This is a genomic window from Algoriphagus yeomjeoni (assembly GCF_049821175.1).
GTDB classification, from domain to species: Bacteria; Bacteroidota; Bacteroidia; order Cytophagales; family Cyclobacteriaceae; genus Algoriphagus; species Algoriphagus yeomjeoni_A.
The window spans coordinates 4,887,501-4,945,171 of sequence record NZ_CP187512.1; the positions used below are offsets into that span (position 1 = coordinate 4,887,501).

A 57,671-nucleotide genomic window follows, 5' to 3' on the forward strand; every position below is an offset into this window, starting at 1 on the left:
TCGTAAGAGACGCATTGAATCGAAGCCCCAGTAAACGGCGGCCGTAACTATAACGGTCCTAAGGTAGCGAAATTCCTTGTCGGGTAAGTTCCGACCTGCACGAATGGTGTAACGATCTGGGCACTGTCTCAGCCATGAGCTCGGTGAAATTGTAGTCGCGGTGAAGATGCCGCGTACCCGCAACGGGACGGAAAGACCCCATGCACCTTTACTGCAACTTAGTATTGGTACTGGACAAATGATGTGTAGGATAGGTGGGAGACATTGAAGCGGGTTCGCCAGGATTCGTGGAGTCACTGTTGAAATACCACCCTTTGTTTGTTTGGTATCTAACCCGAATCTCGGGGACATTGCTTGGTGGGTAGTTTGACTGGGGTGGTCGCCTCCAAAAGGATAACGGAGGCTTCCAAAGGTTCCCTCAGTACGCTTGGTAACCGTACGAGGAGTGCAATAGCATAAGGGAGCTTGACTGTAAGGCCGACAAGCCGAGCAGGGTGGAAACACGGGTATAGTGATCCGGCGGTTTTGAATGGAAGAGCCGTCGCTCAAAGGATAAAAGGTACGCTGGGGATAACAGGCTGATCTCCCCCAAGAGCTCATATCGACGGGGAGGTTTGGCACCTCGATGTCGGCTCGTCACATCCTGGGGCTGAAGAAGGTCCCAAGGGTTGGGCTGTTCGCCCATTAAAGTGGCACGCGAGCTGGGTTCAGAACGTCGTGAGACAGTTCGGTCCCTATCTGTTGCGGGCGTGGGAAGTTTGCGAGGACCTGACCTTAGTACGAGAGGACCGGGTTGGACTGACCGCTGGTGTACCGGTTGTGATGCCAATTGCATTGCCGGGTAGCTACGTCGGGAAGAGATAAGCGCTGAAAGCATCTAAGTGCGAAACTCCCCTCAAGATGAGACTTCCAAATAGGGCCGTCAGAGACGATGACGTTGATAGGCTACAGGTGTAAAGGCAGTAATGTCATAGCTGAGTAGTACTAATTGCCCAAAAGCTTACCCTACGTTTGTTACAGTTTCTGCAAAGACATGTTATTAACTTAAGATATTAGACAATAGACGCTAGACAGGAGACTGGTTGAGATACGAAAGAGATCTTGCTACTTGATACTAGCTACTTAAGTCTTCCAATTTAGGCGGCCTAGCGCAGGGGTCCCACCTCTTCCCATCCCGAACAGAGAAGTTAAGCCCTGCAGCGCCGATGGTACTGGGGTTACACCCGGGAGAGTAGGTCGCCGCCTCATTTATTCAAAGCCTTCCGTGAAAACGGAAGGCTTTTTGGTTTTAGAACCTTTTTTTAGTGAAAGTAAAAATCAATCCCAATAGTCAGAATTCGACAATAGGATTATCTAAGCATACGAGGATTGATTTTTAAAGGTCTAGCCGGTAATAGTTCTACCAAATCCCGAATTGCTTGAAATGGTGCTCAATATGTTTAGGATGAAATCTTTCCCACTCCGCATAAGTCAACTTCCCAAACCTTGGATGAACAGTTGTGGTATCAGGAGATGATTCAAAGAAGGCATTGTAAGCAGTGACGCTGTCAAGCAGTTGCTGTTTTGCTTCGTCTAAATTCTCACTTCTTAATGGCATTAAGTCTCCAGTCTTCATACCTGGTGCAATCACCCCTCTAGGAAAATCCATGTCTGTGTCTAGTAACGCTCTTTTCTGAAACTTTTGCTTTTCACTTGGTTCAAACTCAGGTATTTTAATCCTATTGTATGCTATTTTAACAGTGACAGTCAGGTGTTCCACCATATGTTGAGGAGACATTATTCCAAACTGAGCTGGGGTATCCGCATTTAATTTCTTTAGCTTTTTCTCTATTATTTTACTTTCCATTATTTGAGATTTAGTTTTTAAGGTACAAAAAAAAGCGCTTGATTTCTCAAACGCTTTTTGGTGATTAGTGAACTTTAGATCTTAGCTTCCACACATTTCGCAGTTATCTGGATCATCTAGAGAACATGCAATAGCATCTTGTTTTTGTGATTTTACTTCCACAATTTCTTGCTGAGCCTTTTCAACTTTAGGCTCAAAACCAGTTTTGTCAAGCGTGAATTTGATAGCTGCTGTAGCCGCTTGTGATCTCAAGTAGTACATACCTGTTTTAAGGCCTTTCTTCCAAGCATAGAAGTGCATAGAGGTTAACTTACCAAAGTTCGGATCCTGCATGAATACGTTCATACTTTGAGACTGACAGATATACGCTCCACGATCTGCAGACAAGTCAATGATTACCTTCTGGGAGATTTCCCAAACTGTTTTGTATATATCTTTTATGTGCTGTGGAATCCCAGGTAGGTTTTGTACCGAGCCATTGGTAGAAATCAAGCGATTTCTCATTGTATCATCCCAAAGGCCAAGAGCTATCAAATCTTTCATCAAGTGTTTATTAACAATAATGAACTCACCTGATAGGGTTCTTCTAGTGTAGATATTAGAAGTGTATGGCTCAAAGCACTCGTTGTTGCCTAAGATCTGAGAGGTAGAAGCAGTCGGCATCGGAGCCATCAACAGAGAGTTTCTCATACCATACTTCTTTATCTTCTCTTTTACCTCAGTCCAGTTCCATCTTCCTGACTTTGGTTTTACTCCCCAAAGGTCGAATTGTAATTCACCTTTAGAAGCTGGAGAACCTTCATATGTTTCATAAGTTCCTTGAACTTTAGCTAACTCCATAGAGGTTTCAACTGCGGCAAAGTACATTGTCTCGAAGATATCCTCATTCAGACCTTTTGCTTCAGGAGATTCAAAAGGCATTCTGAGCATAATGAATGCATCAGCTAGACCTTGAATACCCAATCCTATTGGACGATGACGGAAGTTTGATTTCCTGGCTTCTTCTACTGGGTAGTAGTTTACATCGATAACCTTATTTAGGTTTTTGGTAGCAACTTTAGTGATTTCGTAGAGTTTTTGATGATCAAAGAATAATTTCCCATCAGGACCTGAGGTTACAAACTTCGGAAGAGCTATGGATGCCAAATTACATACTGCAACTTCGTCTGGTGCTGTATATTCAATGATCTCTGTACACAGGTTGGATGACTTGATCGTACCAAGATTCTTTTGGTTTGACTTACCGTTCGCAGCATCTTTATAGAGCATGTACGGAGTACCGGTTTCGATTTGCGATTCAAGGACCTCAAACCAAAGTTCTTGAGCTTTTATAGTTTCACGAGCTTTGCCTTCTCTTTCGTATTTTTCATAAAGTCTCTCGAATTCCTCTCCGTGACAATCAGAAAGTCCCGGTGCCTCATGAGGGCAAAACAATGACCACTCTAAGTTTTGCTCAACACGCTTCATGAATAGATCCGGGATCCAAAGTGCATAGAACAAATCTCTAGCTCGCATTTCTTCTTTTCCATGATTTCTCTTTAGCTCCAAGAAATCTTTGATATCTGCGTGCCAAGGTTCTAAATATATAGCAAAGCTTCCTTTTCTTTTTCCTCCGCCCTGATCTACATAGCGAGCTGTCATGTCAAAGTTTCTAAGCATTGGTACAATACCATTGGAAACTCCGTTGGTACCTTTGATATAGGAGCCTTTAGCTCTTACATGGTGAATAGAAAGTCCTATACCTCCAGCAGATTGTGAAATCTTCGCACATTGTTTCAATGTGTCATATATCCCGTCAATACTGTCATCCTTCATTGTAAGCAAGAAGCAAGAAGAAAGCTGAGGTTTAGGAGTACCAGCATTAAAAAGGGTAGGAGTCGCATGAGTAAACCACCTTTCAGAAAGAAGGTTGTAAGTTTCAATTACTGATTCCATATCCTCTTTGTGGATCCCAACGGCCACTCTCATTAACATATGCTGAGGACGTTCAACAACTTTTCCATTCAAGCGAATCAAGTAACTTCTCTCCAAAGTCTTGAATCCAAAATAATCATACCCAAAATCCCTTTTGTAATCAATCGCTGAATCTAGTTTCGCAGCATTGTTCTTTATGATACCATATACCTCTGGATCCAACAATGCTGCATTTTCGTCAGTCTTTGGATTCACGTGAGTATACAGTCTTTTCATAGTGTTTGAAAAAGACTGGCTAGTGGTTTTATGAAGATTGGAGATGGCAATTCTTGCTGCTAAGATTGCATAATCTGGATGCTTCACTGTCAGGGATGCACAAACTTCAGCGGCTAGATTGTCTAGCTCAGTAGTTGATACACCGTCATAAAGTCCATCGATTACCTTTTTGGCAACATCAATTGGCTGAATGAATTTTGAATCTAGCTCGTAGCAAAGGTTCTCAATTCTTGCCGTGATTTTATCGAATCGTACTGATTCGCGTCTTCCGTCTCTTTTTAATACTAGCATTTCTTTGGGATTTTTAGGTTGATGGAAAAGTTTGGGTTAATTAAAAGTCCTCACCAATGGAGAATCTTGGTGAATCGTCTGACCCTTCAGTTGTTTTCATTACTCCTGCTTTTTGGTAGTCTCCCACTCTTTTCTCGAAGAAATTGGTTTTACCCTGAAGCGAAATCATATCCATGAAGTCAAAAGGATTTGTGCTATTCCATATTTTATCGCACTCTAATTCATCAAGCAATCTATCTGCTACAAACTCAATGTATTGACACATCAGGTCTGAATTCATACCTATAAGTCTTACAGGTAGCGCATCGGTGACAAATTCTTTTTCAATCTCAACTGCATCTCGAATAATCTCTCTTACCGTCTCTTTTGGTAATTGATTATTCAAATGCTGCGTGTATAAATGACAAGCAAAGTCACAGTGTAGTCCTTCGTCTCTTGAGATTAGCTCGTTAGAAAAGGTAAGACCTGGCATCAATCCTCTTTTCTTAAGCCAGAAAATAGAACAAAAAGAACCAGAGAAGAAGATTCCTTCTACCGCAGCAAAAGCGATGAGTCTTTCTTGGAAGTTTCCATTATCGATCCATCTCAAAGCCCAGTCTGCCTTTTTCTTTACACAGTCAATATGTTCGATTGCATTAAGCAATTTGTCTCGCTCAGACGCGTCTTTTATATAAGTATCGATAAGAAGACTGTATGTTTCAGAATGGATGTTTTCCATCGCGATCTGAAAACCATAGAAAAACTTTGCTTCAGTATATTGAACCTCAGAAACAAAGTGCTCAGCTAGATTTTCATTTACAATTCCGTCACTTGCTGCGAAAAACGCAAGAACATGAGATATGAAGTGACGCTCGCCATCATTCAATGCTTTCCAGTCAACCATATCCTGACCTAAGTCAATCTCTTCAGCTGTCCAAAAACTAGCTTCGGCTTTCTTGTAATACTGCCAAATATCGTTGTGTTGAATTGGGAATAAAACAAAGCGATTCTTATTCTCTTCTAATATTGGTTCGTACTGCATGCTACTTGGTTAGTTAATCGTAATGGAGTAATGCTTATATAATGGCATCCCAAAAGGATTTGGGATAAGAAAGGCTGCCTTTTTAGAACAGCCTTTGAGCAAATATGTGAATCAAAATCGGGAAATAAAACCTATGAAGTGTCCGTTTAACGTCGTTTCTGAACTAAGGTCAAAAAGTTTATAGTGCCCATATTTACAATTAGTTATAATACTTCAAATGGACTCTTAGATTAATTGAATGAGCGATTTTCAGGGGTTTGAAAAAAAATCAAATAATTGAAAAAAAGATTTTCAACCAAAATTCAAGCCTGAAATTGAACTATAGTCAAGTATTTCGTGATATTAAATTTGCTGTTCAATATTTTGATCATCAATTAGTTGGAAAAAAAACAGATCAAATTTTCTAAATCAATTATCAATAAAATTGTCTTTTATCCGGGAATTATTAAGTTGATTTTCGATAAAAGCTGACCAACTGCAAAGGTTGAATTTAAAAGACAAATAATATTTTTGAAGCCAGTTTTTTTCTTCCAATCAACTTTCCTATATTTGCACTCCGATTTCAAAAGAATCAAGAACTATGTACGCAATTGTAAACATCGCAGGAAAGCAGTTCAAAGTAACGCAAGATCAGTTTGTCTACGCTCCAAAGCTAGACTTAGAAACTGGCGCTTCCATCGACTTCGACCAGGTACTATTAGCTGAGGCTGATGGAACTGTGTCTGTAGGCGCTCCCCTTTTGGCTGGAGCGAAGGTATCTGGGAAGGTCCTAGATCATGTAAAAGGTGATAAAGTCATCGTCTTCAAAAAGAAGCGTCGTAAGGGCTACAAAAAGAAGAACGGTCACAGACAAGATTTCACCAAAGTTTTGATAGAAAGTATTACACTCTAAGTTTTCTTTTCGAAGACTATAAAAGAATAAAACCATGGCACATAAGAAAGGCGTCGGTAGTTCCAGAAACGGTAGAGACTCTCAATCCAAGAGATTGGGTGTTAAGAAATTTGGTGGCGAAGTAGTAATCGCTGGTAATATCATCGTAAGACAAAGAGGTACTAAGCATCACCCAGGTGAGAATGTAGGACTTGGTAAAGATCATACATTGTTCGCAACATCTGACGGAGTAGTTACCTTCAGAAAGAAATTTGATGGCAGATCATACGTAAGCGTATTGCCTGCTGAAGCTTAACTTAAGCAATCAACCAATATTGAAAGCTCCTTCATTCGAAGGAGCTTTTTTTGTGCCTTTGGCTTTCTTCAGGTTGATTAACCGCAGTGGACGCGGAGGATTTCGCAGAGAGCACAAGATGTTCCGCTATTCTAACTTAGATCAAGTCTCTTGACTTGGGGTAAATAGGATAATTTGTACATCTTCTGTAGAAACGAAAAAATTACATTTTTTGTCGGAAACCTAGGTGCTCAAGGATGTGTAACTTCATAAAAAAGCCCGACCAATAAATTATCAGTCGGGCAGTTTGTGTAAAGCTTGCCTAATTTTAAAATGGTCTATAGCTCAATACTTGATCTATGAAAGTGGTGGCACTTTCTGGTGAAATGACCAAAATGAAAACAATTCCAAAAATTGCCCCATACAAGTGAGCATCATGATTGATAGCATCATCTTGATTTTTTCCTTTGAAATAGGAGTATAATAGAAATAATACCCCCAAAATAAAACCAGGTAAACAAAGAATTCCGAATAAACATATGTCTGAAAGCGGAAGAATAATGATGCTTGCAAATACTGTCGCTGCAGTTCCTCCTGATGCTCCAAGAGCTCGGTAATAGCTATTGTCCTGATTTTTAAGATAGGTGGGAATGTCTGAAATAATAATTCCTAAAAGGTAGAATAGTACATACACCGCTCCGCCAAACATCACTCCAAACTTGTATGCAAGTATTTGCTCCACCACTCCACCAAAGAAGTAGAAGGTGAACATGTTGAAGAAGAGGTGGATGTAGTCTTTATGGATAAATCCAGAACTGATGAATCGATCCCACTGACCTTTCCTTTTGATTTTATATGGAATGAACATGCAGCGTTCCAAAAAGACTGCATTATTGATTCCATAGTAACTGCTTATGGCTGTGATAAGAATCAGGACAACTGTAATTGATAACTCCATTTATTTTTCTCTGTGAATTAAGTCCTGAGTTATTTTTTTGAGTTCAAGAAAATAGTCTTCGTTTTTAAAATGAATTGAATCGTACTGTGCAAATCCAGCTTCGAAGTAGGAATTCATTTTAGCTTCGGTAATTGCTTTAATACCTAGTTTTTCATAAATCATTCGAACTGCCTGCACTTTTTCTTCTTTATCAAATTCAGGTTGAAAAAGCCAATAATTCAATGCCTCAGCATCTTTTCCTTCGGCTAGTTCCAGCGCTTTGATGAGTAGGAATGTCTTTTTATTGGAAATGATATCACCACCAACTTGTTTGCCGAATTTAGCCTGATCAGCATAGACATCTAATAGATCATCTTTAAGCTGAAAGCCAATTCCTATATTGACCCCGAAATCGTAGAGTTTTTGTGTATCTTCCTTCTCGGCTCCGGCTAGAAGAGCTCCTAATTGCAGAGCAAATCCAACCAGTACAGCAGTTTTGAGACGTATCATATTCAGATATTCATCCTCATGAACCGACTCTAAAGTTTCGAAATTCATATCGAATTGCTGACCTTCGCAAACCTCAGCTGCGGTTTTATTGAACAGACGAATTACTTCACCAAGTTTTTCTGCTTCTGTAGGTAAGAGCAAGTCATATGCTTTTACCAACATTACATCACCCGATAGAATGGCAACGTTTTTATTCCACTTCACGTGGACAGCGTCTTTTCCTCTTCTTAGAGGGGCATCATCCATGATGTCGTCATGCATTAAGGTGAAGTTGTGAAAAACTTCTACTGCTGCAGCCTGACTGAGGATTTCTTCAGGATTGGATTTATAGATACCATAGGCTAATAAACTAAGCAAAGGACGGATTCTTTTTCCGTCCAAGCTTAAGATATAGGTAATTGGGTCGTAAAGTTCTCGGGGCGTTTTTCCTAATTGTAAAGCACTCGGGAGGTCCTGGATGAATGTCTCCAGCTTACCTAATAACTCGTGCGCGTGGTTTTTTCTTGTCATTATCGGCAAATTCCAAATCTATCGTTCTACGGTCAATATCGGTATTAACTACTCTGACCTTCACTTTGTCACCCAAAGTGATCATTTTTTTTGTTTTCGAGCCAATCAAACGCATGTTTTTCTGATCGAAATCGTAGTAATCATCATCCATGTCCTGCACTCGAATCATGCCTTCACACTTGGTTTCGGTGATTTCTACAAACACTCCCCATTCGGTTACGCCTGCCACAATTCCCTCATAATCTTTATCTTCTGCAAGGGACATAAATTCCACTTGCTTGTATTTGATGGAGGCTCTTTCGGCATCTGCCGCACGTTTTTCGCGCTCTGAGGAATGCACACATTTTTGTTCCCAAGCTTCAGAGTCTGGAGACTTACCATTTTCAAGATATAGTTCCAGTAGCCTGTGAACCATCATATCCGGGTAGCGACGGATAGGTGAGGTAAAGTGCGAGTAGTGTGCGAAAGCCAATCCAAAGTGCCCTTTTGGCTCAGTGGTGTATTTGGCTTTGGCCATACTTCTAATTGCTAGTTGCTCGAGTACATTTTGCTCAGGCTTACCCTGAATATCTTCCATCAACTTGTTCAGCGCTTTGGATATAGTTTTTTCGTCTGCTATCTCAAACTCATGACCAAATCGCTTTGCAAAACCTGAGAAGGTATCCAAACGCTCCATATCCGGAGAATCGTGGGTACGGTAGACAAATGTATCTTTTCCTTTATTCTTATTGAAAATGAACTCTGCTACATGCTTATTGGCAAGTAGCATGAATTCCTCGATGAGCTTATGGATGTCTTTTCGCTCTTTGATCATTAGACCAAGTGGCGTGCCTTTTTCATCCAGCTTGAATTTGACTTCCACTGTTTCAAAGTTGACAGCTCCATGCTTGAATCTACGCTGACGGATTTTCTTTGCCATGATATTTAGCAATGTCAATTCCTCAAAGTAATCTCCCGACTGCGTATCGATATTCTCCTGCGCATCTTCGTAGGCATATCTTCTGTCCGAGTGTATAACTGTCCTTCCAATCCAATGTTTCTTCACATTTGCTTCGTCATCTACTTCGAATACACAGGCAAAAGTCAATTTGTCTTCATGTGGGCGGAGTGAGCAAAGTCCATTACTCAATCGTTCTGGAAGCATAGGGATCGTTCTATCTACTAGGTAGACCGAAGTTGCTCTATTGTAAGCCTCTTTCTCTAATGCCGTTTTTGGTTGCACGTAGTGAGTTACATCAGCGATGTGAACACCGATTTCGTGATTGCCATTTGGTAATTTTCTGTATGAAATAGCATCATCAAAATCCTTAGCATCTGCAGGATCTATTGTGAAAGTTAGGATATCTCTGAAATCCTTTCTTTTCTTGATCTCCTTTGCAGTAATCTTTTCAGAGATAGCCTCAGCTTCTTTTTCCGGCTCTTCTGGATACTCGAATGGCAATCCGAATTCGGCCATGATGGAGTGAATTTCTACCTCATGTTCACCGGCTTTGCCGAGGACACGTGTCACTTCTCCAGTTGGGTTTTTATCGCCTTCTCTCCATTCGGTGAGTTTGACGACTACTTTTTCTCCGTGCTGAGCACCATTGAGTTCACCTCTATGCACAAAGATGTCCTTGTGCATTTTCTTGAAGTCAGGAACTACAAAGGCAAAACGTGGAGATATTTCTACACGCCCTACGAATTCGTCCCGATTACTTTCTACTACTTCTAGAACTTTGCCTTCCACTCGACCGGTTTTACCCTTCAATGGATAAACCATCACGCGGACTTTATCTCCGTCGAGCGCTTGCTTCATGTCAGCCTCTTTGACCAAAATATCTCCATCTACCTTCTCAGGATCGAGTGGTACGATGAATGCGAATCTTGGATTTACAAAGTCCACGATGCCCTCGATGAACTCAGGATCTTGGGTGGACGAGTAATAATTTCTTGGATTTCTAGACACCGAACCTGCTTCTACCAATTTGCTTAGTACAGGTTCTACGCCCCCTTTTGTAATGGCGTCTCTGATTTCGAGTTTCTTTATGATTTGCTTGGAGTTGAATTCTTCTCCATAATGTGCATCTAAAAATTGAAGGATGCGACGGGCCAAGCTGGCTGCGTCTGTTTGTTTTCCTCCTTGATTTTTACTGTTGTTTTTTCTGTGTTGTTTTCTTCCCATGATTTGGGTTGTTGATTAGGGTTAAGGTAAAAAGATTTATGTCCCTGCAACCATTAATCTTTGTGATCTTTTTTTGAATCTTCTAAATGGATGATTTCTATTTCTAAGTCATCCGACTGCGGATGCATAGCCATATATACTCGAGCTGTGACTTCCACATCTCTCAGGCAGTATTTTTTGATTTTTTCTACGTCTTTTTCCAGATGAAAAGTGGTGTTGACCTGACTTCCGTCAAGATCATCTTTTGAAGATGGAATTCCAAAAACTGAAGCTAAAAGCTCCAAGCGGGTGTAATGTTTATAGTCTCCAAACTTCCAAAGCTCCATCGTATCTAGATGGCGAACTTCCCAAGGCTTTTTCCCTGAGATCTGTAAAGGCTCCGGCAAAGCTACTCCATTGATGAGCATTCTGCGGCAGAGGTATGGAAAATCAAATTCCTTACCGTTGTGAGCGCAAAGGATCCATTTTTTCTTCTCTAACAAAGCTTTAAACTCCAAAAGAAGTTCCCGTTCATCTTCATGAGCATAACATTTTGATCTGAACGCCAGTTTTTTATCCTTCTTTTTCCATTGAAAATAGCCGACACCTACACAGACTACCTGCCCAAATTCAGCGTGAATTCCTGCTCGGTCAAAATATAAAGCACCTGGATCATGAAGATTTTCCGGCGATTGGATAAGGCGCTCTTTCTTTAGCCATTCATCTTGGATACGCTCTGGCAGTTCTTCAAAATTCTCAGTCAATGAAGCTGTTTCTATATCTAGAAATAGGATATCATTCAGTTGATCAAAAAAATCTGCCATAAGCTGTCATTATGCGTGGAGAACTCCTTCTAGGCCAATCTCGGGAATCATCTTGATAAATCCTGAATCGAAACTGCCCGAAGTAAAGATAAACTTTTTATCAAAAATCTGATCCATAATATAGTAGCTCACCCAAAACTCATTAGTTAAAACAAAAACTGCTGGATCAATAGCTTCAACTTTAGCGACGGCCTGTTCACCAAGTTCATCAATCATGTGGCGAAGCACTGAGGTTTTTTTTGATTCCCCATTTATTTCCCCATAGCCTTTGGAAGTGATCATGACATTCTTCAGCTCGATCAAGTTCAAATTGATGATATACACTGCCCATTCTGTACCTGTAGACGTTTCTTCTTTTGCTATCGCCAGTTTTACTCCAGTTACTGGACTGAAATCTATGTCTTTCTTCATATAAATTCTATACTCTCCATTTCAAATAAGTTGATCAAATGTTGCTTTACTCGAACTTTGACCTCTTGCATTTCTACTGTACGTCCCAATTCGAGGTGCAGTGATGTGACAGCTTTGTCATCGATCCCGCAGGGGATGATGTGCCCAAAGTAGCTGATGTCGGTATTCACGTTGAAAGCAAAACCGTGCATGGTTACCCATCGGCTTGATTTTACACCCATGGCACAAATCTTTCTAGGGTTTTTCTGTTCTAAATGATCTATCCAAACCCCGGTCAATCCATCGATTCTACCAGCTGGAACTCCATAATCTGCTAAAGTCAAAATGATCGCTTCCTCAAGAAGGCGCAAGTACTTATGAATGTCAGTAAAGAAATTATCCAGATCCAAAATGGGATAACCCACTAGCTGTCCTGGGCCATGATAGGTGATGTCACCACCACGATTGATTTTATAATATAGAGCCTGGTGTGTTTCTAGACCTTTTTCATCCAAAAGTAGATTCTCTTCCTTACCACTTTTCCCCAGCGTATAAACGTGTGGGTGCTCCACGAATAGCATGTAGTTTTTACTTGGTGCTTGGTCTGTGGGTGCCAAAGGCCGGTTGCTGATTTTTAGAGCAACAGTTTCCGCAAAGAGTTTTTCCTGATAGTCCCATGCTTGCTGATAATCCAGCTTTCCTAGATCTCGGAATTCTACTTTTTTATTGATAATTTCATTCATCGGCTAGTCCCGAGGGATTTACTTTTCAACTGAACTTAAAACGGGTTCGTTCATTGATTTTTCAAAATTAAACAATTATCCAAGATGGCTGAGCACAACGATTCCGGAAAACTCGCAGAACAACTCGCGGCGGATTGGTTAGTAGGAAAAGGTTACGAATTAATTGATACAAATTACCGTCATGGACATGCCGAGATAGATTTGATTTTAAAGCATCGCGGGCTGTTGATTTTTGTTGAAGTAAAGTTCAGATCCGGTACTGGCTTCGGTTTTGCCGAGGAGTTTGTCGATTCAGTCAAACGTAAACTACTTATAAAAGCAGCTGATCAGTTTATTTATGTTAATGATTGGCATAATGATATCCGCTTTGATATTATTGGCGTTTACAAAGATCGAACAGGCAAAGTCAATTTCAGGCATTTTGAGGATGCTTTTTACTAAACGGTACCCCAGTTAAATTTTAAGAAATCAAGAAGTCGAGCATGACCCAAATCGGCAGACTAAGATTTAATTATCTTTTCGATACACTAAATTTCCGTCCTTATCCCATTCAGCACGAATGTAAGGGCGGAAATTTTTTGTATAAGCAGTTTCCTGATATTGGATTTCCCGCTTTCGAATCGCTTTTGTGTTGTTCGTATCCCAGTACTCTGTCCAAAGACCTACTTTTTCGCCATATTGATATTCTCCAGTGACGGCCACTTGTTTGTCTTCATAGAAGTAGAAGTAGTTTCCTTCTTCCAGACCGTACTGCACAGGGATTATTTCTTGAATGGTCTTTGAGGATTGATCGAAGTATCGAGTTCTTGATTCCCGAGGCCAGCCAGCCTCAAAATGATTTTTATCCTGAAGCACATTGTTTGCATCGAAGAGCATCCAAGTTTTGTGTTTAGTGCCGTAGTAAAACATGCCGCTTTCTACCACTTCCTCATTGATCACCCGCTCATAAGGTCCATGAAGTAGGTAGCCATTGCCAGCTATATAGTCTTTGGTTTTTATACTTTTTTCCTGTGGATCGAACCAATATACATCTCGGATATAAGGATCAGGACGTCTATCTGCGTCTGTGTAGTTGAAGTGCTCAAAAATCTGCTGTCCACGAATTTCCTGACGAGTGTAACCCTTTCTGGTTTTGACACCAAACCACTCATTCTTTCGTGCTTTCTTCTTTTTCTCCTTCTTTTCTTCCTTCTCCTTTGAGTCGTCAAAAAGTAGCAAAGGCATAGTGGTTGGAAGCAACCTAGAGTTCACCACACCACTGGAATCAGGATCTGATTTGGCTTTTCCCTCTTCGTTTTGGGCAAAAGAAACCTTGCTGATAAATAGCAAGAAAATAAAATTGATATAATATCTACTCATGTATTAGAAAAACGCAATATCCTTCGGAGTATTTTGCTCAAAAGTAACATTTCGAGATCAAAACCCATCGATTGTTTAGATTTTATAATCTTCTCTCTACTTTTGTGGAATTTGTAAAAAAAATCTCTCAAACAATGAACTCTATTTTATCAGACCGGATAATCAATATGGAAGAATCAGCCACTCTTGCCATGGCCAAAAAAGCAAGAGAGCTGAAAGCACAAGGAGTTGACATCATCAGCCTTAGTTTAGGTGAGCCAGACTTCAAGACACCAAGGCATATCCAAGAGGCTGCAAAAGATGCAATCGACGAAGGAAAGTACTTTTCATATCCACCTGTAGCGGGGTATCAGGATCTGAGAGAAGCTATCGCAAAGAAGCTTCGCGAAGAAAATGAAATCACTGAAGCTAAAGCTGAGAATGTAGTAGTCTCTACCGGGGCTAAGCATTCTATTGCCAATGTCTTCATGTGCATGATCAATGAAGGCGACGAGGTTGTGATATTCTCCCCTTACTGGGTGAGCTATGCCGAGATCATCAAGTTGGCTGGTGGAGTTCCTGTGTTGATTGAAGGGACTTTGGAGAACAACTTCAAAGCCACTGCTGCTCAGCTAGAAGCTGCGATCACTCCTAAAACTAAGGGTGTGATCTTCTCATCTCCATGTAACCCTACGGGATCGGTATTTAGCAAAGAAGAACTGGAAGCAATCGCTGCAGTAATCCTGAAGCATGAAAATATCATGGTGATCGCTGATGAGATCTATGAGAAAATCAACTTTGCTGGAAGAAATTACAGCATTGCATCCTTCCCTGGAATGTTTGAAAGAACAATCACTGTGAACGGTTTTTCTAAAGGATATGCAATGACTGGCTGGAGAGTTGGATATATCTGTGCGCCTGTTTGGATGGCAAAATCTGTAGAGAAAATACAAGGTCAGTTTACTTCTGGCGGAACTGGAATTGCACAAAGAGCTGCCTTGGCTGGTATTGCTGGTGATCAAACTCCAACCACCGAAATGGCTGATGCTTACCTAAGAAGAAGAGGCTTGGTACTGGATTTACTCCGAGCTATTCCTGGTATCAAAACTCACGTTCCTGAAGGGGCATTCTATTTCTTCCCAGATGTAACAGCTTTCTTTGGTAAGTCTGCTAAAGGGCATAATGTAAAAGATGCAGATGACCTTTGTCTTTATCTTTTGGCAGAAGCGCACGTTTCTTTGGTGACTGGAGCCGCTTTTGGAGCACCTGACTGTATCAGACTTTCTTATGCTGCTTCTGATGAGGAGCTAGTAGATGCTTTAGGTAGGATGAAAAAAGCACTAGCTGAATTAGCTTAAAAATATCAATACTTAACCCCGGCAATAGTCGGGGTTATTTTTTGCCTCAGTAGAAAGGTCTATTTTTGGGAAAATTTACCTTATGGCTGAAGTTATTGTAATCACTCCTGTTAAGAATTCTCTTGAAACTACCTTGGATACAGCAAGAGCAATTGCAGGATCCACCGTGCCTGTGAGGCATGTTATTTTTAATGACTTCAGTACTGCAGAGACCAAGACAGGTCTGGAAGAAAACCAAGCTGAGATTGGTTATGAGTTGATTCACTTGGAGGACCTAACCGATCATCCTTCACCAAACTATAAACTGGTGCTACAAACCGCTCAAAAAATGGCAATTGGAGCTGATTTGCCCCTTTTGGTTATTGAGTCTGATGTGGTCGTCAGGTCAACTACTATTGAGGATTTGCTGAAATTTCAAAAATCATCGGTAAAGTCAGGTTTGGTGGGATCTGTGACAGTCGATGAAAAAGGCGTGGTGAATTTTCCTTATTTAAAATTCAAAGGAGTGAAAGAATCAGTGATCGATACGTCCAGAAGTTTAAGTTTTTGCTGCACACTTTTCTCTACAGATTTTTTGAAGGCCTACGATTTTTTGGGTTTGGATGAAGCGAAAGATTGGTACGATACCTTTATTTCAAAGAAATCAATTGAACTAGGATTCAAAAATCATGTGCTTATGAATGCTCCGGTATGGCATAGACCTCATGCGAGTCGTCCTTGGAAGCAATTGAAATATAGCAATCCACTGAAATACTATTTCCTGAAGTTCTGGAAGGGGATGGATAAGATTTAATTCTGTATAATTAAAGACGAACTAGTCGAAAAAATGCTCGAATTGAGATAACTCTTTTTTTACAGCCAAGGTATCTCTGCCAAATTCCTTGAGATTATAATTCTCAGACCGAAGTAGTTGATAGCATTCCTCCAGATCCTGGTGGTTGAGGTTTTCGTTTTCGAAAATTATAGCTTTAGGTTTTGTTTTCTTCACATCAAACATCTTCACAACTTCAAGGTCAAAGCCTTCTGCATCTATTTGGAGAAGGTCAATTTGGTGAATTGAGTAGGTTTTGATAAGTGTTTCAGGACTTATTACCTTGACTTCTTCAGATGTAATCTGTTGGTTAGGATCACTAGGGATTTCTAATCCATTCTTCTCACAGTTTTTCTGTACTATCCCCTCGTCAAAAAGGCTTTTTATTTTTTCTTCTGAGAAAGAAGCCAGTCCAGTTGCCCATCTCATAGTGCTAAACCCAATTTTGTAAAGTTTTTGAGAGCCATCTTCATAGCCAATTGCAGCACACAACGGAGTTAATCCGGGATGATTTTTGTAAATCTTACTTAGAGATTCTCTGAATACATCAGGTTGCGGTTCTAGCAGCACGCCTTTCCATCTATCTCTTTTGATGAATTTATGAATAGGGTCATGTGTGATCCCATCATTTGCGCCGATCTGAATTACGTGAAAATCACCTTTTTTGGATAAGGAATATTGGGAAATAAAATCCGGTAAACTACCTTTTTTTGGAGCGTAGAGATGTCGATAAAAAAACAGAAAAATATAACTGTCTGATGCGCTGAGGTTGAATCGAAGGTCTTTCCAAAATTTTTTGAATCCAGATTTAATTTGGAAGTTTGCCATTAGCTTAAGTGGAATGGTTTAGGGTTGTTTAGGTAGTTCTTCTGGTTCAATGAGCCTGAAGCCGAATTTAAAAGTACTTATTTATGTAAGTTAAAATTCAGGGATTTTGAAATATTGTAAATAATTTGCCAGTAAGAGTCTTGATGAAACTGCTTTTCTAGGCCAACTTATTTAAGAATTCACCTTATTTACTTCTATTTAATGAATCCGATTTTAATCTATACCATAGTCACCAATAACTATGATAAGGTGAGGCCAGCGCGAATTTTTCCTGGCTTTGATTATTGGCTGTTTACGGATGATCCTCATTTCAAAGTTGATGGCTGGGAGACAAAGGTAGTTCCCAAAAGTCCTAATCCGATTAAGCAGCAACGACAGATAAAAATTAACAGCTTTGTTTATACCAAAGGGTATGATATCTCCATCTATATAGACGGGAATATGGAGATTATCAGAAATCCAGCCGAGTTGTTGAAAAATCACTTTCATGGTGGATTATTGACAACTGTGCATCCCAAGCGAGCTACCTTGTTGGCTGAAGGGATGGAGGTGATTCGGAAGAAAAAAGATTTAGAGGAAAACGTAAATTCCACTTTGGAATTTGCCAAGCTAAATGGCTTCAAGGATGATTTGGGTCTGTTTGAGACTGGAGTGATGGTTAGGGATAAATCAAAGGATGTAGAAAAGCTGGAACAAAAGTGGTCAGAGCTACTTAAAGATTATTCGCATCGAGATCAACTGATTCTGCCCATCGCTTTGCATCTAACAGGTGTGTCTATCCATTCCATTCCTCGAAAAATAACCTTCTCTTATGTGAAATTTAATCGAGGACATCGTGTTTCATTGAAGTTTAGGAAGAGTGGGCAAGGATGGTTTTCTAGTTTGATTTCCCGATTGAAACGTTAGTAAATACCATGGTTGAAATGAAAACATCCTTTTTTCTATTTGTAGGAGGTTGATCTAGATAGATCGATTTATTGTGAGTTTATTTCGGTTTGTTCTAAAAAAACCAAACAATAATTTGTTTAATTAACTGAAGTTCATAACTTTAATCTGGTGATTAAACAACTTTTCAATAGAATTAGACTTTTTCAAACTCGGATTGTAACATTAATCCATTTTTCTATCTCGACCTGTTTCAGAGAAAATCCGAACTACGGTTCGGATTTTTTTTTGAGAATTTTTTAGTGAACTTTCGGCTTACGAATGCCCTCACCAACAATGATGCGATTAAAGATTTTACTAATCTTTTCTTTACTACTGTTCAGCGCTCAATCTATAGCTCAGAATTCAAAGTTTCAATACGATTCCAGCTACGTGGAAAGCTCAAAAGATATTTTGGCCTCCAGACTTTTTTTTAGTAGAAAATACACCAGACTGGTAGCTAGAGATCCAGAGTCCAACGAGAAATATATTCTAGTGCCGAATTCGGGATTGAAGATGGGACTAGGCTTTACTTATCAGGACCTTACAATTAATGTGTCCTTTCCCGTTAACTTTTTGTATCCTGATAAAATTGGCGATTGGAATGGCAATTTGGACTTGCAGTCACATATCTATGCGCCCAGGGTCATAGTGGATTTCTTTGGGCAGTTTTATAATGGCTATAAGATAAATGCTGAAGATCGTCCAAATTCTGACGAAGATTACCTGAGAAAAGACTTACGTCAAATTTCTTTGGGGCTTAACATGAATTATTTGTTTTTTGGTGACAAACTTTCCATAGCTGCTGCCTGGAACCAGTCTTCAGTTCAAAAAAATTCTGCATATTCTCCTTTTGTGGGCTTTGAGGGATATGGTGGGAACATGAAAGGAGACTCATTGCTATTGCCGCTTAGTCCACAGACTGAATTGATTAACTTTGATAGAGCGAGTTATTTTATGGCGGGACCTAATGCAGGGATGGCAGGGACTCTGGTGTTTTGGAGAAATTTTTATTTAACGGGTGTAGCCGCTGTAAATCTAAGCGGTGGGTATACCAAGTGGAGTAATGTGGAAGAACAGAAAAAATGGGGAGTTGCTCCTACCTATTATGTCCGTGGGTTTTTCGGATATAACGGTCCCAGATTTGGGATCACTACAAGCTATATTTATAAGAATCTAAACCTGATCAAAGGAGGTCCTTATGGTCAAGCTGTAAATACTGGCGATTTTAGATTTAATTTTATATATAAAATCTACGCTGGAAAGAATTTTAAGAAGAAATTCAATACGGTGAATCCAGTGCGTATTATAAGTAAAGATTAAATCAAAACCCATTTGCCTATTCAAAAAGGTGGACTGGGTTTTAAATGAATTAAAACCTCAATTACAATGGAAAATCAATTCGGAATTCAAAATTCTTTGAATCGACTCGGACTTAAATCAGAAAACTTAGGCACATCTACTGGCGTCAACTGGATTGATTCTGGAGAATCATCCTTTTCTTCTTTTTCGCCGGCGGACGCTACTTTGATCGGAAAAGTGCAGGCAACAAACAAGAAAGCCTATGAGGAAGTAATAGCTCAAGCTCAAGTTGCCTTTGAAAGTTGGAGACAAGTTCCTGCCCCTCAACGAGGGGAAATAGTACGGGAAATTGGCAATGCACTTCGTGAAAAGAAAGCGGATCTAGGTAAGCTTGTTTCCTATGAAATGGGGAAATCCTATCAGGAAGGACTAGGAGAGGTGCAGGAGATGATTGATATCTGTGATTTTGCTGTGGGGCTTTCGCGCCAACTTTATGGTTTGACTATGCATTCTGAGCGCCCAGGGCATAGGATGTATGAGCAATGGCACTCATTAGGTATAGTAGGAATAATTTCTGCTTTTAATTTTCCAGTTGCCGTTTGGTCTTGGAACGCTGCTTTGGCTTGGGTATGTGGTGATGTTTGTGTGTGGAAGCCTTCTGAAAAAGCACCACTTTCAGGGATTGCCTGTCAATATATCGCAAGTGAGATTTTTGCCAAACATGGGATGCCTGAAGGCATTTGCTCAATAGTAAATGGGGATTACAAAGTGGGAGAGTTGGTGTCAAATGATTCAAGGATTCCATTGATTTCAGCTACAGGTTCTACTAGAATGGGCAAATTGGTCAGCGAGGCAATTGGAAGAAGACTTGGAAGATCACTCTTAGAGTTAGGGGGAAATAATGCCATTATCATCACAGAACATGCCGATATGGACATGGCTATACGTGGGGCGTTATTTGGTGCTGTTGGTACAGCTGGCCAAAGATGCACGAGTACTCGTCGGTTGATAATACATGAAAATGTCTATGAGGAAGTAAAAACTAGGTTGGCTTCAGCTTACTCCAAATTGGCGATCGGTAATCCTTTGGATGAAAAGAACCACGTAGGTCCAGTGATCGATAAAGATGCGGTGAATATGTATCTGGCCGCTATAGATAAAGTCAAGAAAGAAGGAGGGAAGGAAGTGGTAGAAGGTGGAGTGCTAGATGGTGAGGGATATGAGTCTGGCTGCTATGTGAAGCCAGCTATCTATGAAGCAGAAAATCACTTTGAGATTGTACAGCATGAAACCTTCGCTCCGATTTTGTATCTGATGAAGTACAGCACGATAGAAGAAGCGATTGCAATGCAAAATGGTGTGCCCCAGGGACTTTCATCAGCCATCATGACTACGAATATGCGTGAAGCTGAAGCTTTCCTATCCGTAGCTGGATCTGACTGTGGAATAGCCAATGTAAACATTGGGACTTCAGGAGCAGAAATTGGCGGTGCTTTTGGTGGTGAAAAAGAAACCGGTGGAGGTCGTGAGTCAGGTTCTGATGCCTGGAAAGCGTATATGCGTCGCCAGACTAATACGATCAATTACTCATCCACGCTGCCACTGGCGCAAGGGATTAAGTTTGATATTTGAAGCTCTAGTCATTTCTTTAGAAAATATTTTGTAAATATTCTTACTCATTTTCAATGAATTAGATATGTTGTTTCGAAATGTATTTGCTTAAGAGGAAATAGAAATTACCTTTGCATTCCCTTACGAACGGAAAGGGATACAAAGATGGGAGTTTAGCTCAGTTGGTTCAGAGCATCTGCCTTACAAGCAGAGGGTCGGGGGTTCGAATCCCTCAACTCCCACATCTTATTTTCAAAGCTCAAAAGTGAGTAAATTATATTTCTTGGGAGTTTAGCTCAGTTGGTTCAGAGCATCTGCCTTACAAGCAGAGGGTCGGGGGTTCGAATCCCTCAACTCCCACATTCAATCCCGGATAGCTTATTCGGGATTTTTTTTGTCCAAAAAAGACTGCTTCAATTCTTCTGAAGCAGTCTTTTTTCGCTTAGGAAAATAGTGCCATTATTCGAAATTCAACATAAAGCCAGCCCTGAACCAACGGCCAGGCATCTGCACAGTTCCAGCTTCTATGTAATCTGTATCTGTGATATTAGAAGCTTCTGCGAAGAATCCGATTTTACCGGTTCTATTGTAATCCACCCGCATATCCAACAGGAAATAAGGGTCTTGATTCATTCGCTCCACATATCTCATTTTGGTGTTCCACTCTAATTTCTGACCAATCCCAACAAGCACTCCACCAATTGCCTGGTTATTCAAAGCTGTCAACGCATATCGTGTTTCTATACCTGGTTGATTGATCAGGTCGGCGTTGATGTAGTTATAGGAAAGATTAAGCTCTTTTATTTGAACTATCCGGCCATTCTGGCTAACTCTATAATTCAATGAAGCTTCAATGCCGTTGAATTTTACTTCGCTGAAATTCTGTGGCTGCCAAGGAGTATCTGCATCAGGTCGTGTCCACTCAATTAGGTTGTCAGTACTTCTATTAAAGTAAACTAGCTCAGCGAATAGCCCGGATTTGGACCATTTAGCTCCAATTTCAAAGTTTTGAGCTTGCTCAGGCTGAAGTTCATCATTTCCGATATTGGTTGGGCCAACATAGTATAAGTCATTGTAGGTAGGTATGCGGTAGCTGATTCCATAGCCTGAGTAAAGTCTCAAGTCAGTTGTTGCTTGAAAACCAAGTTCAGCGCCAGGAAAATGCTTCCAGCCATATTCAGAATAGTAGTTAGAATATACTCCGGCACGCAAATCTGCTTTTAAACCTAGATTTACCAGTTGCTCTAGAAATATCCCTGTCAAAACACGGTCACGGTCGCCAAGGTTTGTGCTTTCGATCGCTTCCTTTCTAGTTTCTAAGCCAAACCCTGTGGTACCAAGTTTAGTGTCAAATTTTCCGTTTGCCTCCAAAGCAAAAACATCCGTGGTATGGAAGTTTTGGTAGAAAGAAGGTTCATTCCTTCTAAGAACGTATTCGTCAGCATTTCTTCTGAAATATGCTCTTGTGTTTAAGTAAAAATTGTTTTGTGTCAGCGTATGGCTCAAAGAAGCTAGCGTAGTTTGCACACTTTCCCATTGATCGGGAAAAGCGCTAGAATAAAAGCCATTGGCCCCGAAGCTTCGTTCGGTATAGGCTATCATTCCTTTTATTTCATTTTTCTCATTGAGTTCTACACCGCCTTCGTAGAATATATTACTGACTTGGTAGTCGGAGTTATACCAATGTCCATTTGAATCATCGTAGGAAATTGCCAAGTTTTGCTTGTAGTTTCCAATTGGAAGTGAGCCTGCAAAGTTGATACCTTTCATACCGAAATCACCAGCATAGCCTTTGACCCTGGCGTACCTTTTATCGCTCAATTCTGTAATCACGTTGATTGCTCCTGCGTAGGCATTTTGACCAAAAACTCTGGATGCAGGTCCTTTCAAAACTTCCACTCGATCGATATTCACCAACGGTACCGGGATATTCATCATGTGATGACCAGTTTGTGGATCACTGAGTTTAATACCGTTTAAGAGCATTAGCGTTTGCTCAAAAGAGCCACCACGAATACTTACATCAGATTGTACGCCGGTTACTCCTCGTTGACGAATATCCACACCAGGCACAAAGGATAATACCTCTGCTAAACTCCTCGCCGGAGTTGTTTCAAGCTGAAGTTTACTTACTAAAGAGATATTTCTACTCTGTTTGGAAAAAGGGATCTGGATTCTATTTTCCTGAATCAAAACTTCACCTAAATCCTGGGTTGTCGTGTCAGTTTGGGCATTTACGGTTAAACATAATGCCAAGGAAGACACAAGTAGTACTAGTTTTTGCATGGGTTGATCGTAATTAGTAACTCAAAAGTGGAATGAAAATATGCTTTTTCCAATAATGAGATATATCTAAAAATTCGTTAAAGCAGTGGCACTGGTATAAAATATCCTAGAGCTTAACCTAGCAATTCTTACTTTTAGGGTTAAAACAACTATATATATGAGTAGGAAAATTTTAATTAAGCTGCTTTTCGGAGGAGCCATGCTCGCAGGAATTAGTAGTTCTTTTGCTCAGGAAGTAAAAGAAAACAATCAAGAAGAGTTTGGTGAATTCATCAATCGTAAGGGTACGTACACTCGTTCTGCTTCCGGAAAACCTAATGTAGGTTACTGGCAAAACAAAGCAGATTATCAAATTGCGGTGACCTTGGATGATTCCTTACACACGCTTACTGGTAATATCACGCTTACCTACACCAATAATAGCCCGGAGAATCTTGATTTCATCTGGATGCAAATGGAGCAGAATAGGTTTACCGAAGATTCACGAGGTACATTGACTACGCCGATCCAAGGCAACCGCTACAACGGTGATGTGGATGGAGGATATGATATTGCTAATCTTCAAGCTAAAGTTGGTTCTAAAGGATCAGTATCTTCCAAGCACATTGTTTCGGATACTAGAATGCAGGTTTGGTTCAATGAGCCAATACCAGCCAAAGGCGGAACAGCCACTGTTTCTATGGATTTCTCTTTCAAAGTTCCAGTTGAAGGAATGGATAGAATGGGAAGACTTGAGGTGGAAGATGGTTGGATTTATGCTTTTGCACAATGGTATCCAAAAGTTGCTGTGTTTGACGACGTCGAAGGCTGGAATGTGGAACCGTACTTGGGTGCTGGAGAGTTTTACCTAGAGTATGGAGATTTTGATTACAAAGTCACTGTGCCCTATAACCATATCGTGGTAGGTTCTGGTGAGCTTTTGAATCCTAAAGAAGTACTAAGCAAGGAGCTACAGAATCGCTATGCGAAAGCTAAAGTCAGCGATACTACTGTGATGATGATCTCAGCAGCAGAGCTTGGGAATACAGAATTGACTAGACCTAAGCAGAACGGAACTGTCACTTGGCACTTTGCCATTGAAAATAGCCGTGACATTGCTTTTGCGACTTCTAAAGCATTTATTTGGGACGCTGCGAAGATCAATCTTCCTAGCGGAAAGAAAATTTTGGCTCAGTCTGTTTATCCTAAAGAATCCAACGGACAAGAAGCTTGGTCAAGATCCACTGAATACAGCAAAGCTTCTATAGAGCATTATTCTGAAAAGTGGTTTGAATTTCCTTATGCAACCGCGACCAATGTGGCAGCTGATATAGGAGGGATGGAATATCCAGGGTTGAATTTCTGTAGCTATAATTCCAAAGGTGAAGGCCTTTGGGGAGTGACGGACCACGAGTTTGGTCACAATTGGTTCCCTATGATCGTGGGAACTAATGAGCGTCGATACGCTTGGATGGATGAAGGATTCAACACGTTCATCAACCATTACAGTACACAAGCTTTCAATGATGGAGAGTATCCATCAAATTTGAACGAAACTCGTAGATATACAAATTTCTTTACAAGCGAGACAAGAGAAGGAATTGATACATATCCAGATGTAGTGAACATAGGTAACCTTGGAATGCTAGCCTACAACAAACCTGCAATGGGTTTGCTGATGCTTCGCGAATATATTCTTGGTCATGAGCGATTTGATAATGCATTTAAATCTTACATCAAGACTTGGGCATATAAGCATCCACAGCCTACAGATTTTTTCAATCATATGGAAAATGTAGCTGGTGAGAACCTTTCTTGGTTTTGGCAGGGATGGTTCTACGGCACAGGAAATATTGACTTAGGTGTAAGTGCAGTAATTCCTTATGCAGGTAACTATGTAGTAGTATTGACAAATAAGAGCGATATGCCAATGCCAGTATTATTGGAGATCACCTATGATGATGGCTCAACCGAGCAGAAAATGCTTCCTGTAGAGATTTGGCAGCGTGGAGATACTTGGAATTACTTGCTGAAAACAGATAAAAAAGTAACGGGTGTAGTTATAGATCCTGCTAAGCTTCTTCCGGATGTGAATCTTGGAAATGATAGCTGGCCTCAGAAACTTTATGACAACTAATAAATTATCAAAATAATCAGATAAGTAAAAACCCGGATGAAAGTCCGGGTTTTTTTATGAGCTCCAACTAATTAATAAGCATCATTTATTTCCAACCAAAGGCCATCAGGATCCTGAATGTAGATTTGTCGAATACCATCAACTCGGATGGTTACTTTGCCTTTTTCACCTAGCCAACTCTCAAAAGGATAATCGGTATTCTCCAACGTTTTGATAAAAGCATCCATGTCTTCCATGCTGAAGCAAAGGTGATTCACTTTGGATATTTGTGTAGGGACATTTGCAGCTTCAATAATATGAAGAGCAGCTCCACTTCCTATATCATACCAAGCATGGAGGCCGTCTTTGAAAGGCTCTTCGATTTCCTTCAAGCCTACTATTTTCTGATAAAACTCTTTGCTTTCCTCAAGGTTGCTGACATGGACGGCTATATGGTTGACTTTGATCTGGGCAAAGGTGCTCATGGTTATTGATAATAGTAAGATGGTGAATAAGGTTTTCATGGGGATGCGAGTATGGCGTGTTTTAATTCCTAATGTTAGGTGATTTGAAGTTGTTTTGAAAGTAATATAAGGTTAAAAAAAGAAAGCACCCGACTGGTCGGATGCTTTCCACTATAAATCCCTGAATGTGGATTACTATTCCTCTTCTTCATGAAGATCGGTTGCCATAGCTATTTTCTCTGCCTCATCAAATAACTTGATCGCTTGAAGGTAAACTTCATTGATGTCATTCACCACTTTGTAGAATGCACTATCATCATAAATCTGTCTTCCAACATGTGCTTTCATGAGTATTCTGAGATAGTCTTTTGATTTATTGAAGTCAGCGGCATCAAAGTCAACCTTATTCTTCTTGCCATATTCTACCAAGTCACTCAGCATTGCATCACTAACTGTAAAGTCGGAATAATACTGCTCTAAAGTCATGTCTTCGAATTTAGACTTGTTTTCGTTTACGTAGTCAAGTGCAAATTCTCTTGCCGAATCAGAGTTGAAAAGCCTGCTTACATAAGCAGAATTCATTGTAGTATCCAAGGGAACGAAATAGTCAGGCATAATGCCTCCGCCGCCATAGACCGTGCGTCCTTTTACCGTTTCATATTTCAAGCTGTCATTGAACTTGATACTATCAGAAGAGAAAAATTCCCCATGCTTGTATCGATTCATAAAATCGCTTTCGTAAGCTTCATAATCAGTTCCGTAAGGTTTCTGAATAGATCTTCCCGATGGAGTATAATATCTTGCAATAGTCAATCTTAGTTCAGCTCCGTCCGACAAGTCTATCGGCATTTGTACTAAACCCTTTCCAAAGGATCTTCTTCCTACAATCAAACCTCTATCATTATCCTGAATTGCTCCGGCAAGAATCTCTGAAGCTGATGCAGAACCTTCATTCACAAGTACGATGATTGGTCCTTCTTCGAATAAACCTGGTTTGAATGCAAAAGCTTTTTGATTGTATTGGTCAACTTTTCCTTCTTGTGAAACGATCAAAGCTTTTCCTCCCAATAGTTCATCAGCCATATTAATCGCAGCTCCCATGTATCCACCTGGGTTGCCTTGAAGATCTATGACTAATTTTTTCATGCCTTTTACTTTCAGGTCATAAACAGCTTCTTTGAACTCATCATAAGTAGTGGCAGCAAATCGGGTTACTTTTATATAGCCAATTTCATCATTGACCATGTAAGATGCGTTAATGCTGTATTGAGGAATTTTATCTCGAGTGATCTTGTACTCGATCAGCTCCTTCTGGTTTTTTCGCTTCATGTCTACCACTACCACAGAACCTTTTGGTCCACGTAGTTTTTCGAAGACATCTCGGTTCGTTACACCTACACCTGCCATGTTTTCTCCATCAACCTTGATGATTTGATCACCAGATTGAATCCCTAAAGCTTCGGAAGGTCCGCCAGTCAATGGCGCTACTACATAAATGGTGTCTCGAATGATTCCAAACTCAACTCCAATGCCATCGAATTCTCCATCCAGTTGAGATTGCACGATTGAAGCATCCTTTGCAGGGATGTAGCTAGTGTGGGGATCCAAGTGCTCCAGCATTTTATTAATGCCATAGTCTATCAACTCGTTAGAATTGATGCTGTCAACATAGTCTCTGTTAACATAGGTCATTATCTCCTGCAGCTTGTAAAGAGCAGCTCTTAGATCATTTTGATTTCCTTTTGGCTCAGCAAAAGTGGCCCCGATCCATATTCCCGCTGATATGGCTAATGCCAATATGATTGGGAGTCTGATTTGGGATTTGGTATTTTTTGTCTCGCTCACGACTTTCTCTTTCAGTTGGTTATATTTCTTTATTGTTAACGTAAATTACCCAATTTCCACCTCTTATTGAAGGGACTTTTGATAAAGGTTACAAATGTTTATACGAGGGTATCGTATAATGGCTCAATTTATTCCCCTTTTTTCTGTTAAAAAAAATTATTTTTGCATCATGCATACCAAAGGTGATTTTGAAAAGGCCCTTGTAGGAGATTTAGTTTCTGAAAACTATGTCTTTGCATCTGTGCTTCATTATTTCGGAATCAGCTTTTACCAATACCCAACGGAGTCGCTGGAAATGGTTTGTAAAAAACACAAAGTGCATTCCAGTCAGTTGGTTATAGAATTAGAGTCATGGGCTCAGCGCAAAGAACCAACTACGGAGGAACTCTATTTGAATCCCATCGAAGTTTTGGTGGCCTACCTTAAGAAAAAGCACTACTACTTTGTAAGACAAGAATTGCCTTTTCTTTCAAATATCATATCTGGGATCGTTCCAGAGCCTCAATACGCTAGCCTGATGGCAGACCTTCGAATTATGTTTCCACTTTTTGTGGAGGATTTTATCCATCACATTCATGAGGAGGAAAGCAGACTTTTCAAAAGGATAGAGTTGCTTCAGGATATAGAAGAAAATCGTTTTTCTTTGCCAGATGCTATTACGATTTTGAAGAGGGATCCTGTTCACATGTTGGCAGATCAGCATGAAATCCATGATGATGAAATGGAAGGTATCCGGAAGCTGACTGCGGATTATTCCTTAGATCAGGAAGCGCCACTTACCATGAAAGTTCTTTTTCACGAATTGCAGAATTTCGAGCAGGAGCTTAGAATTCATGCCAAAATTGAAGACGAGCTTCTTTTTCCAAAAGCGGTAGAGCTAGAAAGAGAAGCTTTGCGCCAGTTTGAGAAAATAACCAGAAAAAACTGATGCCCAGAATACTCGCAATTGACCTGGGAACCAAAAGAACCGGCTTGGCTGTTACTGATACCTTGAAAATGTTGGCTAATCCACTAGAAACTATCGAGACTTCGACATTGCTCGATTATCTGAAAAGTTACTGCAAAAAGGAGGAAGTAGATACGTTGGTTCTTGGCTATCCAACTCGGTTGAATGGTCAGGATAACGATATGACTCCAAAAGTGATTACAATGAAGGACAGGCTTTCGAAGGCTTTTCCAGATAAAAAAATAGAACTCGTCGATGAGCGGTTCACTTCTAAAATGGCCATGCAGAGCATGATCACCATGGGAAGTAAAAAGAAAGACAGAAAAGAAAAAGCTGGAAACTTGGACAAGGTGAGTGCAGCGATTATTCTACAATCCTATTTAGAGAGACAATGATTTACCCTATAGTTGCTTACGGTAGCCCAATTCTGAAAAAAGAAGCGGAGGAAATTACCGAAGGAACCGAGCTCGATGAGCTGATCAAAAATATGTTTGCAACCATGGACAACGCCAGCGGCGTAGGTCTTGCAGCTCCTCAAATTAACCAGGGAATAAGCCTTTTTGTCATTGACAGCAGTTTGATGCTGGACGAAGATGATGAGGAAGTTGGTATTCGTCGTGCTTTTATCAATCCGATAATCTTGGATGAATATGGTGATGATTATAGCTTCGAAGAGGGCTGTCTCAGTATTCCGGAAGTTCGAGCAGAGATAACACGTCCCGAGACATTAACTATTGAATATTACGATGAAAACTGGAATTTGAAAGAAGAAGAGTTTTCTGGTATGACTGCCCGTGTGATTCAGCACGAATATGATCACTTGGAAGGAGTTCTATTTATAGATTACCTGAAGGGCCTTAAGAAGAGACTGGTGAAATCCAAGCTCATCGATGTGAGCAAGGGCAAAATCTCAACTGATTACCGAATGATATATCCTCTAAAATGATCAAATCTCCCCAACTCAAAATAGCGCTAGTTCAGACGAATCTTTATTGGAAAGATAAAGTGGCGAATCTGGCGATGCTGGAAGAGAAGATGTGGGAGATTGACAATGGAGTGGATTTGATCATCCTACCGGAAATGTTTCCGACGGGATTTAGCATGGATGCAGCTGAACTGGCTGAGCCCATGAATCTGAATGTCTGTAAGTGGATGCGTCAGATGGCTGCGCAAAAGAATTGCACGCTTACTGGAAGCGCCATTATTCAGGTGGAGGGGAAGTTTTACAATCGCCTCCTTTGGGTAAGTCCTGATGGAATGATTCAGCATTACGATAAGCGCCATCTTTTTCGGATGGCAGATGAGGACCAATCTTTTTCAGCTGGAGAAAGACTGCCAATTTTTGAATTGAATGGCTGGAAGATCTGTCCTCAAGTTTGCTACGATTTGCGGTTCCCTGTTTTCTCCAGAAATAGAATGGTGGACGGTCAATTAGCCTACGATCTTATTTTTTATGTGGCGTCTTGGCCAGCAGCACGAGTTTCAGCTTGGGATGCGCTATTGCCGGCGCGAGCTATCGAGAATTTATCTTATTCTATAGGAGTGAATAGGGTAGAGGCAGATGGAAATGGAGTTCTATACAACGGGCATTCTGCTGCATATGACTTCAAAGGAAATCAACTGGAGTTTCTTGAAGAAGGCGAAAAAATCACTGTTTTTAATTTAGAAGCAGAGGCACTGGATTCCTATCGGGAGAAGTTTCCTGCCTGGATGGATTCGGATAATTTTTTGATCAAGTAATCCTTTTTTCAGACCCTCAGTACTTTACGCGAGTGGAATTTGAAACAAGGATATTTTCCGTATTTTAGCCCTCATATTTTAAGACCCTGTTTCTCTTTTTACAAACCATTTTAAATACTAAATGGAATGACCAAGAAATGGTCGATTGAAGATTCGGGGTGAAACAAGCCTTTTTGAATTCCTAAAACCATGAGTAACCAAACTCCAAAAATCCTGTATACGCTGACTGACGAAGCACCAGCTTTGGCCACGTATTCCCTATTACCAATTGTAGAAGCATTCACTAAGTCCGCCGGAGTATCGGTGGAAACACGTGATATCTCACTTTCCGGTAGAATTATTTCCAATTTTCCCGAGTTTTTAACTCCTGATCAGCAGCTTCCAGATACCCTTGCCGAGCTTGGTGATATCGCGAAAACTCCAGAAGCGAACATTGTGAAACTTCCAAATATCTCTGCTTCCGTTCCACAGCTTAAGGCTGCGATCAAGGAACTTCAGGCGCAAGGATATGCTCTTCCTGAGTATCCAGAGGAACCAAAAACTGAAGAAGAAAAGACCATAAAAGGCAAATACGATAAAATCAAAGGTTCTGCTGTCAACCCAGTTCTCCGTGAAGGTAATTCTGACAGAAGAGCTCCACAAGCGGTAAAAGCATATGCAAGAAAGCATCCGCATTCCATGGGTAAATGGTCAGCAGATTCCAAATCACATGTGGACAGTATGACGGAAGGCGATTTTTACGGAAGTGAAAAATCTCACACTTTGGCGGATGCAACAGTGGTTTCCATTGAACTTCATGGTGCTGATGGCAAAAAAGAAATCCTTAAATCTGGCTTGAAACTTCAGGCTGGAGAAGTGATTGATGCTTCAACGATGAGTATTTCCGCGTTGACGGCATTTCTTAGAAAAGCTAAAGCTGAAGCAAAGCAGCAAGGGGTTCTTTTCTCCATTCACATGAAAGCAACGATGATGAAGGTGTCAGATCCTATCATCTTTGGACATGCGGTGAAGGTGTTTTTTGAGCCTGTTTTTGCGAAGCATAACGCTACATTCAATGAAGCAGGAATCGATGTGAATAATGGATTTGGAGATTTGATCTCTAATCTGGATAAACTTTCAATTCCTAAAAGAACCGAAGTGGAAGCTGATATTGCAGCTTGTCTTGCCGATAGCCCAGACTTAGCTATGGTAAATTCTGATAAAGGAATCACCAACCTTCACGTTCCAAGTGATGTGATTATCGATGCATCCATGCCAGCAATGATCAGAACGTCTGGTCAGATGTGGAACAAGGCTGGTAAACTTCAGGATACCAAAGCGATTATTCCAGATAGATCTTATGCAGGTGTATACGAAGCTACAATCAACTTCTGCAAAGCTCATGGAGCATTCGATCCTTCCACAATGGGTTCTGTACCTAACGTAGGCTTGATGGCGCAAAAAGCAGAGGAATATGGTTCGCACGATAAAACTTTTGAGATTCCTTATGCAGGAACTGTGAAAGTATTGGATCAAAACAATCACGAGATTTTCTCACATGATGTAGAAGCAGGAGATATCTGGAGAATGTGCCAGACTAAAGATGCACCGATTCAGGACTGGGTGAAATTGGCAGTAACCAGAGCAAGACTTTCTGATACTCCTGCCATCTTCTGGTTGGATCCAAACAGAGCGCATGACTCGGAATTGATCAAAAAAGTAAATACATATCTACTTGACCATGATCAAACTGGATGTGAGATTTCTATCCTTTCTCCGATTGAAGCAACCAATCTGTCTTTGGCTAGAATCAAGGAAGGTTTGGATACTATCTCCGTGACTGGAAATGTGTTGAGAGATTACTTGACAGATTTGTTTCCAATTTTGGAATTGGGTACTTCTGCCAAAATGCTTTCTATCGTTCCATTGATGAACGGTGGAGGTTTGTTTGAAACAGGAGCTGGTGGATCTGCACCTAAACACGTGGACCAATTTGTGACAGAAGGTCACTTACGTTGGGATTCTCTCGGTGAATTCCTTGCGTTGGCTGTTTCCTTGGAGCATTTGGGAAGAATTTTCCATAATGAAAAAGCTTTGTTGCTAGGCGAGACATTGGATCTTGCTACTGGTAAATTCTTGGAAAATGATAAGTCTCCAGCTCGTGTAGTTGGGAAATTAGATAATAGAGGAAGTCATTTCTATTTGGCACTTTATTGGGCTCAGGCACTTGCCGAGCAAAGTAAGGATGCAGAATTGAAAGCAAAATTCACTCCATTAGCTCAGGCACTAGAGGCACAAGAAGCTACGATAGTGGATGAACTGAACGGTTCTCAAGGTACTCCGTTGAACATCGGTGGATACTTCAGGCCAGATGCGACCCTAGCTTCTCAAGCGATGCGACCAAGCGCTACGTTGAATGATATTTTGATAACTTTGGTTTAAGAGAAGCTTAAAAATAAGTAAAGCCATCCGAGGAATCGGGTGGCTTTTTTTGATTAAGGTGAGGCTAGAGTACTATCAATTCTATTTTTTGCTATTCCCGAAATCAAACATCCCAAATCCAATCATTCTTCCTCAAAACTCACCCCATTCGCACGCATAAATTCCTTGATCACGGAGACGTGAATACATTCACCCAAGTGGATAAAAGCGTAGTCATTCACTTTTTTGGCTTTGCCATGGGCGATGATCGCTTTTTCTTCGATGTCAAATCCTAAGTGTAAATGCTTGGTGCGGCTTTGCATGCCACAGACTTTTCCAGTGGCATCGAAAAGTGGTCCGCCACTTTGACCTCTCAGTCCAGGTGTACTCATCTCCATTCCATAAACTTTCCCATTTTTATCACCCAAAAACCGGGTGAGCATCCCTTCAATAGGAAATCTTGGAGATCGTTTGTTTCCAGTATTTGCCCATTCCAAACACTGGTTCTGCGCATTCAATTGATAATTGGAAAACTCAGGAAAAGGGAATCCAAGCCTGCAAAGCATCGCACCGGGGTTGATGGCGGTATGGTCTTTTTTGAATTTTGGGACATTGGTAAATAAGGTCTTTTCGAAGCCTTCGAATTTGATCAAGGCCAAGTCGTATTCCGGGTGAAGGAAGAACTTCATGTTTTTGATCTGATCCACACAGTCTACAAAGGTCACTCTCATCTCAGAGGTTGCATCTGGTTTTAACCCCAGTTTTTTGGCTAGAGCAGAACGCTGTCCTCCCCCTAATTCTTTGCCTTGCTGAAGGAATGTGTTGTATTTCTGATTGATTTGATCTGCCTGAGATAGCCATTGCGCTACATGTTTGCAGGTCAAGGCAAATCCCTCCTGATTGACGAAAAAAAGTGTGGCGGCACCCCTTTGAATTTGAGTGCTTCCAAAATTTCTGGAGATAGAATGAATTGCCCGGGTGTAGCCGGCAGTTTCGAGAATTGCTTTTTCGAACATCAAAAATTGCTTAAGTAAGGCTTCAAAATAGGCAAAAGCATTGTGAAACTCATTTTTTCAGAATTTTTATGGAATTATTTTTCTCCGAAATCGATTGAATACAAGAAGATTTGACGAGCCTCAACAGATAGTTTGGGCTAGCCAAATAAATGTAATAACTTAGCCATCCCTCAGGGATTTTTAGCCAAAAGTGGCATACCCGCTAAAGGGAATTTTAGGAATCAAACCTATACTCAAATCAAAATAAATATGAGCAAGATTAAAGTTGGAATAAACGGATTCGGTAGAATCGGACGTTTGGCGTTCAGAGTTGCACAAGAAAGAGAAGATATCCAAGTAGTAGCGATCAACGATTTGATCGATGTAGACTACATGGCATATATGCTTAAGTATGACTCTACTCACGGTAACTTCAAAGGTACTGTAGAGGTAAAAGACGGCGCATTGGTAGTGAATGGAAATAGCATTCGTGTTACTTCTGAGAAAAGCCCAGCTAACCTTAAGTGGGGTGAAGTAGGAGCTGATTATGTAATCGAATCAACTGGTATTTTCTTGACTAAAGAAACTGCTCAAGGTCACATCGATGCAGGTGCTAAGAAAGTAGTAATGTCTGCTCCATCTAAAGATGACACGCCGATGTTCGTAATGGGAGTGAATGAAGATTCTTACACTTCTGACATGGTTTTCGTGTCTAACGCGTCTTGTACTACAAACTGTTTGGCACCAATCGCCAAAGTATTGAATGATAACTGGGGAATCGAGGAAGGCTTGATGACTACAGTTCACGCGACTACTGCAACACAGAAAACTGTTGACGGACCTTCTGCGAAGGACTGGAGAGGTGGACGTGGCGCTGGTCAAAACATCATCCCTTCATCTACTGGAGCTGCTAAAGCAGTAGGTAAAGTAATTCCTGAGCTTAACGGTAAATTGACAGGTATGGCATTCAGAGTTCCTACTCCAGATGTTTCTGTTGTCGATTTGACAGTTAGATTGAAAAAGCCAGCTACTTACGCTGAAGTTTGTGCTAAAATGAAAGAGGTTTCTGAGACTACTATGAAAGGTGTTCTTGGATATACTGAAGATCAGGTGGTTTCTAACGATTTCCTTGGAGATCCTAGAACTTCTATCTTCGATGCAGGTGCTGGTATCCAGCTTTCTGACACGTTCTTGAAAGTTGTTTCTTGGTACGACAACGAGTGGGGTTACTCTAACAAAGTAATCGACTTGGTAAGCTTCATCGCAAGCAAATAAGGAGAAGTAATTCTCAAAATATATACGAAAGCCGATCTTAGGATCGGCTTTTTTCGTTAATAGTAAAAACAAAAATCAGGACTAAGCCTGTTGTATTAAAAAAAGCATGCCCATGATTCTTCCTTTTTTCCCATTGAAATTAGTCGTTTTTCCCGGAGAAGAACTTAACCTCCACATATTTGAACCTCGATACAAGGAGTTGATCAAGGATGTAGAAGCGGGAGATCTGACTTTTGGAGTTTGCACTTTTATCGATCAATTATCTGGCTATGGCACCGAAGTGAAGTTAGGTGAGATTCATACCCGATATGACGACGGCAGAATGGATATTAGAACTACTGGTCAGCGGGTTTTCAAAATAGCCACCTTTGATAATCCTTCGCCTGGAAAAGAGTATGCAGCTGGTGCTATCGAATGGCTAGAGGATGATCTCAGAGTCCCGGATTTTTTACATCATGAGTATATTTTTTATCTGCGGGAAATGCTCCATTTGTTACGTTATGATGTGAGTTTCAACCCAGCTGATGTTGATTCATTTTCTTTTTCTCATAAAATCGGACTTAAACTGGAAGAGGAGTTAGAGCTTATCAAACTTCCTTCTGAGGAAAAAAGAACTGAATTTCTCATCAAACATCTCAAGAGAATCATTCCCGCTCTACAAGCTGCCGAGCAAGCCAAAGAGAAAATTAAGCTAAATGGCCATTTTAAGCACCTCGATCCATTAGATTTCTAATTATTGATGGATGGATTGCACTCGCATCAAATCGTCCGTTGCCTGTAAAATTTTGTTTTTCAGGATAGGGTTGTAGTCAGGGTTAGAAGTCAGGAAATCTGAGACGATTTTAGCCGCTTCTGGCGATGTGTATTGCCCTGCGGTGGCAGAAGCCCATCTTTTAGGAAAGAAGATGTCTCCCGTCTTTTGAATGTCTTCTAAAAGCGCTAGAGCCAAAGGGAGATGCTTGATCGCTGACTTTTGATGCAAAGGATGATGTATGTATCCACAGGCAGCGAGTACCCATGATTCCTTTTCACGGTTAGTTGCCGCTTTGAATGATTCGAAGAGGGAATCCCGCTCAGACTCATTTTGAGATAAAGCTGGATGGAGAAAGTCAAATCGATCAAGTTTGTCAGGATTGCTAATCCTAGTTCTTTCCTCAGTTAATATATCATTTGCTTTTGGGTGACCATAAAGTGCTAAAGTCATTGCCAAACTGGTAAAATTGTCAGGGTTGAGTTTCAGGTCTTTGATCTCAACTTCTTTTTTCCAGACCTGGTATAGACGGTCATATCCAGTTTGAGAATAGGCAATTCCGCTATAAAGAGAGAAGATTGTTTTCTTCAAATTAGTTGGAAGATCCATTTGTAATTGATCCCAAAGTTGGTTTTCCAAGCCAGGTAAAACTTTTTCACGTTGTTCTTCGGTGAGATAGTTCCAGAAAATATTGTTCAGTTCTCCGGAAATCAATCGAGCAAGAATCTCATTTTGCTCTGCTGCAATTCCTTTTTGGAAAGTTTCAAAAGCCAAAATTGGAGCAATGTTACCTGAAAGGGTGTTTTCATACAGGTTGATGTAAGACTGTCCTCGCATCACTTCATCAGTGAGCGAAGTGATCTGGGGAAGAGAGCTTTGATCTACGGGAAAAATGCCATAGCCAAGACCATTGCTATTGTAAAGAATGGCTGAAGGTTTTTGTTCGCCTATTGCTTGTTTCAAATCCAGCGTTTTATCCTCCATCGCCACTGAAAACGTTTTAATCCCATCTTCATAGAAAAAGGTAATGTCGAAAAGCTGGGGCCAAACTTTATCCGATCCATCTTCGGCTTTTTGAGTTATCACAAAGGAGCTGATTGTTCCGTCTTTGCCAAATTCGATTTTGTCGGAAAGAATAGGTCTGCCCGATTGATTTACCCATACATCACTCCATTGCTGAAGATCCATTGGGGTGTTTTCATCCAAAATCTCTACAAGGGCATTCCAGTCCGCATTTCCGTTTGCGTATGTCTTGATGTATTTCCGGATGCCTTTCTGAAATGCTTCTTCTCCCATGGCTGTTTCCAGCTGCCGCATCATGATTGGAGCTTTGTCGTAAATGATACTTCCATAAAGGGAGCCAGCGTCCTTCAGATTGGCTAATTTCTGCCGAATTGGGTTGGTTCCTTTCGTACGGTCTTCTCCATAGGCAGAAGGGTAGTGATTGGTAAGAAAAGATAGCTCGTGGTTGATCTCTGGATAAGTTGGATTGACGAGCTTGCCGGCCATGAAGTTTGCGAAAACCTCTTTCATCCAAACATCCTCAAACCAATCCATAGTCACTAAATCTCCAAACCACATATGGGCGGTTTCATGTCCTATTAGTTTTGCTCTGCTAAGTAATTCTGAATCGGTGGCATTTTCGTCCAGGAAAAGTGAGGATTCCCGGTATTGGATGGCTCCCACATGTTCCATTCCGCCGTATTGGAATATAGGGATAGTGGCAAAATCAAGCTTTTGAAATGGGAAAGGGTAGGCAGTGTAGTCTTCCAGAAACTCTTTCGCTTTTTGATGTAGCCTGAAAAGTTCAGGGATAGAAGCTTCGATCTTTTCAGGATTTGTTTCCCGATAGAGCAATGTTTGTGGAAAGTCAGATGCAGACTTTGCTTCCTCAAATTCGCCTGCCACAAAGGAAAACAAATAGGTGCTCATCAAATCTGACTTAGCGAAGCGATGAGTTATAAACTCCCCGTTTTCTTCAGAAGCTATTTCAGGACCGCCTGCTAAGACTTTCCAGTTTTTCGGAGCTGAGATATTCAGCGTATAGTTTGCCTTTAAATTTGGCTGATCAAAACAAGGGAATAAGGTGCTCGCTCTATCTGGGACCAGCAAGGTATAAAGAAAGCTCTCGTTTCGGTTGAGCGAAAGCTCACCGGCGATGAAGGCTATTGCTATAGAATTGCTGCCCATAGTCAGCGCTTCCTTTGGGATAATCAAGTGTTGATCTCTGTGGTCGATTTCAGTTTGCTTTCCATTTACGTTGAGAGAAAGCAGATGTGATGCCTTCTCATGAAAATCTAAAATCAAAGGATGGGATAGATCGGAAATCTCTACTTCCAGCAGCAAATGGGAATTTATTTTCTTCGACTTTTCTGCAGGAATGTCAAAAGATAAAATGTAATGAATATCCGATACTTGGTGCTTTCTGAATTTGGCCAGTTCAGAAGAAATTCCAGAATCGTAGAAATGTGCATCTGAAACTGGTTTTTCGCAGGAAGCAAATAACAAGATGATTCCAAAAAGCAACAAGAGGTTTTTCATGTCTTAACAATCAGCATATTTTGGAGGAATCGCAAGATGAATTACATCCGAGTCACGTCGGATTTTTTGATATAGGCACTTTTATCCTTCCATTCTACCTCATACCAGATGTCTTTGTTGGATTTGATATGAACTCGATGTCCTGGCTCCACCATGTCGATCAATTCTCCTCCAGCTGACGGTTTGCTGACAATAAATGTTGGGCTGCTGGTGATTAGTCCTGTGCGAGGACCATTTAAGAAGTTATTGGCCGCGAATATTAGGACGATTAGTAATATGGTCGGCCAGAAAGTCTGAGTCTTTTCTGATTTGCGTCCCGTTATCCAGCTTGCGATTATGGATAAGACAAGGAAAATAGCCAAGGCTCCCACAATGTATTCTTGATATTCGGTGAGAAATATTAAAAAGCGCTGCCCATCGCTCACTTCGTATCCTACCAATGAACTCTGACCGGTAAGGCTTTTGATTTTTGTAATGGCCTGTGGATTCGGATCTAGGTCATAGTATTTACTCAGGTAAAGAGTTGCTCTTTCGTTGTCTCCAATTCCTTCGGAAATAAAAGCCATTTTAAGCAGCATTGCCGGCGAATAAACCCCGGATTGGTAGTTAGAATCATAGATTTCCATGGCTTCCTTGTAGCTTCTAACATTAAACAAAGAATCTGCTTTATTTAGACCGATTACATCTGCTTGACAATGAATACTTTGTAGAGATATCGATAAAAATATCAAAAGTTTTGTGAGAAAGATTGATTTCACGTTTGGCATTTAAAATTTGTCCCCTTATTTTTGCAGTCCAATTACGGCAATGATCTGGCAAAAAGCAAGGCCAGGAAGTCAATTTGAAAGGTTTTAAGCCATGATTTAGTGGTTAAATTTTCTGAAATTTTCAGAGCAATATGATTCCTTAGCTCATCCCGATAGCTATCGGGAGGTAGAGCAAAACCAATATAAGGTTGGTTAGATAAAAGATATGATTCCTTAGCTCAGCTGGTAGAGCAATACACTTTTAATGTATGGGTCCTGGGTTCGAGCCCCAGAGGGATCACTTGATGATTACAAAAGGGAAAGGGCGAGAAGCCTGTCCCGATGAAACGAAGCGAAGCGAGTTGGTATCGGGAAGCCCCAGCGGGATCACTTGATTGAATCAAACTAGTTTTGATCAAATCGCAACTTTAACTTACAAGGAGTTAAAAAGAAAGTTTCGGGGTGTAGCGTAGCCCGGTATCGCGCCTCGTTTGGGACGAGGAGGTCGTAGGTTCGAATCCTGCCACCCCGACTTTATTATTTCTGTTTTGTCAAATAATCTTCAGATTTGCTGACATTACTTATCCGGTCCTGTAGCTCAACCGGATAGAGCAACTGCCTTCTAAGCAGTAGGTTTCAGGTTCGAGTCCTGACAGGATCACTCTCAAAAGCGGAATCACGTTCCGCTTTTTGTTTTATTATTAATTACCGATTCCGTAGCTCAGCTGGTAGAGCAATACACTTTTAATGTATGGGTCCTGGGTTCGAGCCCCAGCGGGATCACCAAAGGCAGTCCAATTGGGCTGCTTTTCTTATTTTTAGCCTAATTCTTTGAGGCGATTTGTTAGAGGAAGGCAAAAAAATACCCTCATCAAGCTATAAACTTAATGAGGGTGAACTTTGGTAGAAGCTTTCTTAAAGCTTTTTAATCATCACGTTTTTAAAATAAACTAGATCACTATGATCTTGGAGTGCAATTCTCCCTTTTTTGAACGTACCCCAATTCGGCATGTCTTTGAATTTGCTATCAGCAACCAATGCTTCCCATTCAGGTGTCCAAAGCGTAGTGCTTACCACTGTGGTTCCGTTGAGAATTAGATCTAGCTGGCCATTGTTAGAGATGATCTCTGCTGAGTTCCACTCTCCATGAGGCTTCACGGTCTCTTCACTGCTTACGATCAGGTCATACAGGTCTCCAGCTCTATGGCTAATGATTTTAGCATCAGGATGACCATCATTATCAAGCACCTGCATTTCTAAACCAGTATTATAGGTGTTCTCATATTCTGGAGCTTCTTGCACATAGAATATGAGACCACTATTACCGTTCTCGGCGATTTTCCAATCGTATTTCAAATGAAAATTCTCAAATTCTTCATTGGTTACGATATCTCCACCTTCTCCCGCTTCCCTGTCAATATTCTTTACGTCAAGATAGACTTCACCATTTTCAATTTTCCAACCATCTATGGCATCTCCTCCATTGTATTTATGCCACTTGGAGAAATTATTATTTGCAAATAGATCGACCCATTCTTCTTCTTGAGATTCAGAAACAGTCACTTCTTCTACTTCAGTTTCGACTGTTTTCTCGCCAGAGCATGAAGCAAGGATTCCTGCCAAAGCTGCGACGATGATATAGTTAATCTTCATTTTACTTTTTCAAAAGGAGAACGTATGCTACCATATCCTTAGCATCTTCTATGCTCAAAGCTGGGTGTGGAGGCATTGGGATTTCTCCCCAGGTTCCCACGCCACCTTCAATTACTTTTTTGGCCAGCATTTCGATGTTTTCTTCCGTAGCTTCGTATTTAGCTGCTACATCTGCATAGGAAGGGCCTACGATCTTCCTTTCTACCATATGACAAGATGTACAATCAGAAGCCTTTAATTTTGCTAAACCTTTGATGTAAATTGGATCATCTTGGTATTTTTCTTCCAAACTCATTTCTACTTCAGGTGTCGCTGGGGTAGCGACAGTTTCAGCGGTTTCAGTAGTTTTTTCTCCGCCACCGCAGGCAAATGCCAATCCTGCCATTGCTGCAATTGCAAAGTTTATTGGTTTTGTGATTTTCATAAATGTTATAAATAAATTGTTTAAGTAATTAGATTCCTAAAATTCGTTTGTTGAATTCCTCGTCTGCTCCTCTGCCGGCAAAGTCATCAAATGCTTTTTCTGTGACGTTAATGATGTGGGATGCGATAAATGGAGCACCTTCTGCAGCTCCTTGCTCAGGATGCTTGATCGCACACTCCCATTCCAAAACGGCCCATCCATCATAATCGTACTGCGAAAGTTTGCTAAAAATTCCGCTAAAATCAACTTGGCCGTCTCCCAAAGATCTGAAGCGACCTGCTCGCTCTACCCATCCTTGATATCCACCATAGACGCCTTGCTTCCCTGTCGGGTTGAACTCAGCATCTTTTACGTGGAACATTTTGATTCTTTCATGGTAAAAATCAATGAATTGTAAATAGTCTAAGCACTGTAGCACAAAGTGGCTTGGGTCGTACAGGATGTTGGCACGTTTATGATTATTGACTTTATCTAGAAACATTTCAAATGTCACTCCGTCATGCAAATCTTCTCCCGGGTGAAGCTCATAGCACACATCAACGCCGTATTTATCGAATTCATCAAGGATAGGAGTCCATCTTTTAGCTAGCTCTGTGAATCCAGTTTCTACCAAACCAGCAGGTCTTTGAGGCCATGGGTAAACCGTATGCCACATCAATGCACCCGAAAAAGTAGCATGTGCGGTGAGCCCCATATTGTGAGAAGCTTTTGCTGCATATTTCAATTGCTGCACTGCCCAGTCAGTTTTTCCTTGCAGGTTTCCCTTCAGATTATCAGGAGCAAAGCCATCAAATAACTCGTTGTATGCCGGATGAACAGCTACCAATTGTCCTTGCAGGTGAGTAGATAATTCAGTAACCTGTAGTCCAGCTTCTTCTACTGTACCTTTGATTTCATCCGCATAGGTTTTGCTTTCCGCAGCTTTTTGCAAATCCATCATTCTACCATCCCAAGATGGTATTTGAACACCGGCATAGCCTAGGTCGGCCATGTAGTTACAGATGTTTTTCAGGTTATTGAATGGTTCTTTGTCGTCAATAAATTGTGCGAGGAAAATCGCAGGGCCTTTAATTGTCTTCATTTTTCTTAGGTTAAAATATTAGGTTTAAGAATTTATTTTTCAACTATGAATGGCGTCCATTTTGTATCAGACTCATTGCTTTTTAATACATGATCGATGAAAGCCATTCCTCTGATTCCATCTTCTATACCAGGGTAATCCTCCCATTCAGGTTTTGGGATTTCTCCGGCTCTCTCTGCATAGATACAGCGTGCAAAATTTCTATACAAATTAGCAAATGCCTCCACATAGCCTTCAGGGTGTCCTGCTGGGGTTCTGGTGTTTTCATTTGCCAGAGACCCAAGATATCCTGTTCCAGCTCTTAAAATCTGGGCTGGAGCGTCTGGCCATCGGGCAATCAGCGTGTTATTTAACTCTTGCTGCCATTCCAAGCCTCCTTTTTCGCCATAGATGCGAATTCTGAGATTGTTTTCTGCACCTGTGTCTGTTTGCGAAGCGGTAAGAACTCCAGAAGCACCATTTTCAAACCGCATCAAAACTACGCCATCATCGTCGATAGGTCTTCCTTCAAGTTTAATATATAAATCTGCGCAAATAGCAGATACTTTTTCTCCAGAAACATACTCTGCTAGATGGAAAGCATGCGTACCGATATCTCCCATGCAGCCTGCCAACCCGTTTCTCTTCGGATCCGTCCGCCATTCTGCTTGCTTATTGTTTTCGGATTCGAGTAGTTTCCAAAGCCAACCTTGAGGATACTCCACATAGACTTTTCTCACCTTACCTATTTTATCTTCAGCGATCATTTGTTTTGCTTGCTTGATCATAGGATAGCCTGAGTAAGTATGCGTAAGTAAGAAACGCTTTTCGGAAGCTTTTACGACGTGATAAAGGTCTTTGGCTTCTTGGTAATTTAAAGTCAAAGGCTTGTCCAATGCAACATGAAAGCCATGCTTAAGTGCTTTTACTGCAGGATCGAAATGAACATTATTAGGGGTCACAATAGCTACTACGTCAATTCGCTCAGACTCTGGAAGTTCAAGTTCCTTGGCAAACATCTCATCATAACTAGCATAAACACGTGTCGGGTCAAGCATCAGTTCTTCCCCCCGTTGTTTTGATTTTTCAGGATTTGAGCTAAAAGCACCAGCGACAAGTTCGAACATGCCGTCCATCAATGCTGCGTTTAAATGAATAGCTCCGATAAATGATCCTGGACCACCACCTATTAGTCCGATTTTTAATTTTTGTGAGGATAACATATGTAAAAAGACTATATATTCAGGATTAAATACTTGAAATAATTGAATCTGAATTGAAAAACCTTCGGTCTTCGACTGAATTGATAGAATAATTGACCAATAGCTTCATCTTGGTATGAGTGGCTTTTGAGTTGGTTTCAAGTCAGAACTTTATGAAGTAGTTTGTACGCTCTAAAATACTTCAAATTGGTTAAAGTTTAAACCATACCTAATTCATAATAGTTATCGTAATCCTAATCTTTTCCTAAACCCATGAATATCAGCGTAAAGCTTCGCCTTTCTTTAATGATGTTTTTGGAGTTTTTTATTTGGAGTTCATGGTATGTAACTATGGGGACTTTTCTTGGATCAAATCTAATGGCAAAAGATCAGGATATCTCTCTGGCTTTTTCCACGCAATCATTCGGTGCCATCATCGCGCCATTTATAGTTGGGTTAATTGCTGACCGGTATTTTCATGCACAGCGAATCTTGGGCGTGATTCATCTAATGGGTGCTGGCCTGATGTATGTACTCTACACTTCATCTGATTTCTCTGGATTTTTCCCAATCCTACTTTTATACATGATTCTGTTTATGCCAACTTTAGCTTTGGTCAATTCAATCTGCTTTCATCAAATGGAAAATCCTGCTAAGGAATTTTCATTTATTCGAGTTTGGGGTACCATAGGTTGGATCACAGCCGGGTTATTGATCAGCTTTTTGTCATGGGATAGTCAGGTAGGATTAAGGGAAGGTTTATTGAGAAATACCTGGATGATGGCAGCCATTAGCTCTTTAGTATTAGGGGTGTTTAGTTTTATGCTTCCTCATACTGCCCCACAGGCTAGGGTCAAGGGACAATTCAAACTTTCTGAAGCACTAGGACTAGATGCATTAGGGATGCTAAAACATAAAAATTACGCGGTTTTCTTCGTTTCCTCGATTCTGATTTGCATTCCTCTTGCTTTCTACTATCAAAGCACAAGCCCATTTCTGACTGAGATAGGTATGGAAAATTCTACAGGGAAAATGGCAATGGGGCAAGCTTCAGAGGTGATTTTTATGCTTGCTTTACCAATTTTCTTCGTCAGGTTTGGTATTAAAAAAACCTTGATTGTCGCCATGATAGCTTGGGCAGTACGCTATGCTTTCTTCGCTTTAGGAGATGCAAATGAGGGCGTTTGGATGCTTCTAGCTGGGATTGCTCTTCATGGGGTTTGCTATGATTTCTTTTTTGTGAGTGGTCAGATTTATACCGACTTTCATGCAGGAACAAAATATAAATCATCAGCTCAAGGTTTAATTACTTTGGCTACCTACGGAATAGGGATGCTAATTGGCTTCTGGGCGGCGGGTTTGATTTCAAATTATTATTCGAATGACGTTGGAGAACACATTTGGCAATCAATTTGGTTAATTCCTTCTGGTATTTCTGTTTTGGTTTTGCTACTTTTCACTGCTCTTTTCAAGAATGAACAAATAAATTAACTTCAATTAAAACCCTAATGACCAAACGTATTGATAATGGAAGAAGAGAATCTTTCAAAAAAGTTTTACTCGGAGGCGCTGCTTTCAGCACTCTTTCTTCGTTCGAGATGAAGGCAGAGAAACCATACGAATTGAAAGGAAATATTAACCATGGCGTTTGTCACTGGTGTTTCAGAGATTTTGAACTTGATGCTTTCTGTGCCGAGGCAAAGAAAATTGGCATCAAAGGAATAGACTTAATAGGACCAAGTAATTGGCACATTCTTAAAAAACATGGTCTGGATTCCTCCATGTGTAACGGCGCTGAAATCAGCCTTACGGAAGGATTTGGCGAAGTGAAATATCACGATCAACTCATCAAGAATTACACAGAAATGATTCCTAAGGTAGCAGATGCAGGCTACAAAAATCTAATTTGTTTCTCTGGAAATCGAAGAGGGATGGATGATGAAACTGGATTGAAAAATTGCCAAATAGGACTTGAGAAAATTATCCCTTTAGCTGAAAAGCATGGAGTAATCATTCAGATGGAGCTTCTCAACAGTAGAGTGAATCATAAAGATTATCTGTGCGATAAATCCGCTTTTGGCGTGGAGTTATGTAAGCGATTGGGTAGTGAAAACTTCAAACTACTGTATGACATCTATCATATGCAGATCGATGAGGGTGATTTGATCCGAAGTGTAAATGATAATCACCAATACTTTGGTCATTATCATACTGCAGGTAATCCAGGAAGAAATGAGCTGGATGATACTCAAGAGATTTATTATCCAGCTTTGATGAAAGCTATAGTAGCCACAGGTTTCAAGGGGTATGTATCCCATGAGTTTATTCCAAAATCTGCAGATAAAATAGCGGCTTTAGCTCAGGGAGTACAAGTCTGTGACGTGTAATTAACATTTAAATCAAACACCCATATTTATGGCAAATGAATCATATGACGCAATTGTAGTTGGGTCAGGAATAAGTGGCGGTTGGGCTGCGAAAGAATTAACTGAAAAAGGGCTTAAGGTATTATTGCTGGAAAGAGGCCCAAATGTAGAACACATTAAGGATTATAAAACAGCTACCCTTCCACCTTGGGAAGTGCCTCATCGAGGTAGAAGAACTCAGGAACAGCTGGAAAATCACCCAAACTTAAGAAGAGATTATGTTCTGAATGAGCTTAATCTTGACTGGTGGGCACACGAAGATGATTCACCTTATGTTGAAGAAAAACCGTTCACTTGGTTCCGTGGATATCAAGTTGGTGGGCGTTCTCTTCTTTGGGGAAGACAATCGTACAGATGGTCTGATTTAGATTTTGAAGGAAATGTAAAAGAAGGCATTGCTGTAGATTGGCCTATTCGCTATAAAGATATTGCTCCTTGGTATTCTTATGTGGAGAAATTTGCTGGAGTTTCTGGTTCCAAAGACGGATTAGATGTACTTCCGGACGGTGAGTTTATGCCTCCGATGCCGATGAATTGTGTAGAGACAGATGCCGCAGCTAAAATCAAAGAACATTACCAAGGTGCCAGAACATGGACTATCGGCCGTCCCGCAAATATTACCCAGCCACTTCCTGGTAGGCCTGGTTGTCAGTACCGAAACAAATGTTCATTAGGTTGTCCTTTTGGAGGATATTTCAGTACTCAAGCATCTACCTTGCCTGCTGCTGAAGCTACTGGTAATCTTACGCTTCGTCCTTGGTCAATTGTAAGAAGATTGATTTATGATAAAGACACTAAGAAAGCAACGGGAGTAGAGATCATCGACGGCCAAACCAACGAAACTATTGAGTTCGATGCAAAGATCGTCTTCCTCTGTGCTTCAGCTTTCAACTCAACAGCTATCCTTATGCGCACAGCTACGGATATTTGGCCGGGTGGATTGGGTAGTAGTTCAGGAGAACTTGGGCATAATGTAATGGATCACCATTTCCGTTTGGGAGCTAGTGGTACCATGGATGGCTATGAGGATAAATATTATTTTGGGCGTAGACCTACAGGTCTTTATATCCCAAGATTCCGAAATGTAAACGGTGATAAAAGGGATTACCTAAGAGGTTTTGGATACCAAGGAGGAGCTAGCCGAAGTGGATGGACGCGTGATGTTGCCGAATTGAATTTTGGGGCTCCAATGAAAGAGGCACTTACACAGCCAGGACCATGGTCTATGGGAATTACGGCGTTTGGAGAAATTTTGCCATACCATGAAAACACTATCAAACTAAGTGATACTGTAAAAGATAAATGGGGTCTGGAATCCTTGGTGATGAATGCTGAGATCAAAGACAATGAAATCAAAATGCGTAAGGATATGATGGCCGATGCGGCAGAGATGCTTGAAGTGGCTGGTTTCAAAAATATCAATGAATATGATTCTGGCTATACCTTCGGACAAGGTATTCACGAAATGGGAACTGCAAGAATGGGTAGAGACCCGAAAACTTCAGTTTTGAATGGGAATAACCAAGTTTGGGAAGCTAAAAACGTGTTTGTGACTGATGGAGCATGTATGACTTCGGCTGCAGCTGTAAACCCTTCACTTACATATATGGCGTTGACTGCAAGAGCAGCAGCTTTCGCAGTAGATGAATTGAAAAAGCAAAATCTCTAATCGTAAAAGACAAGACTATGACTATGAATAGAAGAGACGCTTTGAAAAGCGTCATGGTAATGATGGGAGGCACAATGGTTGGCGCTACGGCAATCATGACAGGCTGTACTCCTGAAAACCAAATAGAGGGTTTGGACTTTGATCCAGATGACATTGCTTTCTTGGACGAGTTGGGAGATACTATAATTCCAGAGACCAATACTCCTGGAGCTAAAGCTGTTGGGATTGGTTCTTTTATGGTGATGATGGTGAAAGATACCTACGATGGAGATAGCCAAAAGACTTTTGTTGATGGAGTGAATAAGCTGGGCAAAGATTTCAAAGCGGCTAATGGTAAGAGCTTTGTAGGAGCTCCTGCAGAGGAAAGATTAGCTTATTTAAATGGGATGTATGAAGCTTATAAAGTTAGCGCTGAGGCTAGAAGCCCAGAGGTAATTAACATGCTTCGTGACTTGACAGTTCTTGGTTACTTTACTTCTGAAATCGGAGCGACTCAAGCCTTAAATTACGTTGAAGTACCTGGGAGATTTGATCCCTGTATTCCATACAACGAAGGAGACAAAGCTTACGCAGTTTAATTAATTTACCTATATAAATGGCCTGCTCTTTCGAAGGGCAGGCCTTCCTATTTTATGAATAAACAAAGAAGAAAATTCCTTCAGATTGGCGGTATGCTTGGTGTAGGAGCTGCATTATTTCCTTACGAAATCGCCGCGAGATCGGCGGAAATTGCAAAGCTATCTAAATTTGGACTTCAATTATACTCTGTGAAGGAAGAGATGGCAAAGGATGCTGCTGGCACCATGCGCAAGCTTGCAGGGTTTGGATACAAGCAATTTGAAGGATTTGATGGCGGTAAAGGGATTCTCTGGGGAATGACGCCAGCGGAATGCAAGAGTTTATTAAGTGATATTGGTGTTGATTTTATTTCTTCTCATGCTGATGTGTTCAAAAATCTCGATGAGCAGGCAGAGCAAGCTGCGGAAGTGGGTATGAAATACTTGATTTGCCCATATATCGGAGCTCAGAACTCGGTAGATGAATGGAAAAATATCTCTGAAAGATTCAATAAGGCAGGTGCGACTTTAAAATCCCATGGGCTGAAGTTTGCCTATCACAACCACGATTATACTTTTAAGATGCTTGATGGACAGTTGCCTCAGGATATTTTGATGGCAAATACTGATCCTGATTTAGTGGATTTCGAATTGGACATGTATTGGTCTCATGTGGCAGGTTACGATCCGTTAAAGTACATAGCTAAATTCCCAGGTAGATTTAAACTATGTCATGTAAAAGATGCTGAACCAGATGGAGGAGATGCACACGATCGAGGCGTCCTACTTGGAGCAGGTGAAATGCCCTACGCAGAAATCATCAAAAAGTCCAAAAAGTATGGAATGGAGTATTTCGTTGTGGAGCAAGAGCGCTTTGTAGGTACTACACCGCTTAAAGCAGCCGAAGCAAATGCTGTGTACTTAAGTAAGCTAAAGGTTTAGATTAGGTAAAAGGTACTTTGCTTCTAAAGAGAAGTAAATAAACTGCCAGTGCTAAAATAATCAACAAAGCCACTTCAAATTGCGCCCAAATCTGGGATCGGTTAATGATGATATTGGCTTTGTTGATTAGCTTTTCACCTTCCTCTAATTGGATTTTACTCAAATTATCTAAGTCCTTCTGCGCTTTACTGATTTTTTGATCGTACAGTTTCACTTGATTTTTATTCACACCAGAAGAGTCTGAGTAGAGTAGGCTGTAGGTTTTGATTTGTAAATCATTTTCGATTATACTTTTGAAATCAGTCAAATATTGCTCTTCATTTTCGGTGAGGTTGGTTTGCTCAAAATCAATAACTATATCCAAAATATTTTTCTCATGCATAGCTATTTCATTTACTACTTTGGAATAATCGTAGCCCAAATCGCAGTGATCTACCAGCTTTTGAATCCTAAATAGGTTTTCCGAAATTCTAAAAATATACCCCTCTACAACCAATCGGTCATTATATACCTCTGTGAATGTGCTGCTTATACTTTTAAAAGCTTGGCGTTCTGTTAAGTTTTTACCATAGATCAAAAGCATCAAAATTCCAATAATTACTAGGGCTGTAATTTTCCTTTTCTTGAAAGCAGTGTTTTCCATTAATAAATAGATTTAAGCAGGGTTCTTAATTGTTTTCAGTTTAGGTATATCTCCTTGACTTTCCAATTTTTTTTGATCTAAACAAGAAAGTCCTTCAAAACCGGTAATGTTTTTATGGTTTTCCTACCAATTTCAACTCAATCCAAATTGAGAATGTTTTTTGAACTCATTTTAATTGTCAGGCATTAAAGATATGCAGAGAAAAAATCATTTTCAGCTCATGGGTAGAGTCCTTTTGATGGAATGATTAAATTTAGGCTAAGAAATAAACCCAATAAGAATGGCATACTATCATAGAATGGGAAATATCCCACCCAAACGACACACCCAATTTCGACAGCCAGATGGCAGTCTTTACAAGGAAGAAGTCGTGAGTTCTAAAGGATTTTCAGGGATTTACTCCACACTTTATCATATCTACAATCCAAACGAAGTATCAGCTATCGGTAAACCAGAACCCTATTCTTGGAAACCAGCTACTGAACATGGATTACATCAGACCCACTTAAAAACTTCCAGTGTAGAATTCACTGGAGATGATTATTTGTCGGCACGAAGAAATCTCATGATGAACTCAGATGTCATGATGGGGATATGCTCACCCCGACAGCGGAAAATGGATTATTACTTCAAAAATGCTGACGGTGACGAATTGATCTATGTGCATGATGGGGAAGGAGTGATGTATTCCCAGTTTGGAAAACTTGAAGTGCACAAAGGAGATTATATTGTGATTCCTCGCACGACAATTTACCGTTTTGAATTTGAGGAAAAGTGCCCGCTGCGCTTATTGATTATAGAATCTGTTGGAGCTATCGAGACGGTCAAGCGCTATAGAAATGAGGTAGGGCAATTACTTGAACATTCACCGTACTGTGAGCGGGATATCCGTCCGCCTCTCGAGCTTCATGTCGAAGATAAAAAAGGTGAATACCTAGTCCAGATCAAAAAGCAGGGAATGCTTCATCAATACTCTTATGGCCACAGCCCGCTGGATATTGTAGGTTGGGATGGGTACTTATATCCTTATGCTCTTTCGATTTATGATTTCGAACCGATAACTGGTAGAATTCATCAGCCACCGCCAGTTCACCAGACTTTTCAGGCTTGGGGGTTTGTGATTTGCTCCTTTGTGCCAAGGCTGTTTGATTATCACCCACTTTCTATTCCTGCTCCATATAATCATTCCAATATTGATTCTGATGAGGTATTATACTATGCCGAAGGGGAATTTATGAGTAGAAAAGGAATAGACCGAGGTTCATTTACCCTTCATATGGGAGGTTTGCCGCATGGTCCGCATCCAGGAACTGTGGAGAAATCCATCGGAGCAAAAGCTACCGATGAGTATGCGGTGATGCTAGATACGTTCAAATCACTTCAGATTACGACTGACGCGCTGGAGTTTGTGGATGAAAATTATCCGATGAGCTGGACGAAGTAAAGCTAGTTTATCTAAAAAGTAATAAACCAAAAAGCCTCGATCTGTACGGATCGAGGCTTTTTGCTTGAGGAGTATAAATTCTTACTTTTTGTCTGTGATTTCCAAGATAGGCTCCCCAGTCGAGCCATTCGGAAGCTTGATATTCAGTATCATAGAAAGCGTAGGAGCGATATCAGTGATTGTAGCATATCGGGAGCTCTCACCTGCTGGCACATTCCATCCATAGAAAAGGATTGGGACATTGGTATCATAAGAATAGCCGGTTCCATGCGAAGTACCTGTATCTCCACCTGATAGCCATGCCGGTTCGAGTACAATCAGAATATCTCCTGAAGCCTTGTGATTGTATCCCATTTGCAGTCGCATCGCTCTACCTTGTGTAAATTCCCGTGTGCGCATTGCCGTCCCAGTATAGACTTCTTTGATCCCATCAGCTTTCAAAAGATACTGTGCAATTTCATTTTCAAAATCTTCAAGGTTTATCTCCTTTTCCTGTATTAGCTCATGGTTAAGGAAGAGTTGTCCATTTGAATAGTTTTTAATCCATTTGCCTACTCCATATTTTGCTAAAATGTAGTTTTGAAGCTCATTCATGACAGCGCCAGTACGAATATTACCTGCTGGTACCTTTTCGCTGATCATGTGTGTAGCAACTTCAGCTACTGCGTGATCTGCAGATAGGAAAACTACATATTGGTCTTTGCCATAAGTCTCATCAAGGTAGTTTAGTAGCCTCTCAATATCTTGGTCCAGTCGTAGGTAAGTGTCTTCGATTTCTTTGGATTGAGGGCCAAATCTATGTCCTACATAGTCAGTAGAAGAAAAGCTCAGGGCTAAGAAATCAGTTTCTTCTCCCATGCCCAATTTTTCTCCTTCAAGCGCTGCCAAAGCAAAATCTAATGTTAGCGTATTACCAAAAGGCGTAGAAGAAATCAATCCAAATTTGCCATTAGTTTCTCTAAGAGCTTTCAGGTCATAAGGGAAAGTAGGTGTGTCTTTTCCGCTGAAAGTTCCTTCAAAAGGATTGTCATCCTCCATACTTTGAGTGTAGGTTTTGATGGGGTAGAGGGTGTTCCAAGTTTGCGAAAGGTATTGATCCACAAGTTTCCGGTCATTGAATTTATCTACCCATTTAGGAAGCTCATCATAGTAGTAGGTAGAAGTCATGAATTCTCCCGTGCTGGAATCAAACCAGTAGGCATCGCCCATGTGACCTGCAGGAAGGCTGGCGCCACGATCTTTGATCGCCACACCCACTACTTTGGATCGCTTTTGCGTAGCGATTCGTAGCTCGTCCGTGATGGTTGTCGTGAGCATGTTTCTAGGGCTGATGTAGCCATTGCTTTCTGAACCACCGACATTAGTCACGGTAGTGTCTCCAGCACAATAGATCATTTTATCTATGCTTTTCGCATACCAGTCATTGCTAATGATCCCGTGTGTAGCAGGTGTAGTACCTGTATAGACAGAGGCATGGCCGGGACCAGTGTACGTTGGGATGTAATTGAAATGGCCGTTTTTCATCATAAAACCATCGTTCATCATCCGCTTAAAGCCACCTTCAGAATACCTGTCTGCAAAGCGATATAAGTAATCCTGACGCATCTGATCTACGATGATACCAACTACTAGTTTAGGTTTTTTGGCAGCTTCCTGAGCGAGTAAAGGAGTGGAAGCCAAAATATATAGCAAAAATACAATCCCGATTTTTTTCATCTGTTTATATAATTGGGTTTTTATGGTCAGATAGCCTGTCCCTAACTTAACTTATGAGAATCTCGCTTGATCGAAATTTATCTTAAATCGTGACGATTTGGTTGAGCAAGATTCCAAGTTTTAATTTTTATAATAGCCAAAGATAAGGATATGCCGGAATCTATGGATTAAGACTTTGTTAAATGGTCAAAAGGCCAGACATTAGATTTCCATACTTAAATTAATTTTATGAAAAAGACTATTTGGACTTTTATAATGCTGTTGTTCGCTGCGAGCGCTTTTGCTCAGTCCTATTTTGAAGATGGTCTTACCTCCGAGTGGCATAGGGGTAGAAGAGATGAGTTGAGAAAGCTAATGCCAGAGAATTCTGTGGCAGTTTTTTTTAATAATCCTGTAAAAAACCGAACCAATGATGTTGATTTTGTCTATCATCCTAATACGGATTTTTTCTATTTGACCGGATTTCGCGAGCCCAATGCTGTACTTGTCCTATTCAGTGAATTGAGGGAAATAAATGGAGAAATGGCTGATGAGCTGATCTTTGTTCAGAACAGGGATCCCCGAGCTGAAATGTGGAACGGAAAACGTCTGGGTTTAGAAGGAATGATGAACGAGCTAGGTTTTGAAGAAGCTTTGCTAAACTCAGATTTTGGGGCAAAGTCAGGAATTAATCTTCAGGATTTTGATAAGATCCTGACTTTTAGCCTCTCAGAATCTATCGAAGAGAGTAGTTCAAATGAGCCTCTAATCACGATGGTAAATGAATTCAAAGCTGCCACAGCGTATCCAGACAAGCTGACTGAAGCCAGTGCTCAGTTGTATGCTATGATCAAAAACTCGGATCTGGAAACTTCTGATCGAGTGGTACAGATGCTCAGACGATATCAAAATCAGTATCCTGAAATGATGGATGATCCATTTATAAGTTCCTTCATGAATGCAGAGTCTCCTGAGAAGAGAATGGTGGTAAAAGAAGAAATGCCGGCTCAGAAGCTGGATATCACCGCTTTAGCAAGTATGATGGCAACGCTGCGTGAAATAAAGACTCCTGAAGAAATTACCCTGCTCAGAAAAGCAGTGATGATTTCGGCCGTTGGCCAAATAGAAGTGATGAAAGCTGCGAAAGTTGGAATGACCGAACGTGAAATTCAGGGTGTTCATGAGTTTATTTACAAGCGGTATGGTGCTGAGGAACTGGGATATCCATCTATTGTAGGTAGTGGGAATAATGGCTGTATTCTACATTACATCGAGAATGATAAGCGGGATTTGACTGATAGATTACTTCTGATGGATTTGGGTGCAGAGTGGAGAGGGTATACTGCAGATGTGACGCGCACCATTCCGATCAATGGTAAATTCAATGCTGAAGAAAAGGCCATCTATGAATTGGTCTATCAAGCTCAGGAAGCTGGAATAGCCATTTCAAAACCGGGAACGACTTTTCAAGAGATAGATGCTGCAGGCCGAGAAATAATCAACGAGGGACTTGCCAAGTTAGGCATCATCAAAGAAGGTGAAAGCCACATGTATTTTCCCCATGGCACCAGCCATCACATAGGGCTGGACGTGCATGACCGTGGTACGCGTAACCCATTGCAAGTAGGTATGGTGTTCACTATTGAGCCAGGGATTTATATTCCAGAAGGATCTGATTGTGACCCAAAGTGGTGGGGTATTGCAGTACGTATAGAAGATGATATTTTGATCACAAAAGATGGAGCTGTAAATCTATCTGGAGACGCCCCAAGAACTGTAGCTGCTATTGAAGAGATGATGCGACTTCCTAGTGTGCTGGAGGAGTGGGTGCTGCCGGAGATTGATTAAGGGCCATTCATAATTAAATCTCCCGCTAAGGCGCAAAGGCGCGGTTTTTTGTGATTTGAATTTTTGTAAACTGATCTATAGATGCATGAAAATGAAATTTCAAAGATTATAGTTGATATCACTTTTTTGATTTACAAAAAGCTAGGTCCTGGATTATTGGAATCAGTTTACCAAGCAGTGTTTGTATATGAACTGAGATCAAGAGGACTAGATGTTCAGACTGAAGTAGGAATTCCTGTAATTTGGAATGATATGAAGTTGGATCACGGTTTTCGTGCAGACATTATAGTTAATAATAAGGTAATTATTGAGTTGAAATCAGTAGAAAAGCTTCTTCCAGTTCACCCAAAACAACTTCGGACTTACCTTAAATTGATGGGAATGAGATTGGGTATGCTGATTAACTTCAATGAAGATAAACTTACAGATGGGATAAAAAGAGTCGTAAATAGTCTGACAGACGATTTAGGATAACTATAAGCTCCCTAGAAGATCGAATGTTTCAATAAAATTGCGCCTTTGCGCCTTAGCGGGAGTTATTTCTTTCGCCGTTAGGCGACATTAATCCTTCCTCTTCAGATCACCCCGCTTGATAGACCGAATAAACTGACTCCAAGCAAATGGATCGAGGAGTCTGAGTGTTCTTGGGCCATAGAGATCCTGATTTTGCTGGGCTTGGGTTTGTTGGAAATATCGGAAATTTTCATTGCCAGAAGCTGGCATGGATTCAGCCCAGCGAAGAAGCATTTCTGGACTCATGTTAGCGCGGGAAATAGACATTGGGTCAACCACATTCAACGCGATTACCGCTTGTTTGAATTCCTCCTCTGTAGGATAAGGCATTACTTCAATTTCAGCTAAGGCTATTTCGTCTACTTCCATGGTAAGAATCAAGCTGATTCTATCACTTTCTACTTTGCTAGGGACTTTGAATGTTTGTTTTTTCAAACCAATAAAACTAAACACTACTGAATCTCCCTCTAAAACAGGCATGGAAAAGTAACCGAACCGGCCTGAACTAGTACCTCTGCCTTTTGTTGGGACATAAATATTAACGCCGGCAACAGCATCCGTGCTATCGGAATTAAGGATAATACCCGAAAGTTGGATTACTTTCTTTTCTTGTACATCTTGAGCTTTTACTTCAAGTGATGAAAAAAATATTCCTGTTAGGAAAATGAAAGTGGCGCTAATGAGTAATGAGTTCTTCACAAATTGTAAACTTAATAGAACGGCAAATGGTTGTTATTTCGGACACGATATTACCCTAATTTCGGGTGATTTTTTGTTTTACCCTCATAAACTCCGTTAAATCTTACTAATGCGGCTAAAAAATATCAGCTTAAACTACGGACTTAGAATCTTCAAAGCGCTTTCTGAAGAGCCAAGAGTGCGGATTTTTCATCTTCTGATGCTGAATAAAGAGCTTTCTATCTCGGACTTTGAGCTAATCCTTGATTTTACTCAAACAAAGACTAGTAGGCACCTTATTTATCTGAAGAATGCTGGACTATTGGGAAGTAGGAGGGTAGATCAATGGGTGTTTTATTACATCCTCGAAGAGTACCTTGAAATCATCAATCAGATTTTTAAGTTTATTCAGAAAGACGCAAGTCTCATCAAGGACCAAGAAACCTTTGAAATTCTGAAATCCAATAGAGAGCTTGCAATCAATAAAATTCAGAATAATCAATACAGACGTTAATTAACTTGAAAACATACCAGCACCTCTTCTTTGATCTGGACCATACGCTTTGGGATTATGATCGAAACGTTCAAGAATCACTTTCCGAGCTATTTCTTCATTACAAGCTAGAAGAACTAGGGCTTACATCCGCTCAGCATTTAATTGATTCATTCTATGCAGTCAATTTCAAGCTTTGGGCAGCATATGACAAGGGAGAACTGCAGAAAGATGAGCTTAGAACTACACGTTTTCCAAGGATTTTTGCTCAAGCCGGAGTTCTGAACGCAGTTATCCCTGAAGAATTCGAAGGTGACTTCATGCTTCGTACATCGAGTAAAAAGCATCTTTTTCCCTATACGATAGAAATTTTAGATTATCTAAAGCCTAAGTATAAACTGCATGTGATCACTAATGGGTTTGACGAAAGTCAGGCCAAGAAAATGAAGTCATCAGGTTTGACCGACTACTTCGAGCTTGTGATTACATCTGAAACAACGGGACATAAAAAGCCCGACCCAAAAATTTTTCAACATGCGTTGTCAATGGCTGGAGCAACCAAAGAAACTAGTCTGATGATCGGAGATAATCCTAACTCAGACATCTTGGGGGCCTATAATTCAGGAATAGATCAGGTGTTTTTTAATCCGAATGGAAAGTCAATTGATATCCTACCTACCCACACAATTTCACATTTGAGAGAACTAGAAAGACTTCTCTGAGGTTCTTTTGTAGCCCAATCACTTAGCCAAGTAAGAGCTTCTGGCTATCTTTGCCCTACAGAAAATCAAAAATCCAAATATATTATGCTTAAAGGTTTTTTCAACGTACCCATTCCGGTTAACGAGCCGGTAAAAGCTTATGCTCCCGGAAGTCCGGAGAGAAAAGAACTACAAGCTGCTCTAAAAGAAGCTAGATCACTGCGGGTTGACGTGCCGATGTACATTGGTTCCGATGAAGTGAGAACTGGAAATACGCACAAAATGTCTCCTCCTCACGATCACCAACATGTTTTGGGTCATTTCCATGAAGGCGATGCTTCTCATGTGGAGCAGGCGATTGATGCGGCGCTTGGCGCCAAAGAAGCGTGGGAAAACCTAGCTTGGGAACAAAGAGCAGCTATTTTCTTGAAAGCAGCAGATCTTTTGGCTGGACCTTACCGTGCCAAAATCAATGCCGCCACCATGCTTGGTCAATCCAAAAATGCAATGCAAGCTGAGATAGACGCAGCATGTGAATTCATAGATTTCCTACGATTCAATGTGCAATACATGACCGAAATCTATGCACAGCAACCTCCAGTATCTGGAAATGGTGTTTGGAATAGACTGGAGCAGCGTCCACTCGAAGGATTTATATTTGCCTTGACTCCGTTCAACTTCACTGCAATCGCAGGTAATCTGCCTACTTCTGCCGCTATGATGGGAAATACCATCGTGTGGAAGCCAGCTTATACCCAGATTTATTCTGCTAACGTACTTATGCAGGTGTTCAAAGAAGCAGGAGTTCCTGATGGCGTGATCAACTTGATCTACGTGGATGGTCCTGTGGCTGGAGAAGTTATTTTCAAGCATCCTGATTTTGCGGGGATTCACTT

At 40.7% G+C, this 57,671-nt stretch carries 51 protein-coding genes, 6 tRNA genes and 2 rRNA genes (2 of these 59 cut by a window edge); 35 read left to right on the plus strand and 24 right to left on the minus strand.

Annotated elements, in window-relative coordinates; all coding sequences use genetic code 11:
- Both ACPUEN_RS20215 and rrf read left to right on the plus strand, forming a co-directional pair.
- Positions 1–1,008: ribosomal RNA gene (locus ACPUEN_RS20215) — 23S ribosomal RNA — on the plus strand; it begins 1,870 nt to the left of the window's first position.
- Positions 1,009–1,136: 128 nt separating this feature from the next.
- Positions 1,137–1,248 (plus strand): 5S ribosomal RNA (gene rrf, locus ACPUEN_RS20220).
- Between the two features lie 151 nt (positions 1,249–1,399).
- Here the strand turns inward: rrf and ACPUEN_RS20225 are convergent.
- The 3 genes from ACPUEN_RS20225 to ACPUEN_RS20235 form a co-directional block, all read right to left on the minus strand.
- A complete protein-coding gene (locus ACPUEN_RS20225; RefSeq protein ID WP_425637726.1) occupies positions 1,400–1,846 on the minus strand; it encodes a DUF1569 domain-containing protein in 447 nt (148 codons plus the stop codon).
- Positions 1,847–1,927: 81 nt separating this feature from the next.
- Positions 1,928–4,327: a ribonucleoside-diphosphate reductase subunit alpha gene (locus tag ACPUEN_RS20230; protein ID WP_425637727.1), complete on the minus strand. Its 2,400-nt coding sequence runs from the start codon at positions 4,325–4,327 to the stop codon at positions 1,928–1,930.
- 40 nt (positions 4,328–4,367) lie between these two features.
- The gene (locus tag ACPUEN_RS20235; RefSeq protein ID WP_111613354.1) at positions 4,368–5,348 is read right to left on the minus strand and encodes a ribonucleotide-diphosphate reductase subunit beta; all 981 of its coding nucleotides are present in this window, start codon (positions 5,346–5,348) and stop codon (positions 4,368–4,370) included.
- 580 nt (positions 5,349–5,928) lie between these two features.
- Here ACPUEN_RS20235 and rplU point away from each other — a divergent pair.
- Together rplU and rpmA are read left to right on the plus strand one after the other, a co-directional pair.
- Positions 5,929–6,240 (plus strand): 50S ribosomal protein L21, encoded by a 312-nt coding sequence (gene rplU / locus ACPUEN_RS20240; RefSeq protein WP_425637728.1) that lies wholly within the window; start codon positions 5,929–5,931, stop codon positions 6,238–6,240.
- A 34-nt stretch (positions 6,241–6,274) separates the two neighbouring features.
- Entirely contained in the window at positions 6,275–6,535 is a 261-nt protein-coding gene (rpmA, locus tag ACPUEN_RS20245) for a 50S ribosomal protein L27 (protein WP_111613356.1), read from the plus strand.
- Positions 6,536–6,842: 307 nt separating this feature from the next.
- On the opposite strand, the gene ACPUEN_RS20250 is transcribed toward rpmA, so the two are convergent.
- From ACPUEN_RS20250 to lipB, 6 genes are read right to left on the minus strand one after another with little or no spacing between them, the layout of a single operon-like run.
- Complete coding sequence (locus tag ACPUEN_RS20250; RefSeq protein WP_425637729.1) at positions 6,843–7,472, minus strand: rhomboid family intramembrane serine protease; 630 nt, start codon at positions 7,470–7,472, stop codon at positions 6,843–6,845.
- Positions 7,473–8,471 carry a polyprenyl synthetase family protein gene (locus tag ACPUEN_RS20255; protein WP_425637730.1) on the minus strand — a complete coding sequence of 333 codons (999 nt, stop codon included), beginning with the start codon at positions 8,469–8,471 and terminating at the stop codon, positions 7,473–7,475. It abuts the gene before it with no gap.
- The gene (rnr, locus tag ACPUEN_RS20260) at positions 8,434–10,635 is read right to left on the minus strand and encodes a ribonuclease R (RefSeq protein WP_425637731.1); all 2,202 of its coding nucleotides are present in this window, start codon (positions 10,633–10,635) and stop codon (positions 8,434–8,436) included. Before rnr ends, ACPUEN_RS20255 begins: the two co-directional genes overlap by 38 nt.
- Before the next feature lie 53 nt (positions 10,636–10,688).
- Positions 10,689–11,438 (minus strand): 3'-5' exonuclease, encoded by a 750-nt coding sequence (locus ACPUEN_RS20265; protein ID WP_425637732.1) that lies wholly within the window; start codon positions 11,436–11,438, stop codon positions 10,689–10,691.
- Positions 11,439–11,447: 9 nt separating this feature from the next.
- Positions 11,448–11,849 carry a hypothetical protein gene (locus tag ACPUEN_RS20270; protein WP_425637733.1) on the minus strand — a complete coding sequence of 134 codons (402 nt, stop codon included), beginning with the start codon at positions 11,847–11,849 and terminating at the stop codon, positions 11,448–11,450.
- A complete protein-coding gene (gene lipB, locus ACPUEN_RS20275) occupies positions 11,846–12,571 on the minus strand; it encodes a lipoyl(octanoyl) transferase LipB (protein ID WP_425637734.1) in 726 nt (241 codons plus the stop codon). Before lipB ends, ACPUEN_RS20270 begins: the two co-directional genes overlap by 4 nt.
- An 84-nt stretch (positions 12,572–12,655) precedes the next feature.
- Between lipB and ACPUEN_RS20280 the strand changes: the two genes are divergently transcribed.
- Positions 12,656–13,012 carry a YraN family protein gene (locus ACPUEN_RS20280; RefSeq protein WP_425637735.1) on the plus strand — a complete coding sequence of 119 codons (357 nt, stop codon included), beginning with the start codon at positions 12,656–12,658 and terminating at the stop codon, positions 13,010–13,012.
- Between the two features lie 66 nt (positions 13,013–13,078).
- On the opposite strand, the gene ACPUEN_RS20285 is transcribed toward ACPUEN_RS20280, so the two are convergent.
- On the minus strand, positions 13,079–13,930 hold the full coding sequence (locus ACPUEN_RS20285) for a hypothetical protein (protein WP_425637736.1): 852 nt from the start codon (positions 13,928–13,930) through the stop codon (positions 13,079–13,081).
- A 134-nt stretch (positions 13,931–14,064) separates the two neighbouring features.
- Between ACPUEN_RS20285 and ACPUEN_RS20290 the strand changes: the two genes are divergently transcribed.
- On the plus strand, positions 14,065–15,267 hold the full coding sequence (locus ACPUEN_RS20290; RefSeq protein ID WP_425637737.1) for a pyridoxal phosphate-dependent aminotransferase: 1,203 nt from the start codon (positions 14,065–14,067) through the stop codon (positions 15,265–15,267).
- Between the two features lie 82 nt (positions 15,268–15,349).
- Positions 15,350–16,060 carry a glycosyltransferase family 2 protein gene (locus tag ACPUEN_RS20295; RefSeq protein ID WP_425637738.1) on the plus strand — a complete coding sequence of 237 codons (711 nt, stop codon included), beginning with the start codon at positions 15,350–15,352 and terminating at the stop codon, positions 16,058–16,060.
- A gap of 21 nt (positions 16,061–16,081) precedes the next feature.
- Here the strand turns inward: ACPUEN_RS20295 and ACPUEN_RS20300 are convergent, their stop codons facing one another.
- Entirely contained in the window at positions 16,082–16,906 is an 825-nt protein-coding gene (locus ACPUEN_RS20300; RefSeq protein ID WP_425637739.1) for an FkbM family methyltransferase, read from the minus strand.
- 201 nt (positions 16,907–17,107) lie between these two features.
- Between ACPUEN_RS20300 and ACPUEN_RS20305 the strand changes: the two genes are divergently transcribed.
- From ACPUEN_RS20305 to ACPUEN_RS20325, 5 genes are all read left to right on the plus strand, one after another.
- Entirely contained in the window at positions 17,108–17,812 is a 705-nt protein-coding gene (locus ACPUEN_RS20305; RefSeq protein ID WP_425637740.1) for a hypothetical protein, read from the plus strand.
- 315 nt (positions 17,813–18,127) lie between these two features.
- Complete coding sequence (locus tag ACPUEN_RS20310) at positions 18,128–19,153, plus strand: DUF4421 domain-containing protein (protein ID WP_425637741.1); 1,026 nt, start codon at positions 18,128–18,130, stop codon at positions 19,151–19,153.
- Positions 19,154–19,219: 66 nt separating this feature from the next.
- Positions 19,220–20,764: an aldehyde dehydrogenase family protein gene (locus ACPUEN_RS20315; RefSeq protein ID WP_425637742.1), complete on the plus strand. Its 1,545-nt coding sequence runs from the start codon at positions 19,220–19,222 to the stop codon at positions 20,762–20,764.
- A gap of 146 nt (positions 20,765–20,910) precedes the next feature.
- A tRNA-Val gene (locus ACPUEN_RS20320) sits at positions 20,911–20,985 on the plus strand.
- Positions 20,986–21,028: 43 nt separating this feature from the next.
- A tRNA-Val gene (locus ACPUEN_RS20325) sits at positions 21,029–21,103 on the plus strand.
- Between the two features lie 99 nt (positions 21,104–21,202).
- Here ACPUEN_RS20325 and ACPUEN_RS20330 read toward each other — a convergent pair.
- The gene (locus ACPUEN_RS20330) at positions 21,203–23,029 is read right to left on the minus strand and encodes a TonB-dependent receptor plug domain-containing protein (protein WP_425637743.1); all 1,827 of its coding nucleotides are present in this window, start codon (positions 23,027–23,029) and stop codon (positions 21,203–21,205) included.
- A gap of 157 nt (positions 23,030–23,186) precedes the next feature.
- On the opposite strand from ACPUEN_RS20330, the gene ACPUEN_RS20335 reads away from it, so the two are divergent.
- Positions 23,187–25,145, plus strand: a complete 1,959-nt coding sequence (locus ACPUEN_RS20335) for a M1 family metallopeptidase (RefSeq protein WP_425637744.1) — start codon at positions 23,187–23,189, stop codon at positions 25,143–25,145.
- A gap of 71 nt (positions 25,146–25,216) precedes the next feature.
- On the opposite strand, the gene ACPUEN_RS20340 is transcribed toward ACPUEN_RS20335, so the two are convergent.
- Together ACPUEN_RS20340 and ACPUEN_RS20345 are read right to left on the minus strand one after the other, a co-directional pair.
- On the minus strand, positions 25,217–25,648 hold the full coding sequence (locus tag ACPUEN_RS20340; protein ID WP_425637745.1) for a VOC family protein: 432 nt from the start codon (positions 25,646–25,648) through the stop codon (positions 25,217–25,219).
- A gap of 135 nt (positions 25,649–25,783) precedes the next feature.
- On the minus strand, positions 25,784–27,433 hold the full coding sequence (locus tag ACPUEN_RS20345) for a S41 family peptidase (protein WP_425637746.1): 1,650 nt from the start codon (positions 27,431–27,433) through the stop codon (positions 25,784–25,786).
- 169 nt (positions 27,434–27,602) lie between these two features.
- On the opposite strand from ACPUEN_RS20345, the gene ACPUEN_RS20350 reads away from it, so the two are divergent.
- The 5 genes from ACPUEN_RS20350 to ACPUEN_RS20370 all read left to right on the plus strand — a co-directional run bounded on the left by ACPUEN_RS20350 (position 27,603) and on the right by ACPUEN_RS20370 (position 32,540).
- Complete coding sequence (locus ACPUEN_RS20350) at positions 27,603–28,361, plus strand: hemerythrin HHE cation-binding protein (RefSeq protein ID WP_425637747.1); 759 nt, start codon at positions 27,603–27,605, stop codon at positions 28,359–28,361.
- Entirely contained in the window at positions 28,361–28,774 is a 414-nt protein-coding gene (ruvX, locus tag ACPUEN_RS20355; RefSeq protein WP_425637748.1) for a Holliday junction resolvase RuvX, read from the plus strand. The genes ACPUEN_RS20350 and ruvX overlap by 1 nt, the downstream gene beginning before the upstream one ends.
- A complete protein-coding gene (def, locus tag ACPUEN_RS20360) occupies positions 28,771–29,325 on the plus strand; it encodes a peptide deformylase (protein WP_425637749.1) in 555 nt (184 codons plus the stop codon). Before ruvX ends, def begins: the two co-directional genes overlap by 4 nt.
- Positions 29,322–30,119, plus strand: a complete 798-nt coding sequence (locus tag ACPUEN_RS20365; protein WP_425637750.1) for an amidohydrolase — start codon at positions 29,322–29,324, stop codon at positions 30,117–30,119. Before def ends, ACPUEN_RS20365 begins: the two co-directional genes overlap by 4 nt.
- A gap of 189 nt (positions 30,120–30,308) precedes the next feature.
- Positions 30,309–32,540 carry an NADP-dependent isocitrate dehydrogenase gene (locus tag ACPUEN_RS20370; protein ID WP_425637751.1) on the plus strand — a complete coding sequence of 744 codons (2,232 nt, stop codon included), beginning with the start codon at positions 30,309–30,311 and terminating at the stop codon, positions 32,538–32,540.
- Between the two features lie 122 nt (positions 32,541–32,662).
- Here the strand turns inward: ACPUEN_RS20370 and ACPUEN_RS20375 are convergent, their stop codons facing one another.
- Positions 32,663–33,535 carry a S1 family peptidase gene (locus tag ACPUEN_RS20375; RefSeq protein WP_425637752.1) on the minus strand — a complete coding sequence of 291 codons (873 nt, stop codon included), beginning with the start codon at positions 33,533–33,535 and terminating at the stop codon, positions 32,663–32,665.
- A 249-nt stretch (positions 33,536–33,784) separates the two neighbouring features.
- Here ACPUEN_RS20375 and gap point away from each other — a divergent pair, with 249 nt between their 5' ends.
- Both gap and ACPUEN_RS20385 read left to right on the plus strand, forming a co-directional pair.
- On the plus strand, positions 33,785–34,789 hold the full coding sequence (gap, locus tag ACPUEN_RS20380) for a type I glyceraldehyde-3-phosphate dehydrogenase (protein WP_425637753.1): 1,005 nt from the start codon (positions 33,785–33,787) through the stop codon (positions 34,787–34,789).
- Between the two features lie 112 nt (positions 34,790–34,901).
- Positions 34,902–35,522, plus strand: a complete 621-nt coding sequence (locus ACPUEN_RS20385) for an LON peptidase substrate-binding domain-containing protein (RefSeq protein WP_425637754.1) — start codon at positions 34,902–34,904, stop codon at positions 35,520–35,522.
- On the opposite strand, the gene ACPUEN_RS20390 is transcribed toward ACPUEN_RS20385, so the two are convergent.
- Positions 35,523–38,081: a M1 family metallopeptidase gene (locus tag ACPUEN_RS20390; RefSeq protein WP_425637755.1), complete on the minus strand. Its 2,559-nt coding sequence runs from the start codon at positions 38,079–38,081 to the stop codon at positions 35,523–35,525.
- A gap of 41 nt (positions 38,082–38,122) precedes the next feature.
- On the minus strand, positions 38,123–38,848 hold the full coding sequence (locus tag ACPUEN_RS20395) for a hypothetical protein (RefSeq protein WP_425637756.1): 726 nt from the start codon (positions 38,846–38,848) through the stop codon (positions 38,123–38,125).
- Between the two features lie 207 nt (positions 38,849–39,055).
- Between ACPUEN_RS20395 and ACPUEN_RS20400 the strand changes: the two genes are divergently transcribed.
- From ACPUEN_RS20400 to ACPUEN_RS20415, 4 genes are all read left to right on the plus strand, one after another.
- A tRNA-Lys gene (locus ACPUEN_RS20400) sits at positions 39,056–39,128 on the plus strand.
- Between the two features lie 157 nt (positions 39,129–39,285).
- Positions 39,286–39,359: transfer RNA gene (locus tag ACPUEN_RS20405), tRNA-Pro, on the plus strand.
- A gap of 55 nt (positions 39,360–39,414) precedes the next feature.
- Positions 39,415–39,488 (plus strand) — tRNA-Arg (locus ACPUEN_RS20410).
- A gap of 49 nt (positions 39,489–39,537) precedes the next feature.
- Positions 39,538–39,613: transfer RNA gene (locus ACPUEN_RS20415), tRNA-Lys, on the plus strand.
- Positions 39,614–39,742: 129 nt separating this feature from the next.
- On the opposite strand, the gene ACPUEN_RS20420 is transcribed toward ACPUEN_RS20415, so the two are convergent.
- The 4 genes from ACPUEN_RS20420 to ACPUEN_RS20435 are packed head-to-tail and all read right to left on the minus strand — an operon-like array spanning position 39,743 to position 43,187.
- A complete protein-coding gene (locus ACPUEN_RS20420; protein ID WP_425637757.1) occupies positions 39,743–40,480 on the minus strand; it encodes a 3-keto-disaccharide hydrolase in 738 nt (245 codons plus the stop codon).
- 1 nt (position 40,481) lies between these two features.
- Positions 40,482–40,904, minus strand: coding sequence for a c-type cytochrome (locus ACPUEN_RS20425; RefSeq protein ID WP_425637758.1), 423 nt, complete (start codon positions 40,902–40,904; stop codon positions 40,482–40,484).
- Positions 40,905–40,932: 28 nt separating this feature from the next.
- The gene (locus ACPUEN_RS20430) at positions 40,933–41,985 is read right to left on the minus strand and encodes a sugar phosphate isomerase/epimerase family protein (protein ID WP_425637759.1); all 1,053 of its coding nucleotides are present in this window, start codon (positions 41,983–41,985) and stop codon (positions 40,933–40,935) included.
- Between the two features lie 32 nt (positions 41,986–42,017).
- Positions 42,018–43,187 (minus strand): Gfo/Idh/MocA family protein, encoded by a 1,170-nt coding sequence (locus tag ACPUEN_RS20435; protein ID WP_425637760.1) that lies wholly within the window; start codon positions 43,185–43,187, stop codon positions 42,018–42,020.
- Between the two features lie 252 nt (positions 43,188–43,439).
- On the opposite strand from ACPUEN_RS20435, the gene ACPUEN_RS20440 reads away from it, so the two are divergent.
- Genes ACPUEN_RS20440 through ACPUEN_RS20460 form a run of 5 tightly spaced genes read left to right on the plus strand, consistent with a single transcriptional unit; the run spans position 43,440 to position 48,760 of the window.
- The gene (locus tag ACPUEN_RS20440) at positions 43,440–44,657 is read left to right on the plus strand and encodes a nucleoside permease (protein WP_425637761.1); all 1,218 of its coding nucleotides are present in this window, start codon (positions 43,440–43,442) and stop codon (positions 44,655–44,657) included.
- A gap of 17 nt (positions 44,658–44,674) precedes the next feature.
- Entirely contained in the window at positions 44,675–45,553 is an 879-nt protein-coding gene (locus tag ACPUEN_RS20445; RefSeq protein ID WP_425637762.1) for a hydroxypyruvate isomerase family protein, read from the plus strand.
- A gap of 28 nt (positions 45,554–45,581) precedes the next feature.
- Entirely contained in the window at positions 45,582–47,261 is a 1,680-nt protein-coding gene (locus ACPUEN_RS20450) for a GMC oxidoreductase (protein WP_425637763.1), read from the plus strand.
- Between the two features lie 17 nt (positions 47,262–47,278).
- Positions 47,279–47,839, plus strand: a complete 561-nt coding sequence (locus ACPUEN_RS20455) for a gluconate 2-dehydrogenase subunit 3 family protein (protein WP_425637764.1) — start codon at positions 47,279–47,281, stop codon at positions 47,837–47,839.
- Between the two features lie 54 nt (positions 47,840–47,893).
- Positions 47,894–48,760 carry a sugar phosphate isomerase/epimerase family protein gene (locus ACPUEN_RS20460; protein WP_425637765.1) on the plus strand — a complete coding sequence of 289 codons (867 nt, stop codon included), beginning with the start codon at positions 47,894–47,896 and terminating at the stop codon, positions 48,758–48,760.
- Between the two features lies 1 nt (position 48,761).
- Here the strand turns inward: ACPUEN_RS20460 and ACPUEN_RS20465 are convergent, their stop codons facing one another.
- Positions 48,762–49,403 (minus strand): MCP four helix bundle domain-containing protein, encoded by a 642-nt coding sequence (locus ACPUEN_RS20465; RefSeq protein ID WP_111613228.1) that lies wholly within the window; start codon positions 49,401–49,403, stop codon positions 48,762–48,764.
- A 280-nt stretch (positions 49,404–49,683) separates the two neighbouring features.
- On the opposite strand from ACPUEN_RS20465, the gene ACPUEN_RS20470 reads away from it, so the two are divergent.
- Positions 49,684–50,847, plus strand: a complete 1,164-nt coding sequence (locus tag ACPUEN_RS20470; RefSeq protein WP_425637766.1) for a homogentisate 1,2-dioxygenase — start codon at positions 49,684–49,686, stop codon at positions 50,845–50,847.
- 81 nt (positions 50,848–50,928) lie between these two features.
- On the opposite strand, the gene pafA is transcribed toward ACPUEN_RS20470, so the two are convergent.
- Positions 50,929–52,563, minus strand: coding sequence for an alkaline phosphatase PafA (pafA, locus tag ACPUEN_RS20475; protein WP_425637767.1), 1,635 nt, complete (start codon positions 52,561–52,563; stop codon positions 50,929–50,931).
- A gap of 228 nt (positions 52,564–52,791) precedes the next feature.
- On the opposite strand from pafA, the gene ACPUEN_RS20480 reads away from it, so the two are divergent.
- On the plus strand, positions 52,792–54,390 hold the full coding sequence (locus ACPUEN_RS20480; protein WP_425637768.1) for an aminopeptidase P N-terminal domain-containing protein: 1,599 nt from the start codon (positions 52,792–52,794) through the stop codon (positions 54,388–54,390).
- Positions 54,391–54,471: 81 nt separating this feature from the next.
- Entirely contained in the window at positions 54,472–54,864 is a 393-nt protein-coding gene (locus ACPUEN_RS20485) for a GxxExxY protein (protein WP_425637769.1), read from the plus strand.
- A gap of 87 nt (positions 54,865–54,951) precedes the next feature.
- Here the strand turns inward: ACPUEN_RS20485 and ACPUEN_RS20490 are convergent, their stop codons facing one another.
- On the minus strand, positions 54,952–55,584 hold the full coding sequence (locus ACPUEN_RS20490; protein ID WP_425640214.1) for a carboxypeptidase-like regulatory domain-containing protein: 633 nt from the start codon (positions 55,582–55,584) through the stop codon (positions 54,952–54,954).
- Positions 55,585–55,711: 127 nt separating this feature from the next.
- Between ACPUEN_RS20490 and ACPUEN_RS20495 the strand changes: the two genes are divergently transcribed.
- From ACPUEN_RS20495 to pruA, 3 genes are all read left to right on the plus strand, one after another.
- Positions 55,712–56,095 carry an ArsR/SmtB family transcription factor gene (locus ACPUEN_RS20495; RefSeq protein WP_111613233.1) on the plus strand — a complete coding sequence of 128 codons (384 nt, stop codon included), beginning with the start codon at positions 55,712–55,714 and terminating at the stop codon, positions 56,093–56,095.
- Between the two features lie 5 nt (positions 56,096–56,100).
- Complete coding sequence (locus tag ACPUEN_RS20500) at positions 56,101–56,796, plus strand: YjjG family noncanonical pyrimidine nucleotidase (RefSeq protein WP_425637770.1); 696 nt, start codon at positions 56,101–56,103, stop codon at positions 56,794–56,796.
- A gap of 84 nt (positions 56,797–56,880) precedes the next feature.
- A protein-coding gene (gene pruA / locus ACPUEN_RS20505; protein ID WP_425637771.1) for an L-glutamate gamma-semialdehyde dehydrogenase crosses the window boundary here: on the plus strand, positions 56,881–57,671 show its 5' end (the start). It continues 844 nt past the right edge of the window; only the first 791 of its 1,635 coding nucleotides appear in the window; the start codon lies at positions 56,881–56,883; its stop codon lies off the right edge, out of view.

Excerpts from the sequence above, each read along its gene's own strand:
- ACPUEN_RS20225 (WP_425637726.1), bottom strand. The coding sequence starts at position 1,846 with ATGGAAAGTAAAATAATAGAGAAAAAGCTAAAGAAATTAAATGCGGAT.
- ACPUEN_RS20230 (WP_425637727.1), bottom strand. The coding sequence starts at position 4,327 with ATGCTAGTATTAAAAAGAGACGGAAGACGCGAATCAGTACGATTCGAT.
- ACPUEN_RS20235 (WP_111613354.1), bottom strand. The coding sequence starts at position 5,348 with ATGCAGTACGAACCAATATTAGAAGAGAATAAGAATCGCTTTGTTTTA.
- rplU (WP_425637728.1), top strand. The coding sequence starts at position 5,929 with ATGTACGCAATTGTAAACATCGCAGGAAAGCAGTTCAAAGTAACGCAA.
- rpmA (WP_111613356.1), top strand. The coding sequence starts at position 6,275 with ATGGCACATAAGAAAGGCGTCGGTAGTTCCAGAAACGGTAGAGACTCT.
- ACPUEN_RS20250 (WP_425637729.1), bottom strand. The coding sequence starts at position 7,472 with ATGGAGTTATCAATTACAGTTGTCCTGATTCTTATCACAGCCATAAGC.
- ACPUEN_RS20255 (WP_425637730.1), bottom strand. The coding sequence starts at position 8,471 with ATGACAAGAAAAAACCACGCGCACGAGTTATTAGGTAAGCTGGAGACA.
- rnr (WP_425637731.1), bottom strand. The coding sequence starts at position 10,635 with ATGGGAAGAAAACAACACAGAAAAAACAACAGTAAAAATCAAGGAGGA.
- ACPUEN_RS20265 (WP_425637732.1), bottom strand. The coding sequence starts at position 11,438 with ATGGCAGATTTTTTTGATCAACTGAATGATATCCTATTTCTAGATATA.
- ACPUEN_RS20270 (WP_425637733.1), bottom strand. The coding sequence starts at position 11,849 with ATGAAGAAAGACATAGATTTCAGTCCAGTAACTGGAGTAAAACTGGCG.
- lipB (WP_425637734.1), bottom strand. The coding sequence starts at position 12,571 with ATGAATGAAATTATCAATAAAAAAGTAGAATTCCGAGATCTAGGAAAG.
- ACPUEN_RS20280 (WP_425637735.1), top strand. The coding sequence starts at position 12,656 with ATGGCTGAGCACAACGATTCCGGAAAACTCGCAGAACAACTCGCGGCG.
- ACPUEN_RS20285 (WP_425637736.1), bottom strand. The coding sequence starts at position 13,930 with ATGAGTAGATATTATATCAATTTTATTTTCTTGCTATTTATCAGCAAG.
- ACPUEN_RS20290 (WP_425637737.1), top strand. The coding sequence starts at position 14,065 with ATGAACTCTATTTTATCAGACCGGATAATCAATATGGAAGAATCAGCC.
- ACPUEN_RS20295 (WP_425637738.1), top strand. The coding sequence starts at position 15,350 with ATGGCTGAAGTTATTGTAATCACTCCTGTTAAGAATTCTCTTGAAACT.
- ACPUEN_RS20300 (WP_425637739.1), bottom strand. The coding sequence starts at position 16,906 with ATGGCAAACTTCCAAATTAAATCTGGATTCAAAAAATTTTGGAAAGAC.
- ACPUEN_RS20305 (WP_425637740.1), top strand. The coding sequence starts at position 17,108 with ATGAATCCGATTTTAATCTATACCATAGTCACCAATAACTATGATAAG.
- ACPUEN_RS20310 (WP_425637741.1), top strand. The coding sequence starts at position 18,128 with ATGATGCGATTAAAGATTTTACTAATCTTTTCTTTACTACTGTTCAGC.
- ACPUEN_RS20315 (WP_425637742.1), top strand. The coding sequence starts at position 19,220 with ATGGAAAATCAATTCGGAATTCAAAATTCTTTGAATCGACTCGGACTT.
- ACPUEN_RS20330 (WP_425637743.1), bottom strand. The coding sequence starts at position 23,029 with ATGCAAAAACTAGTACTACTTGTGTCTTCCTTGGCATTATGTTTAACC.
- ACPUEN_RS20335 (WP_425637744.1), top strand. The coding sequence starts at position 23,187 with ATGAGTAGGAAAATTTTAATTAAGCTGCTTTTCGGAGGAGCCATGCTC.
- ACPUEN_RS20340 (WP_425637745.1), bottom strand. The coding sequence starts at position 25,648 with ATGAAAACCTTATTCACCATCTTACTATTATCAATAACCATGAGCACC.
- ACPUEN_RS20350 (WP_425637747.1), top strand. The coding sequence starts at position 27,603 with ATGCATACCAAAGGTGATTTTGAAAAGGCCCTTGTAGGAGATTTAGTT.
- ruvX (WP_425637748.1), top strand. The coding sequence starts at position 28,361 with ATGCCCAGAATACTCGCAATTGACCTGGGAACCAAAAGAACCGGCTTG.
- def (WP_425637749.1), top strand. The coding sequence starts at position 28,771 with ATGATTTACCCTATAGTTGCTTACGGTAGCCCAATTCTGAAAAAAGAA.
- ACPUEN_RS20365 (WP_425637750.1), top strand. The coding sequence starts at position 29,322 with ATGATCAAATCTCCCCAACTCAAAATAGCGCTAGTTCAGACGAATCTT.
- ACPUEN_RS20370 (WP_425637751.1), top strand. The coding sequence starts at position 30,309 with ATGAGTAACCAAACTCCAAAAATCCTGTATACGCTGACTGACGAAGCA.
- ACPUEN_RS20375 (WP_425637752.1), bottom strand. The coding sequence starts at position 33,535 with ATGTTCGAAAAAGCAATTCTCGAAACTGCCGGCTACACCCGGGCAATT.
- gap (WP_425637753.1), top strand. The coding sequence starts at position 33,785 with ATGAGCAAGATTAAAGTTGGAATAAACGGATTCGGTAGAATCGGACGT.
- ACPUEN_RS20385 (WP_425637754.1), top strand. The coding sequence starts at position 34,902 with ATGATTCTTCCTTTTTTCCCATTGAAATTAGTCGTTTTTCCCGGAGAA.
- ACPUEN_RS20390 (WP_425637755.1), bottom strand. The coding sequence starts at position 38,081 with ATGAAAAACCTCTTGTTGCTTTTTGGAATCATCTTGTTATTTGCTTCC.
- ACPUEN_RS20395 (WP_425637756.1), bottom strand. The coding sequence starts at position 38,848 with ATGCCAAACGTGAAATCAATCTTTCTCACAAAACTTTTGATATTTTTA.
- ACPUEN_RS20420 (WP_425637757.1), bottom strand. The coding sequence starts at position 40,480 with ATGAAGATTAACTATATCATCGTCGCAGCTTTGGCAGGAATCCTTGCT.
- ACPUEN_RS20425 (WP_425637758.1), bottom strand. The coding sequence starts at position 40,904 with ATGAAAATCACAAAACCAATAAACTTTGCAATTGCAGCAATGGCAGGA.
- ACPUEN_RS20430 (WP_425637759.1), bottom strand. The coding sequence starts at position 41,985 with ATGAAGACAATTAAAGGCCCTGCGATTTTCCTCGCACAATTTATTGAC.
- ACPUEN_RS20435 (WP_425637760.1), bottom strand. The coding sequence starts at position 43,187 with ATGTTATCCTCACAAAAATTAAAAATCGGACTAATAGGTGGTGGTCCA.
- ACPUEN_RS20440 (WP_425637761.1), top strand. The coding sequence starts at position 43,440 with ATGAATATCAGCGTAAAGCTTCGCCTTTCTTTAATGATGTTTTTGGAG.
- ACPUEN_RS20445 (WP_425637762.1), top strand. The coding sequence starts at position 44,675 with ATGACCAAACGTATTGATAATGGAAGAAGAGAATCTTTCAAAAAAGTT.
- ACPUEN_RS20450 (WP_425637763.1), top strand. The coding sequence starts at position 45,582 with ATGGCAAATGAATCATATGACGCAATTGTAGTTGGGTCAGGAATAAGT.
- ACPUEN_RS20455 (WP_425637764.1), top strand. The coding sequence starts at position 47,279 with ATGACTATGAATAGAAGAGACGCTTTGAAAAGCGTCATGGTAATGATG.
- ACPUEN_RS20460 (WP_425637765.1), top strand. The coding sequence starts at position 47,894 with ATGAATAAACAAAGAAGAAAATTCCTTCAGATTGGCGGTATGCTTGGT.
- ACPUEN_RS20465 (WP_111613228.1), bottom strand. The coding sequence starts at position 49,403 with ATGGAAAACACTGCTTTCAAGAAAAGGAAAATTACAGCCCTAGTAATT.
- ACPUEN_RS20470 (WP_425637766.1), top strand. The coding sequence starts at position 49,684 with ATGGCATACTATCATAGAATGGGAAATATCCCACCCAAACGACACACC.
- pafA (WP_425637767.1), bottom strand. The coding sequence starts at position 52,563 with ATGAAAAAAATCGGGATTGTATTTTTGCTATATATTTTGGCTTCCACT.
- ACPUEN_RS20480 (WP_425637768.1), top strand. The coding sequence starts at position 52,792 with ATGAAAAAGACTATTTGGACTTTTATAATGCTGTTGTTCGCTGCGAGC.
- ACPUEN_RS20485 (WP_425637769.1), top strand. The coding sequence starts at position 54,472 with ATGCATGAAAATGAAATTTCAAAGATTATAGTTGATATCACTTTTTTG.
- ACPUEN_RS20495 (WP_111613233.1), top strand. The coding sequence starts at position 55,712 with ATGCGGCTAAAAAATATCAGCTTAAACTACGGACTTAGAATCTTCAAA.